Below are 57,671 nucleotides of genomic sequence, written 5' to 3' on the forward strand. Positions count from 1 at the left end.
CTGCCCGCCCCGTCGGGCACCGTCGTCTCCACGCACGGCTTCGTTCCGCCCAACACCCACCCGTTGTACCGGCCGGCGGGCGGGGGTGTCCGGTCGCCGCCGCCCCAACACCTTGGCGCACGGCGGTTTCGCCGCTCACCGCCGGCGAAGACCCGCCCAGCCGGGGAAATCCGCCCAACGGCGTGCGGAAAGCCCTTCGCTAAGCCAGGAAACCGCGCAGCAGCGAAGCCGTGCCGTCGAGGTGTTCGGCCATCGCGCGGCGCGCGGACTCGGCGTCGCCGTCCAGGATGTGGGCCACGATCCGGGCGTGCTGCTCGTTGGAGTGCGCCAGGTTGGGCGGCAGCAACGGGATGCGGTCGAGCAGTGCGTTGACCCGGGTCCGCGCGTCGGCGATCGCGGCCGTCAGCGAGGTCGAGCCGGCCGCCTCCGCGATCGCCAGGTGCAGGCGGGAGTCCTTGCGGCGGTACTCCGCGAGCGGCGCCGAGGCGCAGTCGTCCAGGCGGGCGCGGAGATCACGGCGTTCGGCGGCGCCCAGCGGGCGGGACGCGGCGCACTCGGCGGCGCCGGTCTCCAGCACCGCGCGCAGCGTCAGCGCGTCCGGCAGGTCCGCCGCCACCGGCGGTCGACCGGGCGCGGCGGCGGGTGGCACGGCGGTGACGAACGTGCCGCCGTAGCGACCGCGGCGGGACTCGACGTACCCCGCGTCCTGCAACGACCTGATGGCCTCGCGCAGCGTCACCCGGCTCACCCCGAGCCGACCCGCCAGGTCGCGCTCGGCGGGCAGCCGCTCCCCCGGCGGCACGACGCCGAGCCGGATGGACTGGAGGAGGCGCTCCACGGTCTCCTCGAACGCGTTGCCCGCCCGGACCGGGCGGAACAACGCGTCGCGGAGGGGTATCACAGCGGGGTCACGTAGGCGCCGGCGATACCGCCGTCCACCAGGAAGTTGGACGCGGTCACGAACGACGAGTCGTCACTGGCCAGGAACGCCACCGCGGCGGCGATCTCCTCGGGTTCGGCGAACCGGCCCAGCGGCACGTGCACCAGCCGGCGCGCGGCGCGCTCCGGGTCCTTGGCGAACAGCTCGCGCAGCAGCGGGGTGTTGACCGGTCCGGGCGAGAGGGCGTTGACCCGCACGCCCTGCCGCGCGAACTGCACGCCCAGCTCCCGGCTCATCGCCAGCACGCCGCCCTTCGAGGCGGTGTAGGAGATCTGCGACGTGGCGGCGCCCATGGTCGCCACGAACGACGCGGTGTTGATCACCGAGCCGCGGCCGCGCTCCAGCATGTGCGGGATGGCGTACTTGCAGCACAGGTAGACCGAGGTCAGGTTGACCTTCTGCACCCGTTCCCACGCCTCGATGCCGGTGGTGAGGATCGAGTCGTCCTCGGGCGGCGAGATCCCGGCGTTGTTGAACGCCACGTCCACCGAGCCGTAGGTGTCCGCGGTGGTCTGGAACAGCGCGCGCACCTGCTCCTCGTCGGTCACGTCGACCTGGACGAACAGACCGTCCACTTCGGACGCCGCCGCCGCGCCGGACGTCGCGTCGACGTCCGCGACGACCACCCGCGCGCCCTCGCTCGCCAACCGGCGGACCGAGGCCAGCCCGATGCCGCTGCCACCACCGGTCACGACGGCGACGCGGCCCTCAAGTCGCTGAACCATTGCTCTCCCAATCAGTGCGCGATGAAGACGTTCTTGGTCTCGGTGAACGAGTCGGGCGCGTCCGGACCGAGTTCCCGGCCGAGCCCGGACTGCTTGTAGCCGCCGAACGGCGTCCAGAACCGCACCGACGAGTGCGAGTTGACCGACAGGTTCCCGGCGTCGACCGCGCGCGCCACGCGCAGCGCCCGGCCGACGTCGCGGGTCCAGATCGAGCCCGACAGCCCGTAGTCGCTGTCGTTGGCCAGCCGCACCGCGTCCTCCTCGTCGGTGAACGGCAGCACGGCCACCACCGGCCCGAAGATCTCCTCGCGGGCCGCCCGGTCGGTCGGCGCCACCGGCGCGAGCACGGTCGGCGGGAACCAGAAGCCGGGTCCGTCCGGCGCGCTGCCGCGGAACGCCACCGGCGCGTCGGCCGGCACGAAGGAGGCCACCTTCTCCCGGTGGGCGGCGGAGATCAGCGGGCCCATCTCGGTCGCCTCGTCGCCCGGGTCGCCGACCACGACGCCCTTGACCGCCGGTTCCAGCAGCTCCATGAACCGGTCGTAGACCGAGGCCTGCACCAGGATCCGGGACCGCGCGCAGCAGTCCTGGCCCGCGTTGTCGAACACCCCGTACGGCGCGGTCGCGGCGGCCTGCTCCAGGTCCGCGTCGGCGAACACCACGTTGGCGCTCTTGCCGCCCAGCTCCAACGTCACCCGCTTCACCTGGTCCGCGCAGCCCGCCATGATCCTCTTGCCCACCGCCGTGGACCCGGTGAAGACCACCTTGCGCACCAACGGGTTCGTGACGAACCGCCACCCCACCACGTCGCCGCGGCCGGGCAGCACCTGGAAGACGTCCTCGGGGATGCCCGCCTCGCGGGCCAACCCGGCCAGCCGCAGCGCGGTGAGCGGGGTGGCCTCGGCGGGTTTGACCACCACGGTGTTGCCCGCCGCGAGCGCGGGCGCGAAACCCCAGCCGGCGACGGGCATCGGGAAGTTCCACGGCACGATCACGCCGACCACGCCCAGCGGCTCGTGGAAGGTCACGTCGAGGCCGCCCGGCACCGGGATCTGCCTGCCGAACAGGCGTTCCGGCGTGGCCGAGTAGTAGTTCAGCACGTCGCGGACGTTGCCCGCCTCCCAGCGGGCGTTGCCGATCGTGTGGCCGGAGTTGAGCACCTCCAACGCGGCCAACTCCGCCACCGCGCCGTCCACCGCCTCGGCGAAGCGGCGCAGCAGCCGCGCCCGGTCGCCCGGCGCCACCGCGCGCCACGCGGGCAGCGCGGCGTGCGCCCGCGCGATCGCCGCGTCGGTCTCCTCGAGCGAGGTGAACTCCACCTGCCGCACCACCTGCCCGGTGGCCGGGTCGATCACGTCGTGCGCGCTCACCGCGACACCCCTCGTCCCACGCCGGCACTCCCCTGGTTCCTCGTCGCCGCGACCAGCGCGGCGAACAGTCGGTCGTCCTCGGTGTCCGCCTCGGGGTGCGACTGCACGCCCAGCACGAACCGCGCGCCGGGCAGCTCGACGGCCTCCACCACGCCGTCCGGCGCCCAACCGACCACCCGCAGGCCGTCGCCCAGCAGGTCGAGGGCCTGGTGGTGGTGGCAGTGCACGGTCGTCGCCGGGCCCACGACCGACGACAGCGCGGTGCCCGGGGCGATCACCATCCCGGTGTGCTGGAACACCGCGGGAGCCGGGTTGTGGCCGTCGACGTGCTGGCGCAGCGTGCCGCCGAGCGCGATGTTGAGCATCTGCATGCCCCGGCACACGGCCAGCACCGGCAGGTCGAGCTCGAGCGCGGCCCGGGTCAGGGCCAGCTCGGCGGCGTCCCGCGCGGCGTGCGGCGGACCGGTGCGCTCGTCGCGCTCCTGGCCGTACAGCGCGGGGTCGACGTCCGCGCCGCCCGCGAGCACCAGGGCATCCAGGAACGCGATGCTGTCCACGTCCCAGGCGCCGACCGGTGGCAGCAGCACCGGGTTGCCGCCCGCCCGGACCACCGAGTCCAGGTAGTCGCGGTGCAGCACGGCCGCCTCGACGTCCCACACCCCGAACCTGGTGCGCTCCAGGTAGGTGGTGACGCCGACGAGCGGTCTAGAGCCGTTCGAAACCACGCGTGCGCTCCCAGTCCGTCACGGTCGAGTCGTACGCGGCCACTTCCACCCGGGCCGCGTTGAGGTAGTGGTCCACCACGTCCTGGCCGAACGCCTCCCGGGCGATCGCGCTGCCCTCGAACAGCGCGGCGGCGTCGCGGAGGGTGGCGGGCACCCGCGGCCGGTCCGAGTCGTAGGCGTTGCCGGTGAACTCGTCCTCCAGCGCCAGTTCGTTCTCCACGCCGTGCAGGCCGGCCGCGATCAGCGCGGCGACCGCCAGGTACGGGTTCACGTCGCCGCCGGGCACCCGGTTCTCGAAGCGCAGCGACTCGCCGTGGCCGACGACGCGCAGCGCGCAGGTGCGGTTGTCCCGGCCCCAGGCCACGGCCGTGGGCGCGAAGCTGCCGGCCGCGAAGCGCTTGTAGGAGTTGATGTTCGGCGCGAGGAGGTAGGTCAGCTCGCGCAGACCCGCCAGTTGGCCCGCGAGGAACTGGCGCATCAGCTCGGACATGCCGTGGTCCCGCGCGAACACCGGCTCGCCGTCGGTCGAGCGCAGCGACAGGTGGACGTGGCACGAGTTGCCCTCGCGCTCGTTGTACTTCGCCATGAAGGTCAACGACTTGCCGTGCAGCGCCGCGATCTCCTTGGCGCCGGTCTTGTAGACGCTGTGGTTGTCGCACGTGGCGAGCGCCTCGGTGTAGCGGAACGCGATCTCGTGCTGACCGGGGTTGCACTCGCCCTTGGCCGACTCGACCTCGAGGCCCGCGCCCGCCAGGTGGTTGCGGATGTCGCGCAGCACCGGCTCGACCCGGCCGGTGCCCAGCAGCGAGTAGTCGACGTTGTACCGGTTGGCCGGGGTGAGGCCGCGGTAGCCGCGGTCCCAGGCCTGCTCGTAGGTGTCGTCGAAGAGGATGAACTCGAGCTCGGTGCCGACGTACGCAGCCAGCCCGCGCTCGGCGAGCCGGTCGAGCTGGCGGCGCAGGATCTGCCGGGGCGAGGCGACGACCGGGGTGCCGTCCTCCCACTCCAGGTCGCACAGCACGAGCGCGGTGCCGGGTTGCCAGGGGATCCGGCGCAGCGTGGCCAGGTCCGGGCGCAGCACGAAGTCGCCGTAGCCGGTGTCCCAGGAGGACATCGCGTAGCCGGGGACGGTGTTCATGTCGACGTCGACCGCGAGCAGGTAGGCGCAGCCCTCCGCGCCGTGCGCGAGCACCTCGTCCACGAAGTGCCTGCCCGCGCAGCGCTTGCCCTGGAGCCTGCCCTGCATGTCGGTGAGCGCCACCAGGACGGTATCCACCTCACCGGTGTCGACCAGCTCGCGCAGTTCCTCGACGGTGAGCATCGACATGCCTCCAAAGGTATGACAGCGAGCCATTGGGCACACCATCTTGACACCACCGTGTGAACCACGCCACTCTCGTTCGGCCGGCAAAGGAGCGCGATCAACCCATTGGGGAGCGCACATGCCCGACCACGTCGAGTACGAGCACGTGAGTGGCGACTACCTGGAGCGGCGGCGGCTCAAGCGCGGGGCGGCGGGGTGGGTCCTGCTGGCCGGGCTCGGCGTGTCCTACGTGATCTCCGGCGACTTCGCGGGGTGGAACTTCGGGCTCGCGCAAGGGGGTTGGGGCGGCCTGCTGATCGCGACGGCGCTCATGGCGACGATGTACACCTGCATGGTGTTCGGACTGGCCGAACTCGCCGCCGCGCTGCCCGTCGCGGGCGCCGGGTACGGGTTCGCCCGCCGCGCGCTCGGTCCGCTCGGCGGGTTCGCCACCGGTGTCGCGATCCTGATCGAGTACGCCATCGCGCCGGCCGCCATCGCGGTGTTCATCGGCGGGTACGTGGAGACGCTCGGCCTGTTCGGGCTGACCAACTCGTGGCCGGTGTACCTGGCCTGCTTCGCGATCTTCGTCGGGGTGCACCTCTACGGCGTCGGCGAGGCGCTGCGGCTGATGGCGGTGATCACCGGTGTCGCGGTGGCCGCCCTGCTCGCGTTCGTGGTCGGGATGATCCCCCGGTTCTCCCCCGGCCGGCTGTTCGACCTCGCCGAGGGCGGCGGCTTCCTGCCGTTCGGCTTCGCGGGCGTGCTCGGGGCGCTGGTGTACGGGATCTGGTTCTTCCTGGCGGTGGAGGGGGTTCCGCTGGCCGCCGAGGAGGCGCGCGACCCGCGCCGGGACATGCCGCGCGGCATCCTGGCCGCGATGCTGGTGCTGCTGCTGTTCGCGGCGGCGATCCTGGTGCTGGCGCCGGGCGGCGCGGGCGCGGAGGCGCTGAGGGCGTCGGACAACCCGCTGCCGGCGGCCCTGCGCGCGGCCTACGGCGGTGACACGGTGCTCGCCCGGGTGGTGAACTACGTGGGCCTGGCCGGGTTGGTCGCCAGCTTCTTCTCGATCATCTTCGCCTACTCGCGCCAGCTGTTCGCGCTGTCCCGCGCCGGGTACCTGCCTCGCCTGCTCTCCCGCACCGGGCGGCGCAGGACGCCGTACCTCGCGCTGATCGTGCCCGGCGCGATCGGGTTCGTGCTGGCCGCGGCGACCCGGGACGGCGCGCTGCTGATCGACATCGCGGTGTTCGGGGCGGCGCTGTCGTACGTGCTGATGATGGTGTCGCACGTCGTGCTGCGGATCCGCGAGCCCGACCTGGAGCGCCCGTACCGGACGCCCGGCGGCGCGGTCACCACGTCGGTCGCGCTCGTGCTCGCGGTGGCGGCGGTCGTGGCGACGTTCGTCGTCGACCGGCTCGCGGCCGGCATCACCGCCGGGATCGTGGTGGTCGCCCTGGCCTACTTCTGGTTCCACAGCCGGCACCACCTGGTGGGCGCCGCGCCCGAGGAGGAGTTCGCGGCGATCGCCCGCGCCGAGGAGGACCTGTCCTGACCGGCTACGTCGGGTAGTCGAGAACTTCAGCCGATCGTGACAGGACGAATCGGTCCCGAGTGGGAACCCTCGGAGCACGGGCGCCAGCGGAACCGGAGGCAAGCCATGACACCAAGGATGTTCGCGGCCGGTGTGGCCGTCGCGGCACTGCTCACCGCGACGGGTACCGCCCACGCGGCACCGACCCAGCAGGAGGACGTCCTCACCCTGACGAACAAGGAGCGCGTGGCCAACAAGTGCCCCGAGCTCAAGTACAACAAGCTCCTGGAGAACTCGGCGCAGGGGCACACCACGTGGATGGCCCAGAACGGCAACATGAACCACACCGGCCTGAACGACTCGACGCCGTCGCAGCGCATCGACGCGGCGGGCTACAAGTGGAAGATGGCCGGCGAGAACATCGCCTTCGGCCAGAAGGACGCGGCGGCCGTGGTGACGGCGTGGATGAACAGCCCCGTGCACCGGGCGAACATCCTCAACTGCGGCTTCCGGGAACTGGGCGTCGGCTACGCGCTGGACGCCAAGAAGAAGGTCTACTGGACCCAGAACTTCGGCACCATGTGACCCTTCGCGAAGACCGGCGCGGCGACCCCACCGGCGAGCCGCCGCGCCCTCCGCGCCCCCGGGGGACCGTCCCTCCACTGTGGATCGGCGGTGGGCGCGACCGGGCCCGGCGCGACGGGTGCCCGAGCGATCACCGAACGTGCCCGCCGGCGGGGTCGTGCCCGGTGGGCGCCGCCCTGGCAGGATCGGGGCGTGAGTGACATTCAACGTGTTGGAGTGGTGGGGTCCGGGCTGATGGGCTCCGGGATCGCCGAGGTCTGCGCCCGTGCCGGGCTGGACGTGGTGATCGCGGAGGTCAGCCCGGACGCCGCCGAGGCCGCGCGCGGGCGGATCGCCTCGTCGCTCGGCCGGGGCGTGCGCAGCGGCAAGCTGAGCGCCGAGGACCGGGACGCCGCACTCGGGCGCCTCCGGTTCACCACCGACCTCGCCGACCTCGCCGACCGGAACCTGGTCGTGGAGGCGGTCGCGGAGATCGAGCAGGTCAAGACCGAGGTGTTCGCGGCGCTGGACAAGATCGTCGAGGATCCCCGGGCGATCTTCGCGTCGAACACCTCGTCCATCCCGATCATGAAGCTGGGCATGGCGACCAGCCGGCCCGAGCAGGTGGTCGGGGTGCACTTCTTCAACCCCGTGCCGGTGCTGAGGCTGGTCGAGATCGTGCCCTCGCTGCTGACCGGCGAGCAGACCCGCGTGCGCGCCGAGGAGTTCGTGACCGGCCCGCTCGGCAAGGAGGTCATCCGGTCGCAGGACCGGGCCGGGTTCGTGGTGAACGCCCTGCTGATCCCCTACCTGCTGTCGTCCATCCGGATGCTGGAGTCCGGGTTCGCCAGTGCCGACGACATCGACAACGGCATGGTGCTCGGCTGCGCGCACCCGATGGGACCGCTGCGGCTGGCCGACCTCATCGGACTGGACACCACCAAGGCGATCGCGGAGTCGCTGTACGACGAGTTCAAGGAGCCGCTGTACTCCCCTCCGCCGCTGCTGCTGCGCATGGTGGACGCGGGCCTGCTGGGCAAGAAGAGCGGTCGCGGGTTCCACGACTACGCCAAGTGATCCGACCCGGGCGCGCCGCCACCGAGCGTGGCGCGCCCGGCGCCACCGGCCCCGTCCGCGCGTCGCGGCGGGGCCGGCTCGTTTAGCACACGATGTGGCGGATCGCTACACAATGGGACGCACAACATTTCACACAGCCGTCTTGAATGACCCCTCAAAAAGCTCCGAGAATACCCGACCGGAGCCGCAGGCCCAATAAATACGTTCCGTTGCCGAAGGCACCTCGGACATTGCTGCGAAAGACTGACGAAACGCCGCGTCAAGCGGCCGTTCGGAGCAGCTTCGGTTACCGGTGTCAACCTCGTGTGGGCTGATCGACAGAAGCCGTGACCAGCCTTTAGAGTGCCCTACATCACGTAGCGGTCCCCCGGTGGACAGAAAAGCTTCGCGTCGCGTAACTTTCGGTTCGCACCCCACGAGGAGAACCCCGCCTTGGACGCTCAGGACGTTTCCATATGTGATTTCACAGGCCGCCAGCTCACCGCGCTGCTGCATTCCATGGGCATCCCTGGTACTCCCGGCGAAACTACCGGCTTACTGGCCGACGCGCTCGGGGCCGGCGGCCGCAGGTCCATTTCCGGTCGGCCGGCGTGGCCGTCCGACGTGGCCGACGACCACACGCCCGTGGAGTTCTCCACCGCCTTCGCCGCAGGTGAGGCGCCCGTGGTACGGACCATTGTGGAGCCGGTCGCCGCCGGACCGTCCCGACGGGCCAACACCGCGGAGGCACTGGCGGCCCTCGACCGGCTCGGCGCGCGCGTACCGCTGGACCGCTCGCGGTTCGACTCGGTGCGCGACCTGTTCCTACCGGAACACCCGGAACACGATTTCACCTTCTGGTATTCACTGGTGTTCCGGCCGGACGGTGCACCCGCCGTGAAGGTGTACTTCAACCCGGAAGTGCAGGGTCGGAAGAGCGCCGGCTGGTTGGTCCGGGAAGGGCTCCAGCGGACGGGTTTCGGGGCCGGATTCCGCATTTTGCGGGAACGCGCGGTGACCCGGCCGGGGTTGGACCGGTATTCCTTCTTCGCGTTGGACCTGGTGGAGCGCGGACGGGCGCGCGTCAAGGTCTACGTGTCCCACCACTCGGCGGATGTTGCCGATGTCACACGCGCGGCGAGCGCCGCGGTGGGGGTGGACGTGGACCGGGTGCCCGATTTCTGCCTGCTCACCGGCGGCAGCACCGGGACCTTCGACGGCCGGCCGTTGATTTCCAGCTACACGTTCCTGGACGGCGACGTGGACGCGCCGAGCGGCTATTCGCTCTACGTGCCGATCCGGGACTACGTGTCCGACGACGCGGAGGCGCGCGAGCGGGTGCTGGAGGTCATGGCCAAGTACCGGCTCGACAGCGAGCCGTTCGACGACGCGCTGCGGGTGCTCACCCGACGGCCGCTGCACGAGGGTTCCGGCCTGATCGCGCACGTGTCGCTGCGCATGGGCCGCCCGCGTCCCGGCATCACCGTCTACCTCTCGTCCGAGGCCTACGACGTCGCCCCGACCCGCCCGATCAGCCTGGCCGGCTAAAGGAGTCTCATGCCCCTGATGGAGCCGTACCGCATCAAGGTCGTGGAGCCGATCCCGATCACCACCCGCGAGCACCGGGTGCGCGCCCTGGAGGCCGCCGGGTACAACCCGTTCAACCTCGACGCCGCCGACGTCACGATCGACCTGCTGAGCGACTCGGGCACCGGCGCGCTGTCCGCCGAGCAGCAGTCCGCCGGGTTGCGCGGCGACGAGTCCTACGCCGGCGCCCGCTCGTTCCACCGGTTCCGCGACGTGGTGGACGGGCTCACCGGCTACCCGCACGTCTACCCCGTGCACCAGGGTCGGGCCGCCGAGCGGATCCTGTTCACCGCGCTGCTCAAGCCCGGGCAGACGGTGGTGAGCAACACCCACTTCGACACCACGCGGGCCAACGTGGAGTTGTTGGGCTGCAAGGCGTTGGACCTGCCGTGCCGGGAGGCCAAGGACCTCGACGACGACGCGCCGTTCAAAGGGGACATCGACCTCGACGCGCTGGAGTCGGTCCTGACCGGACCGCAGGACGTCGGTTTGGTGCTGATGACCATCACGAACAACGGCGGCGGCGGCCAGCCGGTGTCCATGGCGAACCTGGCGGCGGCGGGCGCGCTGGCCCGGCGGCACGGCGTGCCGTTCTTCCTGGACGCGGCCCGGTTCGCGGAGAACGCGTGGCTGGTGACGCAGCGGGAGCCCGGCTACGCCGACCACACGCCCCGCCAGGTGGCCGAGCTGGCGTTCGCCCTCGCGGACGGCTGCGTGGCCAGCCTGAAGAAGGACGCGATCGTCCACATCGGCGGGCTGCTCGGGATCCGGGACCCGGAACTCGCGCAGCGGTGCGAGCTGATCCTCATCGCCACCGAGGGCTTCCGCACCTACGGCGGCCTGTCCGGCGGCAACCTGGAGATGCTCGCGCAGGGCCTGCTCGAGGTCACCGAGCCGGAGTACCTGCGCGCCCGGGCCGACGCGACCCGCCACGTGGCGGACCTCGCGGAGGCGGCCGGGGTGTCCAGCGTGCGGCCGACCGGGGTGCACGCGGTGTACCTGAACGCCGGGCGCCTGCTGCCCCACCTGCCGCCGTCCCGGTTCCCCGGCTTCGCGCTGGCGACCGAGCTGTACCTCGCGGGCGGCATCCGGTGCGCGGAGCTGGGCTCGCTCTACCTCGGCGAGGTGGACGAGGCGGGCGAGCTGCTCAAGCCCGCGCCCTACGAGCTGGTGCGCCTGGCCATCCCGCGCCGGGTGTACACGCAGAGCCACCTGGAGTACGTGGGCGAGGTCATCGCGGAGATCGCGCGCGACCCGGAGCGGGTGCCGGGGTACCGGCTGGTCGAGGCGCCCGCGCTGTTGCGGCACTTCAACTGCCGGTTGGCCCCGGTCGGCTAGGCCATCGCGTCCAGGCGGTCCATGGTGTGCTGGATCAGGCTCACCAGGACCGTCTTGGCCGACTCGCGGTCCCGCGCGTCGCACAGCACGAGCGGGATCGCCGCGTCCACGTCGAGCGCGCGCCGCACCTCGTCCGCCTGGTAGAGGTGCGCGCCCTCGAAGCAGTTCACCGCGATGATGAACGGGATGCCGCGCCGCTCGAAGAAGTCGATCGACGGGAAGCTCGAGTCGAGCCTCCGGGTGTCGACCAGGATCACCGCGCCGATCGCGCCGTAGGCCAGCTCGTCCCACATGAACCAGAAGCGGTTCTGGCCGGGCGTGCCGAACAGGTACAGCACGACCTCGGGGTTGATCGTGATCCGCCCGAAGTCCAGGGCGACGGTGGTCGTCTCCTTGTTGTCCAGCCCGACGACGTCGTCGACGCCGACGCCCGCCTCGGTCAGCAGCTCCTCGGTGTGCAGCGGTGGTATCTCGCTGACGGAGTTGACCATCGTCGTCTTGCCGGTGCCGAAGCCACCGGCGATGACGATCTTGACTGGGGTGGGGACGAGCAGTTCCCCGCCCGGCCGCTCAGATTCCACGGACACCATCCAGCACGGCTTGCAGCAGGTTCCGGTCCGGCACCTGCGGGACTCGGGAAGGGTCTCGGATCACGACGTCACCGCGCTGGATGAGGTCGCTCAGCAGCACCTTGACGACCACGAGCGGCACGTCGAGGTAGGCCGCGACCTCCGCGACGGACAGCGGACGCCGGCACAGCTCCATGATCTCCAGGTGCTCCACCGACAGCGCGTCCGGGTCGGACGGCGACGGCATGGCGCGGACCTGGGTGACCAGGTGCAGCTCGGGGCGCAGCGGACGGGTCCGGCCGCGCACCATCGCGTACGGGCGGACGAGGGGCCCGGCCGCCTCGTCGTACCACCAGTCCTCGCGGCCGGCCATCAGGACGACCTGCGCGCCGCGGGCAGACTGGCCGTCCCGGTGCCGCGCGGTGCGGAGGACAGGTAGGTGCCGACCCGCTTCACGAGCATGTTCATCTCGTAGGCGATCATGCCCATGTCGGAGTCCTCTTCGCCCAGCACCGCGAGGCACGCGCCGTGCCCGGCCGCGGTGACGAAGAGGTAGGCGTGCTCCATCTCCACGATGGTCTGCCGCACCTGGCCGCCGCCGAAGTGCCGCCCCGTGCCGCGGGCGAGGCTCTGGAACGCCGAGGCCATCGCCGACAGGTGGTCCGAGTCGTCCTTGGACAGTCCGGGCGAGCGCCCGAGCAGCAGGCCGTCCGCGGAGAGCACCACCGCGTGCCGGGCACCGACCACGCGGCCGACCAGGTCCTCCAACAACCAGTTCAGTTCGTTGTGCTGGCTGGTCATGTCGTTCATCGCCGTTTGCCTTTCCGGTTTCCTGCGCGTCGGCCAGAGTGCTGGTCAGGGTTCGAGGTCGTCACTTGTCCTGCGAGCGTCACGTGTGCCCCGCTGGAACGCCGACAAACCCTTGCGGGCCTTCTCGGCGGACTGCTCGGGGTCGACCTCGGCCGGCGACTCGGGCGAAGGCTGGAAATCGTTGCGCACCAACTGCGGGGCCAGGTTCTGCTGGCGCCGCCGTCGGGGCAGCTCCGGGCGGTCGGCGGAGGTGCCCGCCTTGGTGGCCTTGGCGGCTTTCGCCGGTTTGGCCACCGGTTCCGGTGGAGGGGTCCGCTTGCGCTGGGGCAGCGCGAGGTCACCGCTGTGCTGGGGCAGGTCCGGGTCGCCGAGCGGCACGTCGAGGCCGCCGCCGCGCACCGGCGGCAGGTCGAGCCCACCGCTCAGTCGCTCTTCCGGGGCAGCGGGATGATGACCGTTGACCCCCTGGTTGGCGGCCGCCTCCGCCTGTGCCCAGAACCCTTCGAGCTCTCGGGAGGTGTCGGGAAACCTGGCCTCGTGCACTGAGTCGTCGCCCTGCTCCGGGATCGCGTGGTCTTCGGGGAAGGTGCGGCGGGGCAGTTGCCGGGTTTCGGCGGGTTCGACCGGGGTGGCCGCACCGGCGACGATCGCCGACGGGATGAGGACCAGCGCGAGGGTGCCGCCGTAGGGCGACTCGCGCAGCTCCACGTGGATGCCGCGGCGGGCGGCCAGCCGGGCCACCACGAACAGGCCGAGGCGCGACTCGCCGCGCAGCCTCATGGCGTCGAACTCGGGCGGGTCGGCGAGCATCGCGTTGTGCTGCTCGCGGTCCTCCGGGTTGATGCCGAGGCCGTGGTCCTCGATCTCCACCACGACGCCCTGCGGCACCTCGCTCGCGTGCACCTGCACCTGGGAGCGCGGCGAGGAGAACGCGGTCGCGTTGTCGACCAGCTCGGCGACGAGGTGGATGGTGTCCGCGACGGCCGCGCCGACCAGCGCGGTGTCGGGCACCGGGTTCACCTTGACCCGCACGTACTGCTCGGTCTCGGCGACCGCGGCGCGCAGCACGTCCAGCAGCCGCACGGGTTTGCGCCACTGCCGGCCCGGCTGCTCGCCGGCCAGGATGATCAGGTTCTCCGCGTTGCGGCGGGCCCGGGTGGCCAGGTGGTCGAGCTGGAACAGCGCGTCGAGCTGCTCGGGGTTCTCCTCCTCGCGCTCCAGCTTGTCCAGGATCTTGAGCTGGCGGTGCACCAGGCCCTGGTTGCGGTGCGCGATGTCGAGGAAGACCCGGTTCACGCCCTCGCGCGCCTGGCTCTCCTTCACCGCGGCGGCGACGGCGGTGTACTGGGCGGCGTTGAACGCGTCGGCCACCTGCCCGATCTCGTCGCTGCCGTAGTCCAGCGGCGGCACCTCGACCTCGACGTCGACGTGCTTGCCCTCGCGGAGCCGGTCCACGATGTCGGGCAGCCGCTCGTGCGCCAGGGTCAGCGAGTCCTTCTTCAACGCGGCCAGGCGGGTGATCAGCGCCCGGTTCACCAGCCGGTTGGACGTGCGGACCGCGATCAGGATGCCGATGATCACCGCGAGCAGCGCGATCAGGCTGCCGACGAGCACGCTGCGGAACTTGCTCTCGCCGCGCGCCATGGTGATCTTGACGGCGCCCGAGGCCTGCTCGTCCACCAGCGCGGTCAGCTCGGTGGAGATCGGGCCGCTGATGGCCTGCCACTCGGCGAGCGTGCCGGCGTTGGCCGGGCGGTCGCCGTTGCCGATCAGCCTGCCCTCGAACGCGACCAGCTTGCGCCAGTTGTCGCCCTCGGTCATGAACTTGTAGTGGTCGCGCACCTCGGGCCGGGCGTAGGGCGCGATCGAGTCGTAGGACGCGTGGTAGGCGCCGACGAGCCCGGCGAACTCCACGTGCTCCTTGTCCGTGAACGAGCCGGCGGCCAGCGCGCTGGACGCGAGCGAGGTCGCGCGGGACATCCAGTCGGCGGCCTTGAAGTACTCGGTGGAGGTGATCGCGCCCTGCATGGACTCCGCGTCGGGCACCACGCGGGCCTGAACGTTGAACAACGCGTCACCGGCGTCGAGAACGCTGTTGTAATACGTGTAGACGTCGGCTTTGGAAGACCTGTCCGATTCCAACTGCGACCGCTTCTGCGGCAGTTGGTCCAGCAGCGCGTTCAACGCGTTGATCTTGTCGACGATCTCCTGCGGCGCCTGCGAGGCCACGTCGCCGAATGCCGTGCGCATCGACTGCACGGCGCGGTCGGTGGCCAACTGCTGCGCGCGCAGGTCGGACGTGGCGGTGCCGGGCTGGCTCAGCGTGGTCATGCTCAGCTCGCGTTCCTTCTGGAGCGCGGCGAACGTCTGCACGGCGGGGATCGAGGCGTCCTTCACGCCCTGTGCCACGGCACGCAGGTAGAACCCGTCGAAAACGGTGTACGAGGAGAACAAGGCCCACATGATGAGCAGGACGATGCTGGGGACGACGACGACACCCGTCAGCCGGGAACGGATCGTCTTGTAGTTCGTCTCCGTGGTGCTCTTCTGCTTCACAGCGCTCCGCAGCCTCGATCACTCCAGTGGCCAGGTCAGGCGCGCAGCACAGGGACAGCTGTCTCTTCTTCACCCGATCGGCGACGGAACGGTAACACCCGAAGATCATCATTACGAAGAGACAGCGATCACTCGCGCGACGCGACGATGAGGTTACCCAGTCGAGTGACGCCGGAGCCAGAGGGCCGATCAAACCGACCTTCCACCCACCAAGAACTTTCACCAAGTGGGACCCGCGACTTCACCGTGATCTTTCCCACCTCGCAACACTTTCCGGTTTAACCGATAAACCCGAGCACCACTCCACTTTCCGCCCTCCGCCACTCGGACCCGCGGCGGTGCTCCGGTCGGACAGCGCGCGGACTCCGTTCGGACACACCCGTTCCCCGGTCCGGCGCGGCGGATCGGGGAACGGGTGTCCGGGAACGCCGCGAACCGGCGTCCCCGGTGCTCACTCGCGGCAGGTCCGACCGGAGTTCACGCACTCCACCAGTCGGCCCATGATCTTCGCCGACATCACGTTCGCGAAGTCGTCGTGGTCCGACAGCGGGTTGTGCTTCTCCTGGGGGAACGCGTCCACCGCGTACTGGCCGTTCACCTGCACGTCGCGCGGGATGTCGTAGGTCAGCGTGATGCGCAGCTGCGGCACCGCGGTGAACCCCTGCGGGCACTTGCCGTTCGCGTCGGCGGGCTGCATGTGGTCGCGGTGGTTGGCGCTGTCGGTGTTGCGACCGTCCCAGCACCCGTTGAAGTCGTGGATCCGCTTGACCTTGCTGCCCTGCGGGCAGATCGGGTACTTGTCCAGCAGCACCTTGTCCTCGAAACCACCGCAGGTCCACGACTTGCGGGCGTTCTTCGGCCCGTTGGTGGACGCCTTCGCGTCTCCATAGAGGACCCGGAGAAACTGCGGCATCGCGGTGACCTTGCCGACCGCGCTGCCGCGGAAGGTGATCTCCACCTTCTCCGGCCGCTGGATGTCACCCTCGTTGCCGGGCAGCTCGTTCTCGTCGCTCGCGGACTTCGCCTCGCCCTTCTCCGGCGCGTCCGGCTCGGCCTCCTTCTGCTCGGCGGACACCTTCGCGTCGTCCTTGTCGCCGTCCTTGACCGTGCACGGCGAGAGCCGCAGCAACCCGCGCGGGCGCGGACCGAACCGGTCGATCACCTGCGCCATCTTCTGCAACGACGCGAACCGCTGGTTGCGCAACGGGTTCAGCACCTGCTTGAGCACCACGTCGGCGTTGTCCACGTCGACCTTGCGCAGCTTGGCGTTGGCGTCGTCGATCTGCTTCTGCATCTCCTTGACGATCCGGTCCACTTCGGACCGGGCCCGCTGCGGAACGGTGCGCAGCGCCCGCTTCACGTCCGGGCACTCGACCTCGGCCTTCGCCGGCTCGCCCGGCTCCTCCTCCTCGTCGTCGCGGTCGATCCGGATCACCGGCCAGAAGTAGGCCGACTGGTCCCCGTTGCGGCACGTGGTGTCGGCGGCCAGCAGGCTCTCGTTCGTGGAGTCCGCGTCGGTGGACTCGTTGCCCACGTAGTCGTGCAGGTGCTCGGCGCCGTTGCGCACGCCGGGTTGCGCGATGAAGTTGTCCGGGTTGAAGTGCCCGTTCTCGTTGCGCCCGCAGTCCACCGTGAACGTGCCGGTGGACGCGCCGCGCTGGTTCTTCGGCGGGTTCACGTTGCGCTTCTGCTTCGTGATGTCCACGAACAGGGATTTGTCCGCCCCGTCCGCCTGCGCCGTGCCCTGGTCGCCCGTGGTGGAGATCGCGACGGCCAGGCCGATCGTGAGCGCCAGCCCGGCAACGCCGGCCGTCAGCTTCGTGCGCCGGGAGAAGCGGTGCCGCCCCTGGTTTCGCGTCATGGAAGTGTCACCTCGTCGTGGGTACGCGCCTGGCGTGCCGGGTGCCTTCGCACCGGCGTCCGCCGGTGTGCGGTGGACACTGGGGCATACGGATCGCTTCCGGTCCGCGACCTCACCGTTACCTCTTCGTTATCTCGACCGCCCCCTATCTTTCTGGGAGGCTTCCTTCGGCGGAGGGGTGTCGCGTGCGTCCAGACGGGAACTCGATGTCCGGCACGACCCACGGACCGGTGGTCCAGGCGGGCAGCGTCGGAGCGGTCCATTTCCACCAGACGGCGAAAACCGCCGTCCCCTACCAACTCCCGCCGGCGCCCCGGCTGTTCTCCGGCAGGCGTCGGGAGCTCGCCGCGCTGGACGGCTGGCTCGCGGACGACGAGCCGCTGGTCGCGGTGGTCAGCGGCGCGGGCGGGGTGGGCAAGACGTCGTTGGCGGCGCGCTGGCTGCACAACACCCGGACGCGGTTCCCGGACGGGCAGCTGTACGTGGACCTCGCCTCGCCCGACGGTCCCGCGACGCCCGAGGAGGTGCTGGAGTGGTTCCTGCTGGCGTTCGGCACGCCGGCGGCGGACATCCCGCACGGCCTGGCCCGGAGGCAGGCGGAGTTCCGCACCGTCACCGCGGACCGCGGCATCGCGCTGCTGCTGGACGGCGCGGTGAGCGCGGCGCAGGTGCGGCCGCTGCTGCCGACCTCGCCGCGCAGCGCGGTCGTCGTGACGAGCCGGTGGCGGCTGAGCGGGCTCGCGGCGGACGGCGCGCGGTTCGTGGAGGTCGAGTCGTTCGACCAGGACTCGTCGTTGGAACTGCTGGAACGCGCGGTCGGGTCGCGGGTGATCTCCGAGCCGGAGGCGGCCCGGGAGTTGGCCGCGCTGTGCGGCGGACTGCCGATCGCGCTGTCCGTGGTGGGCGCGCGGTTGGCCACCCGGCCGCGCCGGACGCTGTCGAAGGAGGTCGGCACGCTGCGGTCGGAGGGGTTGGCGACGCTGACCCTGGACGACGGCGTGTCGGTGGAGGCGGTGCTCGACATGTCCTACGTCGGGCTGTCCGAGCGCCAGGCGCGGGTGTACCGGTTGTGCGCGCTGCACCCGGGTTCCTCGTTCGGCCCGGACGCGGCGGCCGCGACCACCGGTGAGGACGAGGTCGAGCCGGTGCTGGCCGACCTGGTCGACAACAACCTGCTCACCGAGGTGTCCGACGACCGGTTCCGCTACCACGACCTGCTGCGGCTGCACGCGCGCCGGCAGGCCGACTGGCACTCGACGGCCGAGCGGGACGACGCGGTGCGCCGCGCGGTGGACTGGTACCTCGACCGCGCGGTCGCGGCGGACGTCGTGCTGCGGCCGACCAGGCACCGGGTCGGGCCCCGGTTCCGGCACCCGACGGCGCCCTTCGCCGACCGGCACGAGGCGTTGGCCTGGTTGGAGGACGAGCGGGCGAACCTGCGCGAGTGCTGCCGGGTGGCCGACGAGCGGCGCTGGGACGACCTGGTGTGGCAGTTCTGCGAGGCGCTGTGGGGTTTCTTCCTCAACGCGCGGCACTACGACGACTGGCTGGCCGTGCACCGGTGGGGCGTGCCGGCGGCGGTGCGCGCGGGCAACCGGCCGGCGGAGGCCAAGCTGCGCACCCAGTTGACCTACACCTACGCGGTGCTCGGCCGGTTCGCCGAGGCCGAGCGGGAGGGGTCGCGGGCGCTGGAGATCGCCGAGCAGGACGGCGACCGGCAGGGCGAGGCGGTGGCGCTGACCGAACTCGGCGGCGTGGCACAGGGTTCGGGCGACCCGGGCACGGCGCTGACCCGGTTGCGCCGGGCGCGGGAGATCCGCGCGGACATCGGCACGCCGCGCGCGGAGGCGTTGTGCGTCAGGCGGATCGGCGAGGTGTTGGGCGATCTGGGTCGGATCGGCGAGGCGGTCGCCGAGCTGACCGCGGCCGGCACCGCGATGGCGGGCCTCGGCGACCGGATCGGTCAGGCACGCTGCCTGTTCTCGATCGGCCGGATCCGGTTGGGCCGCGGTGAGTGGGACGACGCCCGGAGCGCGCTCGGCACGGCGCTGGGCCTGGTGCGCCAGGCCGGTTCGCCGCACTACGAGGCCGAAACGCTGGCGGAGCTGGGCGAGGTCGCCGAGCGGTCCGGCGACCCCGCCACCGCGCGCGGGCACTACGAGGAGGCGGCCCGGCTCTTCGCGAACGCCGGGAACCCCAGGGCCGCCACGATGACCGCGAAGCGGGACGCCCTGGGCTGACCGCCCTCGACCACCACGTCCGCCAACTGCGCCCGCCGACCGCACCACCCGGCCTCCGCGACCACCAGGTGCTCCGGCCGACCGACACCGTCGCCCAGGACCAGCCGGTGCACCCCCGGCCCGAACCCGTCCACCACCAGCACGACGATCACCCCGCGCCCCGACCCGGCCGCCGCCCTCACGCGGCCACCGCCCGCACCCGCACCGACCCGGGCACCGGGCCTCGACCGAAGTCGTTGGCGCACCAAGACTTCCACTCGCGCACCGGCGTCACACCGGCACCGCCCGCACCGGCACGGGGCAGGGCACCGGGGTGGCGACCGCCGGGCGGGCCGGTTCGACCAGACCCATCAGGCGGTACATGGTCGAGCGCAGGACCTCGGCCGACTCGCCGCGCCGCGAGGACACCAGGTCCGCGAACGAGCCCGTGTCGTCGGCCACCGCGCGGGACAGCTGCGGCAGCAGGGGTCCGTCCTCCTCCAGCACCGGGCAGCGCGCCCGGACCTCGGCGGCGAGACTGCCCGCGCGGACGTCGCGGTCCGGGAACGCGGCCAGCAGCACCGGGCGGCCGATCGCGGCGGCGTACTGGGTGGTCGAGCCGTGGTCGCCCAGCACCACGTCGCTCGCCACCAGCAGGGCCCGCCACCCCTCCTCCGGCGGCACCACGATCAGCCCGTCCTCCAGGCAGTCGTGCAACCACGCCAGCACCTGCCACCTGCTGTGCACGGTCCACACGTTGGGGTGCAGCACGAGCGCCACCCGGTAGCGGTCCGCGGGCAGTTCGTCGAGCAGCGCCCGGCACAACCCGAGCCGGCTGCCGAACGCCGAGTCCCGCGTCCAGGTGGAGCTGACCGTCACCAGGCACCGCTCCTCCCCCACCGCCAGCGCGTCCCGGTAGCGCCGCCGCGAGGGCAGGCTCGCGGTCATCCGGTCCAGGCACACGTCGCCGGTCACGACGGCGGTGTGCAGCGCCTCCGGGCACGACGAGCGCAGCGCCTCCAACTCGTCGTCGTGGGTCAACCCGATGGCCGCCGGCAGCAGCCGTCCGCGGCGCACCAACGACTCCCGACTCAACCCCCGGTGCGGCAGCCCGTTCGGGCCCGCGTGCCTGGCCACCCGGCGCGAGGCGAGGTTGCCCGCGCCGTGCGGCAGCAGCAGCACCGGTCCGCGGACCTGGTCCAGGTCGTTGTGCCCGGCCGCGAGCACCAGGTCGAAGTCGTGGTGCACGGCCTGCTGCCACGGCACCACCACACCGCCCTGCGCCCGGACGAAGTCCTCGGTGCCGTGCCACCGGCCGCCGGTGTCGGTCACCGAGAACACCACCTGCACGCGGGGGTCGTTGCGCAGCAACGGGACCACGTCGGACACCAGCCGGGTGCCCGCCGCCAGGTGCGGCACCATCACCAGCACCTCGCGGCAGTCCGGGACGGTGACCCGGCGGTCGGCGTCCGGCCCGATCGGACCCCGGATCCACTGCCCGGTCACGCGGCCGCCTCCGCGCGCCCGCCGACAGCCTTCGGCTCGCCGCCCGCGCAGTCGAGCACCGGCACGACGTACCCGCCGGCCAGCACGTCGCGGTAGGCGTCGTGCCGGGTCAGCACCAGCACCACGTCGTGCTCGGCCACCTCCCGGGTGCCCGTCGCCACCAGCACGGTGCCGTCCGAGAGCACCAGTTCCGGCACGTACGGGTCGTGGTAGGACACGTCGGTGTCCCGGCGCAACTCCTCCAGCACGGCCACCGCGGCCGAGTTGCCGACACCGGGCGTGTCCGGCTTGTACGTCACGCCGAGCACGACGACCTTGTTTTCCCGCAACGCTTTCCCGGTCAACCGGCGGACCGCGGCGCGCACCAGGTGCGCGGTCCGGGCGGGCATCGCGTCGTTGACCGCGAGCGCGGCGTCCACCACCGGGCTGTGCAGTCCGCGCCGTCGCGCGGCGGTGGAGAACAGCCGCGCGGCCACCGGCACGCAGTCGCCGCCCGCGCCCGCGCTCGGGTGGTGGCCGAGGAAGCCGAACGGCTTGGTGCCCGCCGCGCGCAGCGCCTCCACCACGTCGACGCCGTACCCGCGGCACAGCACCGCGAACTCGTTCACCAGCGAGATGTTGACCAGCCGGAACGTGTTCTCGAAGACCTTGGCCAACTCGGCCGCGCAGGACGTGGTCACCCCGACGACCTCCTGCGCCATCGCGGACACGAACCGGGACGCCACGAGCCCGCAGCGGGCCGTGTACCCGCCGACCACCCTCGGGATGGTCGCGTAGGTGTGCCGCTCGTTGCCGGGGTCGATGCGCATCGGCGCGCACGCGACGTGGAAGTCCGGTCCCGCGCGCAGCCCGGACCGGCGTTCCAGCAGCGGCACGACCGAGCCCGCGACCGTGCCGGGCGGACAGGTGCTCTGCACCAGCACGAGGTCGCCGGGCCGCAGCACCCGGCCGACCGCGTCCACCACACCGGACAGCGGGCCGAGGTCCACCCCGCCCCGGCGGTCGGCGGGCGTCGGCAGGCACAGCACGTGCACCGGCGCGGCGGGCACCCGGCCGCGGAAGGCGCGCACCTCCAGCCGGCCACCGCGCAGGGCGGTGCGCACCGCGTGCTCGGAGACGGTGCCCAGCCCGCTGCCGGCGCGCGTCCCGGTGACGGCCCGCACCCGGCGGACCGACTTGTCCAACCCCAGCACCCGCGATCCCGCCGCGGCGGCGGCGACCGCCGTGGGCAGCCCGGTGAACCCCAGGCCGACCACGACGACATCGGGAGCGTCCATGGAAACCTCCTCCGGCCGCCCCGGGCGGGTACCTCCCGCCGGTGCGGCCGGACTCCAGCCTGCGGCGCGCTCCTGTCCATCGGCGGTCAGTGCCGCCGGCCGCGGTGAACGCGCTGCTCCGGACGGGTCCGGCAGGCCTCCGGTCGAGTGCCGCGCGGGCGGCCGCGCGAACGCGTGGTGCCCGGCATTTCACTCGCCTTTCGACATTCTTTCGGCGCACCGGGCGGTCGGCTAGCCCAACCGGACCACTGTTTGTCACAGCGGTATATCGGAAAGTGACAAAGCATTGGCAGGGTCGCGCCGATCCCGGGCACACTCGGGGTAAATCATCACTTCCGGCGGGGGGTGGCGCTGGTGACCGTCCATTTCAAGATCCTCGGGCACACCGCCGTCAGGCGGGCCGGTGTATTCACCGGTGAATGGGGAAAGCCGAAAGAGCGAGCGGTGCTCGCGGTACTCCTGCTGAACCTCGGCAAAACCGTTTCGATCCGCAATCTGGCGGAGTGGGTGTGGGTCGACGACAAAACACCGCAGGACCCGGCGGCCACCCTGCACACCTATACCAACCGAATACGCATGGCCCTGAAACCCCTCGGGTTGCCGGGCCTGTTGACGACCGAACCCGGCGGCTACCGGTTCGTGGCGGAACCGGACACCGTCGACTACCACGTGTTCCAGCGCGTGCTGCACGACGCGCGCCGGCTGGTCGCCGCGGGCGACCACGGCGGCGCGGCGGCGTTGCTGGAGCCGGTGCTGGCGGACTGGCAGCGGCCGTTCGCCGACCTGGAGACGCCGCACGCGCGGAACTGGCGGCAGGTCATCGAGCGGGACGAGTGGTTCGACGCCTTCGTGCTGCTGCTGGACTGCCGGCTGCGGCTGGGCGAGCCGGCCGAGGTGCTGCGGCTGACCAGGGCCGTGCAGGCGGAGCACGCCGACGACGTGGGACTGGCGCGCCGCCGGATCACCGCGCTGTTCACGCTGGACCGCGAGGAGGAGGCGACCCGGTACTACCTCGACCTGCACCTCCGGGTGGGCGCCGCGGGCGACCCGGCCCGCGCCGAGGAGCTGCGCCGGGTGTACGGCGAGCTGCTGCGCGGCGTGGACGAGCGGGCCGCGGCGGGTGTCGTCGCGCTGCCGCGCACGCTGCCCGCCGACGTGGACGGGTTCGCCGGGCACACCGACCTGCTGGCCGAACTCGACGCGCTGCTCGTCGGACGGCCCCGGGTCGTGACGCTGGACGGGTTGCCGGGGGTGGGCAAAACCGGGTTGGCCGTGCACTGGGCGCACCGGGTGCGGTCCCGGTTCCCGCACGGCGTCTGGTACGCCGACCTGAACGGCTTCGGCGATGGTCCGGCGACACCGCCCGACCAGGTCGTCACCGACCTGCTGGAGGCGTTGGGCGAGCCGGTGGACCGCCTGCGGACCCCGCAGGCCAGACGGAGCAGGCTGCGCGACCTGCTGTCCGCGCGGCAGGTGCTGCTGGTGCTGGACAACGCCGCCGACGCCGCCCACGTCGAGCCGCTGCTGTCGCTGGTGGGCGGCGCGGTCGTGGTGGTGACCAGCCGGGAGCGGCTGAGCGAGCTGACCCTGCGGCACCGCGCCCGCTGCTTCACCGTGCCGCCGCTCGGGCCGGACCTGGCCGCCCGGTGGCTGCGCGACCGGCTGGGCGACCGGGCCGCGGCCGAGCCCGAGGCGCTGGACGGGTTGACCGCGCTGGCCGCCGGGCTGCCGCTGGCGTTGGCGATCATCGGCGAGTACGTCGGCGCGCAGCCCGGCAAGCCCCTGCGGGACTTCGTGACCCGGTTGCGGGAGAGCCGGGCCGTGCTCGGGTTGAGCGTCGACGGGTCGACCACGCACCTGACGCTGCGGGCGGTGTTCGACTGCTCGTACCGGGTGCTCGCGGCGGACGTGCGGCGGGTGTTCCGGTTGCTGGGCCTGTACCCGGGGCTGGTGGTGCGGCGCGGGGTGGCGGCGGCGCTCACCGGGTGGCCGGAGGAGCAGGTCGGCGTGCTGCTGGACCGGCTGGTGTGGGCGCGGCTGCTGGAGTCCCGGGAGGGCGACCGGTACGCGTTCCACGACCGGGTGCGCGAGTACGCCGCCTGGCGTGCCGAGGTGGACGAGCCGGAGGAGGGTCGCGGCCGGGCGCTGCGCCGGATGTTCGACTGGTACCTGCACACGGTGCACAACGCGGACCGCCGCGTCTACCCGCACCGGGAGGCCGTTCCGCTGCTGGACCTCGTCCCCGGCGTCGCGCCGCGCGACTTCGACACCCCGGAGTCGGCGATGGACTGGTGCGTCGGCGAGCGCGCCGAGATCGGCGCGGTGATCCGGCTGGCCGAGGAGACCGGTTTCGACGACCACCTGTGGCGCCTGGTCAACTCGCTGGAGGTGCTGAACCGCCTCCGCTTCCGCACCGAGGTCGTGTCCGGCCTGCGCATCGCGGTCGCCGCCGCCCGTCGCGCCGGCGACCGGTTCGGCGAGGCGGGTTCGTTGTCCAACCTGGGTTTCGTGCTGTCGGGCTTCGGCGAGCACGACGAGGCGGACGCGTGCGACCGGCGGGCGCACGACATCGCGGTCGAGATCGGGGACCGGGTCGGCGTGGCCATCGCGCTGCGGAACATGGCCGGGCGGCGGGCCGCGAACGGGCGGACGGCGCACGCGCTGGAGATGTTCGCCGAGGCGCTCACCATCGCCCGCGAGGAGCAGGACCTGGACACCGAGGCGGGCATCGTGCACCGGACCGGGGTCGCGCTGCGGCTCGCGGGTCGGCTGGACGACGCGATCTCGCAGTTCCACCTGGCCTGCTCGTTGCGCGAGCGCAGCAACGACATGGCGGGAGCGGGCCAGAGCTTCGCCGCGCTCGCCGAGGTGTACCGGGAGCGCGGCGACCACTTCGGCGCGCTGAGCTTCGCCCACCGGGCGCTGCTCGAACTGCGGCGGGCCAGGGACTCCGGCGGTGAGGCGCGGGCGAGCATCGTGCTCGCGGTGATCAACCGGGACCTGGACGACCTCGAGCGGGCCGCCTATTACGCGGCGAACGCCGTCGACCTCGCCGAACAGGCCGACGTCCCGGTGTCCCAGGCCGAGGCGCACGACCTGTTGGCGCACGTCGAGTGGGCAGGCGGCGACCACGAGGCGGCGCGGGCGAACTGGCGCTCGGCCCTGCGCATCTACACCGAGCTCGGCGATTCGCGTGCGTCGGGAATACTTGCCCAGTTGGCCGAATGGCAAACCCCGGAGGTCCCGCCAGGGCGTCACCCGAAAGAGACCAACAACTCATCAACCATTCGGGGCAACTAGCCTGCGCCAGGTGGATGTAGGCGGAAATTCCCCCCGAACGGGGAACACGACTGTGCAGTAGTCACCTATTCGCCGCCTGTTGGGCGACTGAGGGTGGGCTGCCCGCCGGCCGTCGAGGGCCGGATGGTAGATACTCGGCCGTGGAACAGATCAACTCACCCGGAAGGTCACCATTCCGCGAAATTGCGGCCCGGATCGCCGTCATCGGCGTCTTCGGGGTGGTGACGATGGCCGCACCCGCGGGTGCGGCCATCGCGTCGGCCACGCCGACAGGCGCTCACGGGGCTTCGGCCGAAGCCTCGATGAGCACCTCATCCATGCGGTGGGGGTGACGTTGCCTCGAAGCACCGGGGTTGACCCGGTGGTGACGTAATCTCCCCGTCCACACAGTGCCCGGCTCGGCGGCAACCGAGCCGGGCACATTATTATCCGGTACAGCGTAACGGAAATCCGCATTGCGTACCCCGACCGCGTGATGTTCGACACCCGGACGGCGGCTCGAATACGGTTAAAGCCGAAACCTCTCGGACCTGGAATGCGAATGTGAGCCGATCGCAATTCGCCGAATGGCTCACGCCGACCGGCCGGTCGAGCGAATGCGCGGGTCAGTCGATGTGCAGCGCGAGGTAGAGGTCGACCCGGTCGGTGAAGCGGGACAGGTCCGCGCCGAGCAGGGTTTCCACCCGGCCCACCCGGTAGCGCAGGGTGTTCACGTGGACGTGCAGCACCTCGGCCGCCGCCGTCCACGAGCCCGAGTGGTCGAGGAACACCCTCAGCGTGCCGATCAGGTCCGTGCCGTGCGCGGCGTCGTAGTCCAGGACCGGGCCCAGCAGGCGGCGGCGCAGCGAGCGGCGCAGCGCGTCCGGGACGCCGGCCAGCAGCAGCCGGTGCGGCGCGATCTCCTCGCCGCGCACCACGCACACCCGGTCGTCGCGCTGCTCGCCCAACCGCCGGGCGTGCGAGGCCTCCTCGGCCGCACCGCGCGCGCCGCCGGGCGTGGTCGGCGACGAGACGCCCACCGCCACCCGGCGCGTGCCGAGGGCGGGTTCGACCGCGTGCAGGGCGTCCGCGACCAGCGCCGCGCGGTCCGGGTCCGGCACCAGGGCGTAGGCGACGTCGTCCAGGACGGCGACCAGGGCGTCCGGCAGCAGGTCGGCGAGCAGCGGCGCGGCGAGGCCGGTGGCCGACAGCACGCGGTAGGGCACGTCGGTCGGCCGGCCGAGCGCGGTCAGCCGCGCGGTCGGGTCGACGCCCGCGAACACCTCGCGCACCAGCGGTTCGGCCACCCGGTTCTCGACCTCGCCGGCGTGCCGGCGGCGCGCGCGTTCGACACCCGCGAGGCTCGCCAACTCCACCGCCAGGCCGTCGTCGCGGCGGTCGCCCTCGACCACGAGCACCCAGGAGGACAAGCCGGGATCGCGTTCCGGCACCGGGAGCAGGGTCTGCCCCTTGCGGACGGTCGGCTGCCGGTCGGTGCGCAGGTGGTCGCGGACGAGCGCGACGACGTCCGGCAGGTCCGGCCCGGCGAGCACCCGGCCGGTCACCGAGACGACCCGGCACGGCACGCCGAGTTCCGCCGCTCCCGCCGCGACCAGGTCGTCCAGTCCACCGCCCCGCGCCACCACGGTCAGCAGCCGGCGGTGGCTGCCCAGCCGCGCGCCCGTGTCCGCGGCGGCCAGCGCGACGACCACCCGGTCCGCGATGGTGGCGAAGGACAACTCGTGCGGCACTGAGACCAGCGGCACGCCGTGGCGCCGGCACGCGTCGGTCAGCGCCTCGGGCAACCCCTCCGGCGCGCTCGCCGCGAGCGCCGCGACCTCCGCCCTGGCCAGCGCCGCCACGAACGGCTCGCAGTCGGCGTCGGCGCGGTGCCACAGCAGTCCGGACAGGACCAGCTCCCCGCCGGACAGGTAGCGGCCCGGGTCGGGCAGCTCGGTGCCGTAGATCCGGCGCACCGGCCGGTCCAGCAGCGCGCCGCCGGTCAGCACCCGCAACCCCAGGTCGGGCATCCGCACCAGCGCGCGCACGGTCAGCACGGAGGCCTCCTCGTCGTCGCACCGGTCGTCCGATGGTGTTCGTAGGAAAGCACAACCGCGCCCCGTGGAGGAGCCTGTGCTTTCAGGTGCCGGCGACCTGGCGCGCGGCGCGGGCGGCGGATCTACTGGCACGCACACCGAAGTGGAGGGCGCGTGGACTTCCTGGCACCCGGGACGCTCGCCGAGGCGCTGGCGCTCAAGGCGGACCGACCCGACGCCGTGCCCATCGCGGGCGGCACCGACGTGATGGTCGAGGTGAACTTCGACCACCGGCGGCCGGCCGCGCTGCTCGACCTGACCCGGATCCCGCAGGCGCGCGAGTGGCACGACGACGGCGCGGTGGTGCGGATCGGGGCGGGCGTGCCGTACGCGCGGATCATCGCCGAGCTCGGCGACGTGCTGCCGGGGCTCGCGATGGCCGCGCGCACGGTCGGGTCGCCGCAGATCCGCAACCGGGGCACGGTCGGCGGCAACCTCGGCGCGGCCTCGCCCGCCGGTGACACGCACCCGGTGCTGCTGGCCCTCGACGCCGAGGTCGAGGTGGCGTCGACCCGGGGCGGGCGGCGGATCCCGATCGCCGACTTCTACCTGGGCGTGAAGCGCAACGCGCTCGCGCCCGACGAGTTGATCACCGCCGTGCGGGTGCCGAAAACCGGTGCGCCGCAACAGTTCTGCAAGGTCGGCACGCGCAACGCGATGGTCATCGCGGTGTGCTCGTTCGCCCTCGCGCTGCACCCGGAGCGCCGGCGGGTCGGCGCGGCGGTCGGCAGCGCCGCGCCCACGCCGCGGCACGCGACGGAGGCCGAGGAGTTCCTGGCGGGCGAGCTGACCGCGTCCGGCCGCTGGGAGGCGCCGACCCCGCTGCCGGACCCGCTGACCCGGCGGTTCGGCGAACTCGTGGCGGCGGCCGCGAGTCCGATCGACGACGTGCGCGGGTCGGCGGCCTACCGGCGGCACGCGCTGTCCGTGCTGGCCCGCCGCGCGCTGGGCTGGGCGTGGCACGACTACACCGGGAGGGCCTGAGATGCGGGTCGACGTGACGGTGAACGGCGAGGTCCGGCGGGCGGACGGGGTGTGGGAGGGCGAGAGCCTGCTGTACCTGCTGCGCGAGCGGTTGGGGCTGCCCGGCGCGAAGAACGCCTGCGAGCAGGGCGAGTGCGGCTCGTGCACGGTGTACCTGGACGACGTGCCGGTGTGCGCGTGCCTGGTCGCGGCCGGGCAGGCGCGGGGTCGCGAGGTGCGCACGGTGGAGGGCCTGGCGGCCGGGGAGGCGCTGGACCCGGTGCAGGAGGCGTTCGTGGCCGCGGGCGCGGTGCAGTGCGGGTTCTGCACGCCCGGACTCGTGGTCGCCGCGCACGACCTGTTGCGGCGCAACGCCGATCCGAGCGACCCGGAGATCCGCGAGGCGCTGGCGGGCAACCTGTGCCGGTGCACGGGCTACGAGAAGATCCTGGACGCGGTGCGGCTCGCGGCGGGGCGCCGGTGACCCCGTTGATCATCGACGGCGCGGCGGTGTCCACAGTGGACGCCGCCGGCACGGAGCACGCGTTCGGGCACGTGGTGGTGGAGCACGGCAGGATCACCGCCGTCGGACCGGGTCAGGCGCCGCGCCCCGCCGGTCCGCACACCTGGGTCGACGGCTCCGGCTGCCTGGTCACGCCCGGGCTGGTCAACACCCACCACCACCTCTACCAGTCGGCGACCCGCGGCTACGCGCCCGACGCCGGGCTGTTCCCGTGGTTGACGGAGCTGTACCCGGTGTGGCGCGGGCTGGACGAGGAGATCACCCACGCCGCCGCCTGCGCCGGACTCGCCCGGCTGGCGCTCACCGGCTGCACCACGGCCGCCGACCACCACTACGTGTTCCCGCGCGCGGGCGGCGACCCGTTCGCGGCGGTGGTCGGCGCCGGTCGGCGGATCGGACTGCGGCTGCACGCCGTGCGCGGCTCGATGGACCGGGGCGCCGCCCAGGGCGGCCTCCCGCCGGACGACCTGGTCGAGGGCACCGAGGAGGCGTTGACCGCGACCGAGAAGGCGATCGGCGACCACCACGACCCGGCGGCGGAGGCGATGACGCGGGTCGCGGTCGGACCGTGCTCGCCGTTCTCGGTGAGCGCGGAGTTGCTGCGCGGCGCGGCGGAACTGGCCCGGCACAAGGGGGTTCGGCTGCACACGCACCTCGCGGAAACCGCGGACGAGGAGGCGCACTGCCTCGCGACCTACGGCCGCACGCCCGTCGAGCACGCCGAACGACTGGGCTGGCTCGGTCCGGACGTGTGGCTCGCGCACACCGTGCACCTGTCGGCGGCCGCGGTGAAAGCCTTGGCGGACAGCGGAACCGGCTCGGCGCACTGCCCGACGTCCAACGGCAGGCTCGGCGTCGGGGTGCCGCCGGTGCGCGCCCTGCTCGACGCGGGCGTGCCGGTCGGGCTCGGGGTGGACGGCGCGGCGTCGAACGAGTCCGGCTCGCTGGTCGAGGAGTTGCGCGAGGCGCTGACCCAGGCCAGGCAGCGCGGCGGGCCGGGCGCGTTGACCACGCGGGAGGCGTTGTGGCTGGGCACGATGGGCGGCGCGCGGTGCCTCGGCCGGGAGGGCGAACTCGGGTCGCTCGAACCCGGCAAGCTCGCCGACCTGGCCGTGTGGCGGCTGGACGGGCTGGACCACGCGGGCATCGAGGACCCGGTGACGGCGCTCGTGCTCGGACCGCGGCCGGTGGTGAGGTTGTTGCTGGTGGGCGGGAAGACGGTGGTGGACGACGGCGCGTTGCGCACCGCGTCGGTCGGCGACCTGGCTCGTGACCTGCGTGCCGCGGCACGCCGGCTGAAGGAGGCGTGATGCGCCCGACGGGGTTGACGTCCGCGGTGGCCGGCGGCATCGGCGCGAGCCCGCCGCGGCCGGACGGCGCGCTGAAGGTGCGCGGCGAGTTCGCCTACGCGTCGGACCTGTGGCACGAGGACATGATCTGGGGTTCGACGCTGCGCAGCCCGCACCCGCACGCGCGGATCGTGGCGGTGGACGTGACCGAGGCGTTGACGGTGCCCGGGGTGTACGCCGTGCTGACGCACGAGGACGTGCCGGGCGTGAACCGGTACGGCCTGGAGCACCGCGACCAGCCGGTGCTCGCCGAGGACGTCGTGCGCTACCAGGGCGAGCCGGTGGCGCTGGTCGGCGCGGACCACCCGGAGACCGCGCTGCGGGCGGCGAAGCGGATCCGGGTGTCCTACGAGGTGCTGCGACCCGTGGTGGACATGGAGACCGCGGAGCACGACACCCCGCTGCACCCGGGCGGCAACCTGGTGCGGCACGTGCCGGTGCGGCGCGGCGACCCGGACGCGCGGGCCGACGTGGTGGTGACCGGCCGGTACGAGGTCGGCATGCAGGACCAGGCGTTCCTCGGTCCGGAGTCGGGGCTCGCGGTGCCGGCCGAGGACGGCGGCGTGGACCTCTTCGTGGCCACGCAATGGCTGCACGTCGACCGGGACCAGGTGGCGGTCGCCCTGGGACTGCCGGCGGAGAAGGTGCGGCTGACGCTGTCCGGTGTCGGCGGCGCGTTCGGCGGGCGCGAGGACCTGTCGATGCAGGTGCACGCGTGCCTGCTCGCCCGGCACACCGGCAAGCCGGTCAAGATGGTCTACAACCGCGAGGAGTCGTTCTACGGCCACGTGCACCGGCACCCGGCGGTGCTGCGCTACGAGCACGGCGCGGACCGGAGCGGGAAGCTGGTGTACGTCAAGGCGGACGTCGTCCTCGACGGCGGCGCGTACGCGTCGAGCACGTCGGCGGTGGTGGCGAACGCGGCCACGCTCGGCGTCGGGCCGTACGACGTGCCGAACGTGGTGGTGGACGCGCGGGGCGTGTACACGAACAACCCGCCGTGCGGCGCGATGCGCGGTTTCGGCGCGGTGCAGGCGGCGTTCGGCTACGAGTCCCAAATGGACAAACTGGCCGCGGCGCTGGGCCTGGACCCGGTGGAGGTGCGGCTGCGCAACGCGATGGCCGAGGGCTCGCGGATGCCGACCGGCCAACTGGTCGACTCGGCCGCGCCGGTGGCCCGGTTGCTGGAACTGGTGCGGGACCGGCCGTTGCCGCCCGCGCGCGCCGGGCTCGACCTGCGCGACCTGCCCGGTGGCGTGTCGAACACGACGCACGGCGAGGGTGTGGTGCGCGGCGTCGGGTACGCGGTGGGGATCAAGAACGTCTGCTTCTCCGAGGGGTACGACGACTTCTCGACCGCGCGGGTCCGGTTGGAGGAGGTCGGCGGCGAGCCGGTCGCGTCGGTGCACACGGCGGCGTGCGAGGTCGGGCAGGGGCTGGTGACCGTGCTACAGCAGATCGTGCGGACCGAATTGGGCGTCGAGCGGGTGACCGTGCTGCCGATGGACACCGCGGTCGGCAACGGCGGGTCCACCTCGGCGTCCCGGCAGACCTACGTGACCGGCGGCGCGGTGAAGGCGGCGTGCGAGGCGGTGCGGGCCCGGCTGGGCGGCGAGGCGCCGGGGTCGCGGGTGGTGGAGGAAACCGTCGAGTGGCGGCACCGGGCCACCGAGCCGCTGGACCCGGTGACCGGGCAGGGTCGGGCGCACGTGCAGTACGGGTTCGCGGCGCACCGCGCGGTGGTCGACGTCGACGTGGAACTGGGGCTGGTGAAGGTGGTCGCGCTGGACTGCGCGCAGGACGTCGGCCGGGCGCTGAACCCGGACGCGGTGTTGGGCCAGATCCACGGCGGCTCGGCGCAGGGGCTCGGGCTCGCGGTGATGGAGGAGATCCGCACCGCGGACGGGAAGGTGCGCAACCCGTCGTTCACCGACTACCTGATCCCGACCGTGCTCGACATGCCGCCGATGGCGGTGGACGTGCTGGAACTGGCCGACCCGCACGCGCCGTACGGTGTGCGCGGTGTCGGCGAACCGCCGACCATCTCGTCCACACCGGCCGTCGTCGCGGCGATCCGCGCGGCGACCGGGCTCGCGCTGACCAGGGTGCCCGTGCGCCCCGAGCACCTCACCGGCACCTGAGGAGAACCCGTGACCACCTCACCCGAGGCCCGTTTCCTGCTCGACGCGATCGCGCTCGCCACGGCCAACGTGGCCGAGGGCGGCGGACCGTTCGGCGCGGTCGTGGTGCGCGCCGGCGAGGTGATCGCCACCGGCACCAACCAGGTCACCCCGTCGCTGGACCCGACCGCGCACGCCGAGGTGGTGGCGATCCGCGCGGCGTGCCGGGCGATCGGGGACTTCCGGCTGCACGGTTGCGTCCTGGTGTCGTCCTGCGAACCCTGCCCGCTGTGCCTGTCGGCCGCGCTGTGGGCGCGGGTGGACCGCGTGGTGTACGCGGCGGACCGGCACGACGCGGCGAAGGCGGGCTTCGACGACCGCGAGTTCTACGACCTGTTCGCGACACCGCGCGAGCGCTGGTCCATGCCCGTCGACCGGATCGGCACCACCGAGGACACCGCGCCGTTCGAGGCGTGGACCGCGCGCGCCGACCGCGTCGACTACTAGCCGCTCAGCCCAGGGCGACCATCACCGGGGTGTACAGGCGTTCCCGGTCACCGGGCAGGGGTTCGCCGCGGAGCATGACCGCGGTGGTGTCACCGGGTCGCAGCCCGCACCCGGCGGCCCAGGCGAGCAGCGCGGGCCGCCGGTGCTCGAGGTCGAGCCGGACCGGTCCGGCCGCGGCCAGGCCGAGGTCGGTGAGCAGGGCGACCGCGGTGTCGTCGTCGGCGGCGATCACCGGGCCCAGGACGGTGTTGTCGACGTTGCGCCACGCGCCGCCGTAACCGGTGATCCCGTCCGGGCCGTCGACCACCCGCAACTGACTTCCGAACGACGGCAACCGGTCCAGCAGGGCCGTCCGGGCCGCCCCGAACGCCTCCGCGTCCAGCGCCCGGATCGCCGGGAGGTCGGCCGACGTCGCCGGCCGGGACCGCGGCGGGACGAGCGCGGGCCGGAACCCTCCGACGTACTGGGTGCACGCGCCGATCGTCCGGAACCCGACCCGCTCGTACAGCGGCCGACCACCGTCGGTGGCCGTCAGGTGCGCGCTCGCGGTGCCGGCGTGCTCCAGCGCGTGGGTGATCAACCGCAGACCGAGGCCCTGACGGGCGAACCTCCCGGCCACCAGCATCATGCCGATCGCGGTGACCTCGCGGCCGTACCGCGTCGTGACGACCGCGCCCGCCAACCCGCCGTCCGGCGCGGACACCCCGTGCACCTCGCCGATCCCGAACAGCAGCCGCCACTTGTGCTCCTCGGCCTGCCACCCGCGATCCGCGGCCAGGTCGAGGCAGTCGGGCAACTCCTCGACGCCGAGCGAGCGGACGGGTGCGTCCAGTGGAGCCTTCACGCCGGATTCCTCCCTGTGTCGAGGAGTCCGGAGCATGCCGGCCGCGGGCGGTGGGGCGCACCCGCGTTATGCGCCGAGCAGACCGCGTTCGTAGGCGACGGCCACCGCCGCCGCGCGGTCCTTGACGCCGAGTTTGGCGTAGACGTGCACGAGGTGGGTTTTGACCGTGGCCTCGCTGATGAACAGCCTCACGGCGGCCTCGCGGTTGGTGCAGCCGCGCGCGATCAGGCCCAGCACCTCGATCTCCCGGTCGCTCAGCGGTTCCGCCGCCGGGGTGCGGACCTGACCCACCAGGCGGGTCGCGACCGACGGCGACAGCACCGCCTCGCCCCTGGCCGCCGACCGGACCGCGCGGAACAGCTCCTCGCGCGGGGTGTCCTTGAGCAGGTAGCCCGTCGCGCCGGCCTTGATCGCGGGCAGCACGTCGCTGTCGGTGTCGTAAGTGGTCAGCACCAACACCTTCGCCGGGTCGTCGCGCAGCCGCCCGATGGCCGTGACACCGTCCACGCCGGGCATCCGCAGGTCCATCAGCACGACGTCCGGCCGGGTCGCGGCGACCACGGCGACCGCCTCCGCGCCGTCCGCCGCCTCGCCGACCACCTCCAGGTCGCCCGCCGCGGCGAGCATGCCGCGCAACCCGTCCCGCACCACGGGGTGGTCGTCCACGATCACCACCCGGATCACGAGGCCGCCTCCGCCGGGATCGCGGGCACCGACGCGGACACCGCCGTGCCGGCGCCCGGTTCGGACTCCACCACCAGCGCGCCGGCCAGCCGCGCCACCCGTTGCCGCATGCCGACCAGGCCGAAGCCGGCGGTGCGCGCGTCGGGGTCGAAGCCCGTGCCGTCGTCGCGCACGTCCAGCGTCACCACGTCCTCCATGTAGGACAACGTCAACCCGACCCGGTGGGCGGCGGCGTGCTTGGCCACGTTGGCGAGCGCCTCCTGCGCGGCGCGCAGCAGCGTCACCTCGACCTCGGGGTGCAGCGGCCGCGGCACGCCGGTGCAGGACACGGTGACGGGCACGCCGGTCTGGTCGATCCAGCCCGCGACCACCTCGTCCAGCGCGTCCGGCAGGTTCGCGTCCTCCAGCGCGGGTGGGCTCAGGGCGTGCACCGAACGGCGTGCCTCGGCCAGGTTCTCCCGGGCCAGGCGCACCGCGGTGTCGACGTGGCGGTCCGGCGCGTCGACGGCCTGGAGCTGGGTGATGATGCCGGTGAAGCCCTGCGCCAGGGTGTCGTGGATCTCCCGGGCCAACCGCTGCCGCTCGTCCAGCACGCCCGCCTCCCTGGCCTGGATCAGCAGTTGGGCGTGCAACCCGGCGTTCTCCTCGACCATGGTCGCGAGTTCGGCCACCATCTCCTTGCGCCGCTGGGACTGTGCCTCCGTGACGTGGCCGAGGAAGGTGAACGTCCCGGCGAGCGTGACGATGAACAGCACGATCACCGCGTAGATCAGCAGCGGCACGGGTTGGTCGAACGGCGGCAGGCCCCCGTACAACGAGGTGGCCGCGAGCACCGCGTTGACCACCACGCCGACGAACTTGAGCCGGCCCCGGAGCACGTCGACCGCGTAGACGTAGCCGGCGAACGAGAAGAAGCCGAACATCGCGTCGCTGAGGCCGAGGTAGCCGTAGGAGAGCAGGATCCCGGCGAAGAACACCAGCATCAGCCCGCGGCGCGACACCCAACCCGGGTGCAGCGTGCGGAACCACAGCATCCACAGGACGGTCGCGCCCGCCACGGCCAGCAGGTCCGCGCGCGGGTGCGGCGCGATCAGCCAGTACATCACCGTCGAGAGCACGAGCGCGAAGTACGGCACGACCTGGGCGACCGAGCCCAGTCTCCGCTCCCAGCGGTCGAGTTCGTCCGTCACGCCCACACCTGCCTACTCCCAGCGGAACGACTTCGCCGCGACGGTACCCGCCGCCAGCGCGATCAGGGCCATCACCGCGAGGTGGACGGGGCTCGGCGCGGTGCCGAGCCAGGCGTCCTGCAACGCGCCGACGCCCGGCGGCAGGTACTCGCCGATCCGGACCAGCGGCGCGGGCAGCAGGAACCGGGGCAGGTAGGCGCCGCCGAAGAACATGACGAGCATGAACACGACGGTGGCCCAGCCGCCCGCCGCCCGGGCGTTGGGCGCCCACGCGGCGACCAGGAGTCCCAGGGCGGACAACGAGAGCAGCCCGAGCACGAACGCCGCGACGAAGCCCAGCGGCGCGTGCGGGAGGTCGATGTCGAACACCGCCTTGCACACCACCAGGAGCAGCACGACCGAGAGCACGCCGGCCACCAGGTTGACCACGATCTGGGCGACCAGCAGACGGGCCGGGTGCACCGGCGTGGTGGAGAACCGGCGCAGCACGCCCTTCTCGCGGTAGGTCGCGACGGTGCCGGGCAGCTTGTTCAGGCCCAGGAAGGCGAGCGTGATGACGACCAGGGTGGACACGTAGGAGTCGATGAACCGGGCGCCGCCGAACTGGGGGTCCGGGGTGCGCAGTGCCGGCACGGCGCCGAGCACCAGCAGCAGGACGGTCGGGAAGAGGATCGCGAACCCGACCATGGCGGGCTCGCGCAGGAACAGCTTCCACTCGATGCGGATGATCTTGTTCATGCCGGTCACTCCGAAAGGGCTTTGCCGGTGAGGTGGAGGAACGCGTCGTCCAGGTCGCCCTGCTCGACGCGGAGTTCGGCCGCGGTGATCTGGTTGCGCGCCAACACGGACGTGACGGCGTGCAGCAGGTTCCCGGTGCCCGACACCACGAACTGCGGCCCGTGCCGCTCGACGCCGGTCACCTCGGGCAGCACCCGCAGCAGTTCCGGGTCCAGCTCCGAGGTCGGCCGGAACCGGACCCGTTGGCCCGCGGAGTTCTTCTCCACCAGGCCCGCCGGGGTGTCGATGGCGACCACCCGGCCGGCGTCGATCACCGCGAGCCGGTCGCAGAGCCGTTCGGCCTCCTCCATGAAGTGCGTGACGAGGACGACCGTGACGCCGGAGTCGCGCACCTGCTCCACGAGGCTCCAGGTGTCGCGCCTGGCCTGCGGGTCGAGCCCGGTGGTCAACTCGTCCAGGACCGCGATCCGGGGTTTGCCGACGAGCGCGAGCGCGATGGACACCCGCTGCTTCTGACCGCCGGAGAGCGTGCGGTACTCGGCGCGGACGTGCTTGCCGAGGCCGAGCACGTCCAGCAGGTCCCGCCAGTCCGCCGGGTCGGGGTAGAACGAGGCGTACAGGTCCAGCGCCTCGCCGACCCGGATGCGGTCGGGCAGTTCGCTCTGCTGGAGTTGCGCGCCGAGCACCTCGCGGACCCGGGCCCGGTCGGCGCGCGGGTCGAACCCGGCCACCCGGATGGTGCCGCCGTCCGGCGAGCGCAGCCCCTCGACGCACTCGACGGTCGTGGTCTTCCCGGCGCCGTTGGGCCCGAGGACGCCGAAGATCTCCCCCTCGTCCACGGTGAACGACACCCCGTCCACCGCGACCGTCCGCCCGTACCTCTTGACGAGGTCGGTCACCTCGATGATCGCCATGCCCCAAGCCTGGTCGGGCCGCCGCGCCGCGGAATCGCTCAGCCCGCCACACCCCGGGTCAACCGATCGGTTGACCGCTGCTCCACCTCGGGCGGGAATTGTTCAACAATCCCCTTGTTCGCTGCTTCAACGACCCCGACCGACGTACCGGACCAGCAGGAGCAGCGCGACCTGGACGCTCGTGTACGGCAGGGCGAGCGCGCCGAGGTTCGCGAAGTCGTGCAGCGCGCCGCGCGGGTCGACCACCAGGTCGGCGACCGAGTACCAGTGCCCGTCGCGAACCCACTCGGCCACGACCCGCAACGCCGCCGCGCACGGCAACCCGACGAGCACCACGCGCGCCGGAACCGCCCACCGACGGGAGAACCCGACCAGCGCCGTGCCGAGGAGGTACCCGACGGGCGGCACCACCGCGCCACCGGCGAGCAACAGCAACAGGCCCACGATGTCCTTGCGCCGCAACGATTCCCGCTCGACATGCCTCGAGGCGGCGGCACGCTCGCCATCGGGACCGGACGCGCCGGCACGCTCCCGGGCGGAACCCGGCCCGACCGAGTGCTCCCCGCCGGGATCCGACGCGACGGCACGCCCCTCCGGGGAACCTGGCACGCCAGCGCGCTCACCGCTGAGACCCGACGCGACGGCACGTCCCTCCGGCGAACCCGGCGCGGCGGCGTGCTCCCCGCCGGAACCCGGCACGGCGGCGTACTCCTCCGCGGCACCCGGCGCGATGCCGGGCAGCCCGGTGGAACCCGGCGCAGTGACTCCCGAGCCCGGGGCGGTGGGTGGCGTGGCGTCCCACTCCGCGGCGACGATCTCGGTCGGGTCGCCCACCCGGTCCAGCAGGGTGCGGACGTCGGCCTCGGACGGCGTGCCCGGTAACGACAGCTCCACGTGCGCGCGGATCTCCTCCAGCAGTTCCGCCCGGCGGTGCGCAGGCAGTGCGGCCGCCGCGTGCTCCAACCGGTCGAGGTACCCGACCACCAGCGGGTGGTCGACGGTCGACTTGCTCATCCTGGTTCGCCTTCCCCCGCGATGATCTTCCGCACGGACTCGCTCAGCGCGGCCCAGTCCCGCGCGAAGCGCTCGGTCGCCACGACGCCGTCCGCGCTCAGGGCGTAGTACCGGCGCGGCGGCCCGACCTCGCTCTCCCGCCACGTCGTCACCACCAGCCCCTGCCGCCGCAACCGCGACAGGAGCGGGTAGATCGTGCCCTCGCCGGCGATCAGCCCGTGCCGGGACAGCACCTCGACCAGCTCCACGCCGTACCGCTCGCGCCCGCCCAGCAGGGCGAGCACGCAGTACTCGGCGAGCCCCTTGCGCATCTGCGCGAGCGGACTTCGCCCGTCCGTGACCATGCCACGCATGCTACCTTGCCAAGCAAGGTAGCCGCCGAAAGCTTCGGACCCGCTTCGGCCGCACCACAGGGGCCTACGCGACTCGGACCGGGCTCGAGACCCGGCGAGGCCCAGAACCGGGACTCGGAACCTGACGAGGCTCAGGCCGGGCGCGCGCCCAGCCCGTGCAGCACCTGGTCGAGCAACGCCGCCACGACCGCCTCGTACTGCGCCGGGTCGCCCGGCCGCAGGGTGCGCGCCGCCGCCTCGACCGACCCGTGGATCAGCAACGCCCGCAACCCCGGCTGCGGCACGCGGGCCTCGATCAGCACGGCCGCCAACGGCGCCAGCAGCTTCTCGTGCTCGGCCCGGATCTGCTCGCGCGCCGACTCCGGCAGCGCGTGCGCGGACAACGCCACCACCGCGCCGTGGCTGCCGTCGGCGATGATCGCCAACTCGGTGCGCAGGAACGCCTCGACCTTGGCCGGCACGCCCTCGGCCGCGTGCACCGCGTCGGCCAGCTTCCGCGCCCACTGGGGCAGCTCGTCACCGACGATCGCGGCGACCAGCTCCTCACGTGAGCGGAAGTACTCGTACAGGGACGGCCTGGACAGGCCCACCCGGCGGGCGAGCGCGGCGAGCGTCAGGGCGTCCGCGCCCTCCTCCGCCACGATCTCCCGGCCCGCGTCCAGCAGCGCGCGCAACCGGTTCTCCCGGTGCTGCGCGAGGGTGTCGGCGGTGATCCTGGGCACCTGGCACATGGTAGCCACTTGCGTTGCCTACGGCGCGTCGGAATACTTCCCTACACAGCGTCGGAAAAACGGAGGTGCCGGGATGTTCGTGGCGACCAACCGCCTGTTCGTGCCCGTCGAGCGGGCCGAGGAGTTCGAGGAGCACTTCCGGGGCACCATGCGGGCGTTCCTGCCCGGCGTGCCGGGGTTGCGGCGCAGCAGGCTGCTGCGGCCGACCCGGCCGGACCAGCCCTACGTGTCGATCAACGAGTTCGACACCGAGGAGGACTTCACCGCGTGGCTGAAGTCGGACTCGTTCCGCGAGGCGCACAAGCTGCACGTCGGCATGGCGCGCCACGTCACGGGCAACGCCGTCGAGACGTTCCGGCCCAGCGAGGACCTGGTGCTCAGGGAAGCCTGATGGCCTTCAGCCGGGCGATCTCGTCGGACTGCGACGCGACCACGTCGTTCGCCATCTCCTCGACCCGGACGTCGGTCCCCTTCGACAGCAGGTCCACCGCCATCGTGAGCGCGCCCTCGTGGTGGGCGATCATCAACCGCACGAACCGCCGGTCGAAGTCGGCGCCCGACGCGGCGGCCAGCGCGGTCATCTCCTCGGCGGAGGCCATGCCGGGCATGGACCCGTGGTCGGCGTCCGGCAGCTTCCCGTTGTGGCCGTGCGCGGGCGCGTTCTCCGCGAACTGGCGCTGCCACTGCTCCATGGCCCCGATCTCGGGCCCCTGGGTGTCGTGGATCCGCGCCGCCAGGCCCTTCACCGTCTCGTCGGAGGCACGCGTGGGCGCCAGCGCGGACATGTCGAGCGCCTGCCGGTGGTGCACGATCATCGAGGCCACGTAGACCAGGTCGGCCTCGCTCGGCGCGACCCAGCGGTCGGTGCCGACGTCACCGGGGTCCAGCGTCCGCGCGGCTTCACCCGGCCCGCCCGGCACGATGACCGGTAGCGCGTCCGGCGCGGGCGCACCCGTGCACCCGGCGAGCACCCCGAGCACGGCCACCGCGAACACCACCAGCGCGACCCGCATCCCCACGCCCCCTTCGTCCACTGCCGACGACAACGTACCGCTGCCCGTCAAGGGAAACCGGCCCCTTAACACGCCGGACGGACGCGTCCACCGGGTGGACGACTGCGGGTTTCCCGACGAACGACGCCGGCACCTCACCGCGGCAACGGACATACTGCGCTTCCTGCACCAGGTTGGAAGGGGAACCTGAAGTGGAACATTCCCGACGGCGGCGCAGAGCGTCGCTCGCGGTGCTGGGCGCGTGCACGATGGCACTGTCCGCGGTGGTCTGGGGGCCACCGGCCGGCGCCGCGCCCGACGACACGGCGGGGTTGAGCGAGGCGCAGCTGTCCGCACAGGAACAGCCGGCGACCGGCATCCCCGGCGTCGACGAGATCCGCAACAGCCGCAACGTGAAGCACCTGGCGAACCTGCCCAAGCCGGCGCCGTTCACCGCCGCCTCGACGTGGTCGGACCTGGCCTTCCAGGACGGCTACGCGTTCGACGGCAACTACGACGGCTTCGTGGTCTACGACATCCGCGACCCGAGGAAGCCCAAGATCGCTGCCACGGTCCTGTGCCCCGGTTCGCAGAACGACATCTCGGTGCGCGGGGACCTGCTGTTCCTGTCCACCGACTCGTCCCGCAGCGACAACTCGTGCGCGAGCACCCCGCTGCCGGCGACGAACAAGGAGGCCTGGGAGGGCATCAAGGTCTTCGACATCAGCGACAAGCGCAACCCGAAGTACGTCGCGGCGGTCGAGACCAGCTGCGGCTCGCACACCCACACGCTCGTGCCGGACAAGCGGGGCAAGGACGTCTACCTGTACGTCTCGTCCTACTCGCCCAGCGCGACGTTCCCGGACTGCCAGCCGCCGCACGACCTCATCTCCATCGTGAAGGTGCCGATCAAGCACCCGGAGAAGGCCGCGCTGCTCAAGGAGAAGGTCGTGTTCCCGGACGGCGGCAACCCCGGCCGGCCCGGCACCGTGCCGACCGGTTACGTGACCACGACCTCGGGCTGCCACGACATCACCGTGTACCCGTCGAAGGACCTCGCGGCGGGCGCGTGCATGGGTGACGGCGTGCTGTGGGACATCTCCGACCGGGAGAACCCGCGCGAGATCAACCGCGTGCAGGACGACGTGAACTTCGCGTTCTGGCACTCGGCCACGTTCAACAACACCGGCACCAAGGTCGTCTTCACCGACGAGCTGGGCGGCGGCGGCGCGGCGACGTGCAACGCGACGATCCCGAAGACCCGCGGCGCGGACGGCATCTACGACATCACCGGCCGCGGCGACGCGCGCAAGCTCGAGTTCCGCTCGTACTACAAGATCTCCCGGCTCCAGGCCGACACGGAGAACTGCGTCGCGCACAACGGCTCGCTGATCCCGGTGCAGGGCAAGGACATCATGGTCCAGGCCTGGTACCAGGGCGGTATCTCGGTGTGGGACTTCACCGACTCCCGCAACCCCCGGGAGATCGGCTGGTTCGAACGCGGCCCGCTGCCGGACGGCAAGGGCGGCGGTGCGTGGTCGACGTACTACTACAACGGCTACATCTACTCGTCCGACATCGCGAAGGGCTTCGACGTCCTGGACATCCGCGACCCGCGGACGGCCTCGGCGAAGTTCACCCGGGTGGGCGAGCTGAACGTGCAGACCCAGGGCCACTACCGCGAGATCGTGCGCCGGTGACCTGACGACGGGCGGACCGTTCACGCGGTCCGCCCGTCCCTCCGGGCGGACCAGGCCGTCCTGCTGCACGCGGACCAGTCGGCCGCTCCCGCGGGGCCTCCGGCGCGGAACTCCCTTCTGCCAAAGGGATTCCGCCCGTTCGGGGCAGGGCAGCCAGGGCCGAACCGGGCACAACGCCCCGATCGGACGCGACCAGGCGAGGGACCGGCGGTCGGGATGCCGAACGGGAGTCCGTCCGGGCGGGAGGTGATTCGCGGTGGGGAGTGCTACCCCTCGGTCGCCGGGGTGATCCCACCGCGGCACCAGGGAAGTCCCCCTCCCGCGAGGAGTTCACAGTCTTGCCACGATTCCGCAGAAGGTTGTCCGCGCTGCTGACGGCCGTCTTCGCCCTCTTCGCCCTCGCCACCGCCGTCGCCGCGCCCGCGTCCGCGGGGGTGCCGGTCAAGATCACCCTGATCGGCGGGGCGAACGACCAGTGCCTGGACGTGCCGCGCGGCACGACGGACAACAAGCAGCAGGTCGAGATCTACTACTGCAAGCTCAACGACGACGACAACCAGAAGTGGACCTTCCTCCCGGGCCGGGTCGCGGGCTGGGGTCAGCTGCGCAACGTGGCCAGCGGCAAGTGCCTGGACGTGCGCGACACCAGCACCGCCGACGGCGCCGCGGTGCAGCAGTACACCTGCATCGACGTGCCGAACCAGCAGTGGACGTGGGACGCCGTCTCGCTGAACCTCAAGGCCTACCACAGCAACCTGTGCCTGGGCGCGCCCCGGCCGGAGTACAAGAAGAAGGTGTGGCAGTACTCGTGCTCCGCGCCGGCCGGCTTCATCTGGTGGAACGTCTCCCCCGGCCTGTACCCGTGACCGAGTGAGGAAAGGGGCGGCCCGCGTGGGCGGGCCGCCCGTCACACCTCGTCGCCCACCGAGTGGGTGCCGGCGCGCCGGTAGGTCAGCACGACCGCGACCAGAGCGGCCAGCACCACCGCCGTCACGGGCACCGGCGCGGGGGCGAACGAGCCGAGCAGGACCAGCAGGGCCGCGGCCGGGAACGCGTAGTGGGCCTGGTCGCGGCGCGCCGGTCGGACCTGCAACCACCACACCACCAGCAGGAACACCGCCACCGGCACGGTCGTCGCCAGACCCGCGCCGACCGCGGACACGGGGGCCTCGTGCAGTTCGTGGTCCACCGCCACCTCCAGGCCCGCGCCCAGCGCGGCCACCGAGGCGAACACGAAGAAGTGGCCGTAGCCCCAGGCCAACGCGAAGCGCTGCGCGGTCAGCAGGTCCTGGGCCGGGTGGTCGAAGTACAGCCACCACACCGAGAACACGATCACCAGGCCCGCCACCGCGAGGCCGATCAGCGACCCCGCGTGGCCCGCGTCCAGGCCGGACCGGATCGCGTTGGTGGCGGCCAGGATCGACTCCCCCAGCACGATCAGGGTGAACAGGCCGTACCGCTCGGCGATGTGGTGCGGGTGCCACGACGTGGTCCCCGCGCGCTCCGCCCACCACGGCACGGCCAGCTCCGCGACCACCAGCACCAGGAACCCGGCCAGGAACAGGTTGTCCGGCAACCACAACCGGGCCAGCCAGCCGAGCTGCACGAGCGTGATGCCGAGCGCGTAGCGGTGCGCGCAGGCCCGGTGCGCGGGATCGGACCGGGCGGCGCGCAGCCACTGGGCCACCATCGCGAGGCGCATCACCACGTACCCGGCGGTGATCACCCGGAAGTCCGCGCTGTCGAACGCCCGCGGCACGCCGGCCGCGACCACCAGCACGCCGGCGATCTGCACCAGCGTGGTGATCCGGTACGGCACGTCGTCGGTGTCGTAGGCCGACGCGAACCAGGTGAACTGCAACCACGCCCACCAGATCGCGAAGAACACCGACAGGTACCCGAGCAGCCCGTGCCCGACGTGGTCCTCCGCCAGCGAGTGGTGCAGCTTCGCCGCGGCGGAGGCCACCGCCACCACGAAGCACAGGTCGAACAGCAGCTCCAGCGGCGTCGCGACCCGGTGCTCCTCGTCGGTGCGCCGGGCGGCCATCGGTCGGTACCACGTCATGCGGGGATCATGACCGCCGCGCGGGCCTTGCGCGAATCACGCCTCCACGACGAGCAGCCGCGCCGCGGCCAGGTCCAGCGCCACGGCGGTGCCGGCCGGGAACGCCGAGGCCCGCGACGACGGCTGGTCCACCCGCACGACCTGGTCGCCGCCGTCCAACCGCACGGACAGCCGGGTGACCGGGCCGAGGAAGCTCTGCGTCAGCACGCTGCCGACCAGCGCCCCGTTGTCCTGGCCGCTGTGCTGGGCGATGCCGATGTCCTCGGGCCGCACGATCACCTTCACCGCCACGCCCGCCGCGATCCCCTCGGCGGCCTCGGTCGCCAGCCGGTACCCGCCCAGCCGCACCGCGCCCGGCTCGGCCGTGCCGAACACCGCGTTGGTGACGCCGACGAACTGCGCCACGAACGCCGACGCGGGCTCGCGGTAGACCACGGCCGGCGTGGCCAGCTGCTCCAGCCTGCCCTGCGACATCACGCCGACGCGGTCGGAGACGGCCAGCGCCTCCTCCTGGTCGTGTGTGACGAACAACGTGGTCATGCCGAGCTCGGTCTGGATGCGGCGGATCTCGTCCCGCAGCGCGACCCGGACCTTCGCGTCCAGCGCGGACAGCGGCTCGTCCAGCAGCAGCACCCGCGGCTGGATCGCCAGCGCCCGGGCCAACGCGATCCGCTGCTGCTGACCGCCGGAGAGCTGGTGCGGGTAGCGCTTGCCGAGGTGCCCGAGCCCGACCAGGTCCAGCAGCTCGGCGACCCGGGTCGCGGGCGACGGCGCCTTGCGCAGCTTCAGCCCGAACGCGATGTTCTGCGCCGCCGTCATGTTCGGGAACAGGCTGTAGGCCTGGAACACCATGCCCATGTCCCGCTTGTTCGCGGGCACCCCGGTGACGTCCTTGCCGCCCACCCGGACCGTGCCGGTGTCGGCGGTCTCGAAGCCCGCCACGATGCGCAGCGCGGTCGTCTTGCCGCAGCCGCTGGGTCCGAGCAGGCTGACCAGCTCGCCCTCGGCCAGGTCGAGGTCGAGGCCGTCGAGCGCGGGCTGCCCGCCGAACGACTTGCGCAGCCCGTGCAACTCCAGGTAACCCATCTCAGCCTTCCTCGACTACGGAACCACGACGCCGCCCGCCGACGTGCGAGAGCAGGAACAGCAGCGCGAACGCGAACAGCAGGCACAGCAACGACACCGCGATCGACACGCCGGCGTCCCTCTTGCCCAGCAGGTTGACCCGCACCTGGAGGGTGTCGAAGTTCAGCAGCGACGCGATGGTGAACTCGCCCAGCACCAGCGCGACCGACAGCAGCGACGCGCCCAGCAGCGCGGTGCGGATGTTCGGCACCACGATCCGCAGCAGCACCACGCCCCACGACGCGCCGAGCCCGCGCGCGGCCTCCGCCAACGTCTTCAGGTCGATCGCGGCCAACCCGGCGTCGATCGCCCGGTAGGCGAACGGAAGCACCAGCACCGCGTAGGCGAACGCGAGCGTCAACGGCGAGTCGCCGAGGAAGTAGTTCACCCACGCGTACAGCGGCGCCATGCCGACCACCAGCACGATCGCCGGGATCGCGATCGGCAGCAGGCACAGGAACTCCACCAGCCGGCGCAACGCGGGCAGCCGCAACCGGATCCACGTCATGGTCGGCACCAGCAGCACGAGCACCAGCACCGAGCTGAGCACGGCCAGCTCGACCGACGCCAGCATCGCGTCGAGCAGCTGCGGGTCGTCGACGATGCCGGTCCACGAGGTCAGGCCGCGCTCGCCGTTCGCGCCGCGCGTGGAGAACTCGGCCATCGCGACCAGCGGCAGCGCGAAGTACGCGCCCAGCACCAGCAGCACGACCACCCGGAGCGCCCGGGAGCGGGTCACTGCCATCGGGCGAACCTCCGTTGCAGCAGCGCGTACAGACCCATCGCGACGGCGACCACCACGACCATGCCCAGGCCCAGCGCCTTGCCCAGGTTCTCCTGGCCCAGCACGACCTCGCCGGTCAGGAAGCCCCGGATCTGCAACGGCACGATCGGGCTGCCCTGCGAGACGAGCGCGGCGGCCGTGGCGTAGGCGGAGAAGGCGTTGGCGAACAGCAGGAGCAGCGAGCCGAGGAACGCCGGGAACAGGATCGGGCCGGCGACGTGCCGCCAGTAGGTCCACGCCGAGCCGCCGAGGCTGCCGACCGCTTCCCTCCACTGTGGACGGAGACCGTCCAGCGCGGGCAGGAACACGATGACCATCAACGGGATCTGGAAGAACGTGTACACCAGCGTCAACCCGGGCAGCTCGAACAGCCAGGCGCCGGTGGCGAACAGGTCGACGCCGAACGAGTCCTTCAGGAACCGGGTCACGAAGCCCTGGAAGCCGATCGTGGCGAGGAAGGCGAACGCCAGCGGCACGCCGCCGAACTGGGCCAGCACGCCGGAGGCGGCCACGACCACCCGGCGGACCGCGCCGTCCGGCTTGCCGGACACGACCGCCCACGACAGCAGCGCCCCGAACACCGCGCCCACCGCCGCGGTCAGCGCGGACAGCTCGACGCTGCGCAGGAACGCCTGGAGGTACACGCCCTTGGTCAGATCGGCCAGGTTCGCCAGGGTGAACCCGCCGTCGGCGTCCTGGAACGCGCCCGCCAGCACCAGCACCGTCGGGTAGATCAGGAACGTGCCGACGTAGGCGAAGAAGGGCACGACCACCAGCCAGGCGAGCCAGGGTCGGCGCACCGGCCCGCGACCGGGGGCGGACGTGCCGCCCCCGGTCGCGGTGGTCACGGGTGCGACCACCGGTCAGCCCACCGCCTGCGCCCAGGTGGACGACAGGGTCTGCTTGGCCTTGTCGGACTGCTCCTGGGTCAGGAAGACCTGCTTGCCGTCGGTCTTGGGCAGCTTGGCCGCCGCGGCGGTGTCGACCTTGCCGGACTTGGTCAGCGCGTCCAGCCGCACGGGGCGGGACAGGCCCTTGAGGTAGAGGTTCTGGCCCTCGTCGGAGTACAGGAACTCCTGCCACAACCGGGCTGCGGCCGGGTGCGGGGCGTCCTTGTTCACGGCCTGGTTGTAGTACGCGCCGACCTGCGCCTCCTTGGGCACGACGACCTTCCAGTCCGCCTTGCCCTTGAGCTTCTCGGTCTGCGCGGCGTTGGTGTAGTCCCAGTCGATCACGACGGGCGTCTGGCCGGACTCGATCGTCGCGGGCGTCGGGTCGACCGGCAGGAAGTTGCCGGCGGCCTTGAGCTGCTTGAAGAACTCCACGCCGGGCGCGATGTCGTCGGCCGAGCCGCCGTTGCCCAGCGAGGCCATGACGACGCCGGAGAACGCGGCGCCGGCCTGCGTCGGGTCGCCGTTGAGCGCGACCTTGCCCTGGTACTCGGGCTTGAGCAGGTCCTTCACCGACGTCGGCGCGGGCACCTTGGCCGCGTCGTAGCCGATGGACATGAAGCCGCCGTAGTCGCCGTAGTAGAGCCCGGTGGACTCCTTGAGCTCGGCGGGGATGTCGCCCCAGTTCTGCACCTGGTAGGGCGCGAAGACGTCCTTGCTCGCGATCGCCACGGTGAGGCCGAGGTCGAACACGTCCGGCGCGCGGTCGCCGCCCTTGAGCTGCTTGGCGGCGTTGATCTCGTCCTGGCTCGAGCCGTCGGGCTGCGCGGAGTCGATCTGGATGCCGTACTTGGCCGTGAACGCCTTGATCAGCTCGCCGTAGTTGGCCCAGTCCGGCGGAAGCGCGATGACGTTGAGCTTCCCCTCCTTCTTCGCGGCCTCGACCAGCTTGTCCAGACCTCCGAAGTCGGCGGCGGACTTGGCGGACGCGGCCGACGTTGCCGCGGCGCTGCTCTCCTTGGCGGGCGGCGTGCCGCAGGCGGCGACGAACGCCAGCGCGGTGGCGCCGATCCCGACCAGCCGCAGGACTCGGGTGTGGGTCACGGGGGAACCTTCCTCGTGGACAAGGATTTCCGGACGCGGAAAACGTGGGGACGAGCGGAGGATTCGGGACCGCGAGCGCGCTTGTCAAGCGACGACGCCCGACTGAGATCTGCCCGACGGACCGGAAGAATTCCCGGTGGTGTGGGAATGTCCGCCGGGTTAACGGGCAGGCAGCAGCCGGTGCGGCGACCGTCGCAAGTGGAGTGTTCGGCATTCCGCGCGACGCCCGCGCATTCACTGAGTAACACCACTACATGTAGCTCTCCTACCTGTACGGAAAGTTCGTCGGTCACGACGGGCCGCGCACGTGCGAAGGTGGACGGGTGGACGATGTGGAGGACCGGCACCGCGGCTCGCGGTTGGCCCGCGGCGCGCTGCTGCTCGGCGCGATCACGTGGCTGGTCGTGGTGACCGCGACCCTGCTGAACCAGCCGGCGGAGGGCGCGCCGTCGCGCGAGGAGCTGGCCTCGGCGCTGGAGCGCGCGCTCAACGACCACGACGCCGCCGAACTGGAGCCCCTGGTCGGCCCACCGGTCACCGGCGCGGCCGCGGACGTCGCCGCCTACCTGGCCGAGTTCGCCGCCGGACCGCACGCCGGCTCGTGGCACGTCCTCGCCACCCCGGACGGCGACCTGCTGGTCGCCGACGACACCGGAACCCGCCGGGTCTTCGCCGCCGTGCACGCCGACGGTCGCTGGCGCTTCGACCCGCTGGGCCGCGGCTGACCCGGTCACGCGGTCCGGCGGCCGGGTCGAGCGCCTCACGTCGGCACGTCCGCGTCCGGGCACAGCTCGCGCTCCGGCAGGTCCGGGAACAGCGTCGACCACTTCGCCGCCACCTCGCGGGCCTGCGGCTCCGCGCACAGCTCGCCGATCAGCCGGCGCTCGTCGAGGTCGAACCGCCACAACCCGTCGGCGCCGTCGACCATCACCAACTCCCGGTCCGCTTCCCGGTACCCCGCGCCGCCCAGCGTCGTCGGCACCTTCCGCAGGCTCACCTCCGCGCGCAACCCGCGCTCCGGCGTGATCGCCATCAGGTCGAACCGGCCCGGTCGGCCCACCACCAGCCGGTCGCCGGTCGCGCCGAACCGGATCAGGTCGACCGCGCCCGTCAGGTCGTCCAGGTCCACCGACGCGCCGGGCGAGGTCGGGTCGGCGGTGTCGAGCAGGAACACCCGGTCCACCGCCACGTCGGCGAGCACCAGCCGCCGCCCGTCCGGCGCGAACTCCGCCCTCACGTCGCTGAACAGGCTCATCGCCACGGAGGCCAGGTGCGCCCGGCCGTCGACGGCCCACAGCTCGACGTCCAGCCGCAGCGTGCGGGTCTCGCGCCGCAGCACGGCCAGCGCGCGCCCGTCCCGCCGCACCGCCACCGACCGCGCCGTGCCGCCGGGCAGCGCCACCACCGGCGTCGCGCCACCGGCGGGCGACCACAGCGCGGCCGAGCCGATCGACGCGCCGCCCGCGTCCGGGTCGCGGACCAGGCCGGCCACCAGCCCGCCGTCGGTCACGTCCTGCGCCAGCGCGCCGGGAGCCAGCACGAGCACCTGGCCCGGCACGGGCAGCCGCCACAGCTCCGACCGGCCGGCGCGCACCACCACGACGTAGGTCTCGCCCGGGCTGAACAGCGGCGGCGCGGTGGACCACGGCACGGCGAGCCGCCACACCCGGCCCGGACCGAGGCCCCACAGCCGGTACGTGCCCTCCACGCCCATCGTGACGACCGTGCGCCCGCTCGGGCCGACCGCGACCACCCGCTCCCCGCCGTCCAGGCTCCCCAGGAACGCGGTCTTCGAGTCCCGCATCGCGGCCACCACCCGCAGCGCGTCGGCGGCCTCCGCGGTCGGCGCCACCCGGTACGCGGCCAGCGCGTACCAGACGGCGGACGGCGACCCCGCCTGCGCCTGCGCCAAGGCGCCCTCCGCCGCGCGCAGCGACAACGCCTCGTTGCGCTCCCGGGTCGCGGTGCGCAGCGCGGAGACCGCGACCACCACCGTCGCCGCCAGCACCACGGCCACCGCGACCAGCAGCGCCACCAGCCGGCGCAGGCTGCGGTCCCGACGCAGCGTGGAGGCGCGGCGCTCGTCCTCGGCCGCGGCGCCGGCGGCCAGGAAGTCGCGTTCGCGCGCGGTCAGGTCGGGCAGGTCCAACGCCTGCTCCAACCGCAGGCCCCGGTACAGCGCGTCGGCGTCGCGCCCCTCGCGCTCCCAGGTGTCGGTCGCCTCGGCGAGCCCGCGGTGCGTCCGCAGCGCGTCCCGGTCGTGCTCGACCCAATCCCGCAACCGCGGCCACGACCGGATCAGCGCCTCGTGGCTCAACTCCGCGGAATCCCGGTCCAGCACCACGAGCCTGGCCGCGGCCAGCCGCTCCAGCAGCTCGTCGGACGCCTCGAGCTCGCGGCGCGGCGCGCGGCGCTTGGTGTCCTCGGTCCCCTCGCCCGGCGCCACCAGCCGCAGGAACAGCCGGCGCGCCTCGACCCGCCCGGCGTCGGTCAACCCGGCGTACACCGCCTCGGCGGTGCGGGCGATCGCGTGCGTCACCCCGCCCGCCTGCTCGTACCCCGCGAGCGTCACGGTCATCCCCCGCCGGTGCCGCCACGTCTCCGCGAGCGCGTGCGACACCAGCGGCAGCGCCGCGGCCTCGCCCGCGACGTCCGCGACGAGCCGGGTGATCAACGCCGTCTCCACGGTCGCGCCGGCCCGCGCGGCGGGTTCGGTGATCGCGCGGCGCAACTCCTCCGGCGTCATCGGGCCGACGAGCACCTGCGCGTACTCCAGCGCCGCCACCAACCCGGGGTGCCTGCCGCAGTGGCCGAGGAAGTCCGCCCGCACCCCGATGACCACCCTGGTCCGGCCGGCCGCCGAGCCCGCCGCCGCGACCAGTGCCGCGACCAGCCACACCCGCCGGTCCTCGGCGCACAGCGTGAACGCCTCCTCGAACTGGTCCACCACCAGCAGGTGCTCCTCCGCGCCGAGCGCCCGGCGCAGCCACAGGCCCAGGTTCGCCGGGTCGGCCAGCAGGTCGGTCTTGACCTCGACCGGTGAGGTGCCCGCCCGGTCGGCGACCGCGATCGCGCACTCCACGACCGGGTCGGCGGTGGGCGTGACGACCAGCACCGGGTACCGCGACCGCGCCGCAACGCCCGCGCGCAGCACCGACGACTTGCCCGAGCCGGACGCGCCGAACACGCCGACGAACCGCTTCTCCCGCAGCAGAGCCAGAATCGACGCGGTCAGCCGCTCGCGCCCGAAGAACCGCTCGGCGTCCTCCACGCCGAACGGCGCGAGACCCGCGTACGGCGTGCCGTCGTCCTCGGGGCCCGCCACCTCCTCGGCCGCGAGCGCGTGCCACCGGGCGTCCCACTCGCGGACGTCGCCGCCGCACGCCCGGACGTAGGCGAGCGTCACCGCGAGACTGGGCAGCCTGCGCCCGCCCGCCGCGTCGGACAACGCCGCCGCCGAGTAGTTCGCCCGCCGGCCGAGTTCCCGGTAGGGCGGCCGACCCGCGCGGTCCCGCAGCCGGCGCAGGTCGCCCGCGAACCGGAGCAGCGCGGTGTCCTCCACGCCAAGGGGCGTCTCCTTGCGCGGCATGCACTCTCCCCTCGATCCGCCCATTGTTCGGACCGGGTTCGCGCGCCGGACCCCGTTGGACGCGGACAACCCGATCGCGCTAACGGGTGGCGGAGCCCGGATGACCGGCGGTCCGGATGACCCGACGACGGCACCGCCCGTTCACCCGCGATCCCGGCCGCGCGGACCTCCCGGGCACCCGGGACCGCACGGCCTGCCGGTTCGGACGACGGGCCTGGTCAGGGCGAATACGGACATCCGCCGCGACCGTGCGATTCCGGGCCGTGCGTTTTGCGCGGGTTCGGGGCGTTTGCGCCGCCGGTTGCCCCGAGTTCACCCGATGGCCACCCGCGCGACGGTTGTCCGCCCGCGGGACAACAGGACCGGGTGAAGTACTGCGCCGGTCATCTCGCGTTCCGCGCTAGGAGGTTTTCCCATGGGTGTGCTGACCGGAAGACGGCGCTGGGCGGCGCTGGGCGTGCTCGGGCTGGCGGTGGCGGTCGCCGCGCCGGTCGCGCTCGCGCAGGCCGACACCGCGTCGTTCGCGGGCGGCGACCGGACGCAGGACGTCCGCAACGCCGTCAAGGGAGGCAAAGCCCGCAACGTCATCCTGTTCATCGGCGACGGCATGGGCGACTCGGAGATCACCATCGCCCGCAACTACGCCAAGGGCGCGGCAGGCCGGCTGAACCTGGACAGGTTCCCGCTCACCGGCGCGTACACCACGTACGCGGTGGCCAAGGGCGACCCGACCAAGCCGGACTACGTGACCGACTCCGCGGCGTCGGGCACCGGCTGGGCCACCGGCTCCAAGACCTACAACGGCGCGATCTCGGTCGACGCGTTCGGCAAGCCGCTGCCGACCATCCTGGAGCTGGCCAAGAAGGCCGGCTACCGGACCGGCGACGTCACGACCGCCGAGGTCCAGGACGCCACGCCGGCCGTGCTCGGCTCGCACGTGGTCAGCCGCGACTGCAAGGGTCCGGACGAGACCACCGCGAAGTGCTCGGTCAACGCCAAGGAGAACGGCGGCGCGGGCTCGATCTCCGAGCAGCTGGTGCAGACCAAGCCGGACGTGCTGCTCGGCGGTGGCGCCAAGTACTTCAACCAGACCGTGAAGGCCGGTCCGTTCACCGGCAAGAAGGTGCTGGACCAGGCGACGGCGGCGGGCTACCAGGTCGCCACCGACGCGGCCTCGCTCGCCAAGGTGCGCTCGGACAAGCCGGTGCTCGGCCTGTTCGCGGACGGCAACATGGAGGTCCAGTGGGCGGGTCCCGCGGCCAAGGTGGGCGGCACCCCGGCGTCGACCTGCACGCCGAACCCGGCGCTGCCCGCGGCCGCGCCCTCGCTGGTCGACATGACCCGCAAGGCGCTGGACCTGCTCGACCGCAACCGTCGCGGTGACCAGGGCTTCTTCCTCCAGGTCGAGGGCGCGAGCATCGACAAGCAGGACCACGCCGCGAACCCGTGCGGCCAGATCGGCGAAACCGTGGGCTTCGACGACGCGATCGCCGCGGGCCAGCTCTACGCCCGGATCCACCCGGACACCCTGGTGATCGTGACCGCGGACCACGGCCACACCAGCCAGATCATCCCGAACGAGACCAAGAGCCCGGGTCAGACCGCCACGCTGGTCACCAAGGACGGCGTGCCGATGACGATCAACTACGCCACCAACACCCCGGGCCAGTCCCAGGAGCACACCGGCACCCAGGTGCGCATCGCGGGCTCCGGCCCGCAGGCGGCGAACGTCGTCGGCGTGACCGACCAGACCGACCTGTTCCGCACGATCAGCCGCGCGCTCGCCCTGCGCTAGCACCCGGCCGCACCGCGGGCCCCGCCTTCCGATACCGGCAGGCGGGGCCTTTTTTTGCGGATTGGCCGCCTTTTATTTCACCCGATTCAGTGAACTTGAACAAAGTTCCGATTCATTTGCGGAATACCCGGAAATCCACCGGCCGGTCCCGGATCAGCGCTATTCCGAGTGACTTGGGATTGCGCCGACGACCTGTGCGTGCCGCTCGCCCAACAGGCCGGAACAGGGCTTTTCCCGGCGGGCGCGGACTAATCGACAGGCGTTACCGGACCTCGTCGACGACCATCGCGAGGCCGGTGCCCGGCGACACCGCCGCGGCTAGACTCCGCTGCCATGCGTCCATTCCGCCCGACGGCGTCGACCGCGTTCCCCATTCCGGAACACGCCGTCCGCCGTCCGGTGCGCGGTTCGTCGTGCGGGCGCCGGCGGACCGGCGGTGACCGGGCGGCGGGACGGGGTGGCGGGCTCGTGGACGCGGACCGCCACCCCCTCCGCCGCCCGGCGTCCGCTAGCTCGCGTCCCGTTCGCCCCGCACCGCCGCGACCGCGTCGGCGAGGGTGGGACGGAGGGTGAGCACGTCGACCACGCCGGTCGCGGTGAGCGGCCGGAGCACGCTGCGGCGCTCGGCGACGACGGCGAACCCGATGCCGTGCTGCTCGGCGTACTGGCGCAGCTCCACCAGGAGCGAAATGCCGACCGAGGCCAGGAACGTGACACCGGAGAGGTCCAGCACGAGCGCGCCGGGTCGCAGCTCCAGCGCGCCGTGGACCCCGTTGCGGATCACCTCGTGCGTCGCGAGGTCCACCTCGCCCGCGACGTGCACGACGGCGACGCCGTCCGACTCGGTGGTGCGGACGGGAACGACCTGGGCACCGCGACCCTGCTCGGTCATGGGGCTCGCCTCTCGGGCATGTGGGAACGTCGGCCGGGCTGGCTACTCAACCCCGTGATCGCGCCAGATCGTAATGCCGTCGGCGGTCACCGCGCACAACGGCTGCACTACATTTCCGCTTCGTGGACGGGTTACCGCGCACCCGCCCGAACTGGAGGGGGTCCGGTGTCCGACACGTCCGCGTCCGAGCGGTCCGGCGGATCCCGCGGCGGCTCGTCGTTGCGCGCGATCCTGGTGGTGGTCCTGGTCGTCGGCGGGTTCGCGGGCGCGATGGTGCTGGTCTTCCGCGGTTGCGCGAGCTACCTGGTCTCGGAGAGCGGCACGGTGCGCCAGTTCCTCGCCGCGGTGGTCGCCTCCGACGGCCCCCGGGCGTGCGGTCTGCTCACCGAGCCGGCGCGGATCGCCCTGGCCCGCCAGGAGAAGGCGGACGCCTGCGAGGACGCCGTGACGCGGATCGCCGGGTCGCTGTCCGCCGGCCGGCGCGCGGAGCTGACCGACGGGTTCGCCGTCAACGCCGTCGTGTCCGGTGACGGGCGCAAGGAGATCGAGGTGACCGGGAGCGCCGTGGAGGCCGTGTTCGGCAGCGGGAACTTCGCGGTCGAATTCGTCGACGGCCACGAGCGGATCGCGGAGTGGGGTCCGCAGGCCCGGCGGATGTACTGACCGCGTTCAGCCGCGCGGCGCGTACATGATCACCGCCACGCCCAGCAGGCAGACCACCGCGCCCAGGTAGTCCCAGCGGTCCGGCCGGAACCCGTCGACCACCACCGCCCAGCCCAGCGAGCCGGCCACGAACACCCCGCCGTAGGCGGCCAGCACGCGGCCGAAGTGCGCGGCCGGTTGGAAGGTCGCCACGAAGCCGTAGACGCCCAGCGACAGCACCCCGGCCGCGATCCACAGCAGACCCCGGTGCTCGCGCACCCCCTGCCACACCAACCACGCGCCGCCGATCTCGGTCAACGCGGCCAGCACGAACAGCACGAGCGATTTCACGACCGTCACCACGGGCACCTCACGCCGGAACTGTCGCACGCCGCCGCCGGACGCGTCAGTCGGCCGACTCCATCGGCGCCTGCGCCCGTTCCGTCACCTCGCCGGTCGGCCGGGGGCGCACCGAGGTCAGCGTCACCGGACCCTCCTCGTCCGCGCCGCGCTCGTCCAGCCACGTCCGCAGACCCGCCACCACCTCGTCCAGCGTGGGCCGGTCCGCGGCCGGTGTCGCGAGCGACGAGGCCAGCAGCCCGCGGTGCGCGCTCGACGTCGACACCCCGGTCACCGGCTCGCCGCGCACCGCCGCCGCCAGCACCTGCATCGGGTCGGCGAGCGCGCCGCGCGGCGGTTGGCCGGTCAGCGCGTAGTTCACCGTCGCGGCCAACTGCCAGGCGTCCGACGGGGTGCCGAGCTCACCGCCGGAGGCGACCTCGGGCGCGAGGTAGTTCGGGGTGCCGATGAGCAGCCCGGTCGCGGTCAGCGTCACGTCGCCGTGCGCGCGGGCGATGCCGAAGTCGATCAGGTACGCCGAGCCGCGCCGGTCGACGATCACGTTGTCCGGCTTGACGTCCCGGTGCAGCACGCCCACCTCGTGCACCGCGGTGAGCGCGGACGCCAGGGTCAGCCACAGCTTCGCCGCGGCCACGTCGTCCAGCGGACCGCCCTCGCGCACCAGCTTGCCCAGCGACACGCCCTCGACGTACTCCATCACGATCGCCAGCGCGTCGCCCACGTCGACCAGGTCGTGCACCCGCGCGCAGTGCGCGTGCCGCACCGCCGCCAACGCGCGCGCCTCGCGCCGGACCCGTTCCCGGGTGTCGTCGTCGTCGCTGCGCGCGAGCTTCACCGCCACCAGCCGGTCCAACTCGGTGTCCGCGCACAGCCACACCTCGCCGAACCCGCCGCCGCCCAACCGCCGCACGGTCCGGAACCGGCCACCGCCCAACTCCGGCGGCGCGTCCGGCGCGGTGCCCGAGTCCCGGCGCCGGACCGACGTGGAGGTGCTGTCGGGATCGGCGGGCTCGGCGGGCTCGACCGGAACGGCGGCCGGCACCGGGCCGCGGACGAACAACCCCACCAGCGGCACCGCGGCCGCGCCGATCATGCTCGCCGCCAGGTAACCGACCCACATCGTGCCGGTCGGGTTGGCGCGCGTCCACGCGGTCGCCAGTGCCAGCACCAGGAACGGCGCGACGAGCAGCCACGACCGCCACCCCGGGCCGCGGCGGAACGCGGCACGCGCCTGCCACGCCACGAACGACAGCGCCAGCAACGGCACCACCACCAGCGCCGCCAACCGACCCGCGTACACGGCGGGCCCGCCGACCGGCTCCACCACGGCCTCGCTCACCGACCGCGCGCTGGCCAGGTAGAGCCCCTGCTCCGGCAGGAAGCAGAACTGCCTGCCGAACGTCGCGAGCGCGGCCGGGTCGATGCCCGACCCCGCGCCCGGCGGCGCGAGCGGACTGCCCACACCCGCCAGCGCCGCCGCCGGCACCACCGCGGACACCGCGGCGAACAACGTCACCGGCACGCCGAGTCCGCCGACCAGGCCGATCACCGCGCACGACACCAGCGACGCCACCGGGTGCCGGACCTCCAGCAGCCGCCGCGCGACAAGCACCCCGACGGCCGCGAGCGGCGGGAACAACCCGGCGAGCACACCGGCCGCGAACAGGGTCCACATCCAGTCGCCCGGACACCCGGCCGCGCCGAACGAGGTGTGCAGCCACGCCACCAACGGACCGAACAACTCGATCAAGCCGAACTCCTCCGCCGCACCGGCCGCGCGCCGATCCCGACCCCGACGAGCGCGCGGCGCGGTCATTCAACCAGCCGGGAGCCCGCCGTCGGACGCGCGACGATCGTGGCCCGGCGGCGAAACGGTCACGAAACGCCGCCACCCGACCGAATCGGCGCGGCGCGACGTCGTGAATCGTCCGAACCCGACCGTCGCGTTACCGCGTCACGGTGCGTGTTGTCGTTGCCACACAACGAATTCCGCCGTAGTGCGGAGAGTGGACGGCACCACCTCCTTGCGCCCGTTGATAGGTTCGACCGATGCGCGACGGCGAGTTCCGCAACCCCAGGCTGGTCTCGGTGTACGACGCGTCCTACGGGTGGTCGAGGGAGGACGACTTCTTCGTCGGCGTCGTCGGCCCGGTGCCCGCCAGGGTGCTGGACCTCGGGTGCGGCACCGGTCGGCTGGCCGCCGGTCTCGCGGGCCTCGGGCACGTGGTGACCGGCGTCGACCCGGCGCGGGCGTCGGTGGAGGCGGCCCGGCGCCGCGGCGCGGACGTGACGTGGGTCGAGGGCACCGCCGCGGACGTGACGGGCCCGTTCGACGCGGCGCTGATGACGAGCCACGTGTCACAGGTGTTCGACCCCGACGGGTGGCGGGACGTGCTGGGGCGCCTGGCGGACGCGCTCGCGCCCGGCGGCGTGCTGGCGTTCGACACCCGCGACCCGGCGGCCAGGCGCTGGGAGCGCTGGAACCCGG

General features: G+C 72.7%; 52 protein-coding genes (1 of these 52 running past the window's edge). 20 read left to right on the top strand and 32 right to left on the bottom strand.

The features are described from left to right. Positions 1-199: 199 nt before the first annotated feature. The 5 genes from AB0G50_RS07890 to AB0G50_RS07910 are packed head-to-tail and all read right to left on the bottom strand — an operon-like array spanning position 200 to position 5,081. Positions 200-901 carry a GntR family transcriptional regulator gene (locus AB0G50_RS07890; RefSeq protein ID WP_360103513.1) on the bottom strand — a complete coding sequence of 234 codons (702 nt, stop codon included), beginning with the start codon at positions 899-901 and terminating at the stop codon, positions 200-202. Next, positions 898-1,665 (bottom strand): 3-oxoacyl-ACP reductase, encoded by a 768-nt coding sequence (locus AB0G50_RS07895; RefSeq protein WP_360103515.1) that lies wholly within the window; start codon positions 1,663-1,665, stop codon positions 898-900. The genes AB0G50_RS07890 and AB0G50_RS07895 overlap by 4 nt, the downstream gene beginning before the upstream one ends. Positions 1,666-1,676: 11 nt before the next feature. Then, a complete protein-coding gene (locus AB0G50_RS07900) occupies positions 1,677-3,035 on the bottom strand; it encodes an aldehyde dehydrogenase family protein (RefSeq protein ID WP_360103517.1) in 1,359 nt (452 codons plus the stop codon). After that, on the bottom strand, positions 3,032-3,760 hold the full coding sequence (locus AB0G50_RS07905; RefSeq protein ID WP_360103519.1) for a gamma-glutamyl-gamma-aminobutyrate hydrolase family protein: 729 nt from the start codon (positions 3,758-3,760) through the stop codon (positions 3,032-3,034). The genes AB0G50_RS07900 and AB0G50_RS07905 overlap by 4 nt, the downstream gene beginning before the upstream one ends. After that, a complete protein-coding gene (locus AB0G50_RS07910) occupies positions 3,741-5,081 on the bottom strand; it encodes a glutamine synthetase family protein (RefSeq protein WP_360103924.1) in 1,341 nt (446 codons plus the stop codon). The genes AB0G50_RS07905 and AB0G50_RS07910 overlap by 20 nt, the downstream gene beginning before the upstream one ends. A 121-nt stretch (positions 5,082-5,202) precedes the next feature. On the opposite strand from AB0G50_RS07910, the gene eat reads away from it, so the two are divergent. The 5 genes from eat to AB0G50_RS07935 all read left to right on the top strand — a co-directional run bounded on the left by eat (position 5,203) and on the right by AB0G50_RS07935 (position 11,142). Then, positions 5,203-6,618, top strand: a complete 1,416-nt coding sequence (gene eat, locus AB0G50_RS07915; RefSeq protein ID WP_360103521.1) for an ethanolamine permease — start codon at positions 5,203-5,205, stop codon at positions 6,616-6,618. A 105-nt stretch (positions 6,619-6,723) separates the two neighbouring features. Continuing rightward, complete coding sequence (locus tag AB0G50_RS07920; RefSeq protein ID WP_360103523.1) at positions 6,724-7,182, top strand: CAP domain-containing protein; 459 nt, start codon at positions 6,724-6,726, stop codon at positions 7,180-7,182. 192 nt (positions 7,183-7,374) lie between these two features. Further along, positions 7,375-8,238 carry a 3-hydroxybutyryl-CoA dehydrogenase gene (locus AB0G50_RS07925; RefSeq protein WP_360103525.1) on the top strand — a complete coding sequence of 288 codons (864 nt, stop codon included), beginning with the start codon at positions 7,375-7,377 and terminating at the stop codon, positions 8,236-8,238. A 432-nt stretch (positions 8,239-8,670) separates the two neighbouring features. Beyond that, entirely contained in the window at positions 8,671-9,765 is a 1,095-nt protein-coding gene (locus AB0G50_RS07930) for a tryptophan dimethylallyltransferase family protein (RefSeq protein WP_360103527.1), read from the top strand. Between the two features lie 9 nt (positions 9,766-9,774). Continuing rightward, positions 9,775-11,142 carry a tryptophanase gene (locus tag AB0G50_RS07935; protein WP_360103529.1) on the top strand — a complete coding sequence of 456 codons (1,368 nt, stop codon included), beginning with the start codon at positions 9,775-9,777 and terminating at the stop codon, positions 11,140-11,142. On the opposite strand, the gene AB0G50_RS07940 is transcribed toward AB0G50_RS07935, so the two are convergent. The 5 genes from AB0G50_RS07940 to AB0G50_RS07960 all read right to left on the bottom strand — a co-directional run bounded on the left by AB0G50_RS07940 (position 11,139) and on the right by AB0G50_RS07960 (position 16,938). Further along, positions 11,139-11,732 carry an ATP/GTP-binding protein gene (locus AB0G50_RS07940; RefSeq protein WP_360103531.1) on the bottom strand — a complete coding sequence of 198 codons (594 nt, stop codon included), beginning with the start codon at positions 11,730-11,732 and terminating at the stop codon, positions 11,139-11,141. The two genes, AB0G50_RS07935 and AB0G50_RS07940, sit on opposite strands and share 4 nt — an antisense overlap. Then, positions 11,713-12,084 carry a DUF742 domain-containing protein gene (locus AB0G50_RS07945; RefSeq protein WP_360103533.1) on the bottom strand — a complete coding sequence of 124 codons (372 nt, stop codon included), beginning with the start codon at positions 12,082-12,084 and terminating at the stop codon, positions 11,713-11,715. Before AB0G50_RS07945 ends, AB0G50_RS07940 begins: the two co-directional genes overlap by 20 nt. Next, complete coding sequence (locus AB0G50_RS07950) at positions 12,084-12,521, bottom strand: roadblock/LC7 domain-containing protein (RefSeq protein WP_360103535.1); 438 nt, start codon at positions 12,519-12,521, stop codon at positions 12,084-12,086. Before AB0G50_RS07950 ends, AB0G50_RS07945 begins: the two co-directional genes overlap by 1 nt. Positions 12,522-12,566: 45 nt before the next feature. Then, positions 12,567-15,077 carry a nitrate- and nitrite sensing domain-containing protein gene (locus tag AB0G50_RS07955; RefSeq protein WP_360103537.1) on the bottom strand — a complete coding sequence of 837 codons (2,511 nt, stop codon included), beginning with the start codon at positions 15,075-15,077 and terminating at the stop codon, positions 12,567-12,569. A gap of 451 nt (positions 15,078-15,528) precedes the next feature. Then, positions 15,529-16,938 carry a DUF1996 domain-containing protein gene (locus AB0G50_RS07960; RefSeq protein ID WP_360103539.1) on the bottom strand — a complete coding sequence of 470 codons (1,410 nt, stop codon included), beginning with the start codon at positions 16,936-16,938 and terminating at the stop codon, positions 15,529-15,531. Positions 16,939-17,123: 185 nt separating this feature from the next. Here AB0G50_RS07960 and AB0G50_RS07965 point away from each other — a divergent pair, with 185 nt between their 5' ends. Further along, positions 17,124-19,178: a tetratricopeptide repeat protein gene (locus AB0G50_RS07965; protein ID WP_360103541.1), complete on the top strand. Its 2,055-nt coding sequence runs from the start codon at positions 17,124-17,126 to the stop codon at positions 19,176-19,178. On the opposite strand, the gene AB0G50_RS07970 is transcribed toward AB0G50_RS07965, so the two are convergent. The 3 genes from AB0G50_RS07970 to AB0G50_RS07980 form a co-directional block, all read right to left on the bottom strand. Then, complete coding sequence (locus AB0G50_RS07970; RefSeq protein ID WP_360103543.1) at positions 19,094-19,360, bottom strand: hypothetical protein; 267 nt, start codon at positions 19,358-19,360, stop codon at positions 19,094-19,096. The genes AB0G50_RS07965 and AB0G50_RS07970 overlap by 85 nt on opposite strands. Before the next feature lie 88 nt (positions 19,361-19,448). Continuing rightward, complete coding sequence (locus AB0G50_RS07975) at positions 19,449-20,663, bottom strand: hypothetical protein (RefSeq protein WP_360103545.1); 1,215 nt, start codon at positions 20,661-20,663, stop codon at positions 19,449-19,451. Then, positions 20,660-21,940 (bottom strand): nucleotide sugar dehydrogenase, encoded by a 1,281-nt coding sequence (locus AB0G50_RS07980; protein ID WP_360103547.1) that lies wholly within the window; start codon positions 21,938-21,940, stop codon positions 20,660-20,662. Before AB0G50_RS07980 ends, AB0G50_RS07975 begins: the two co-directional genes overlap by 4 nt. 354 nt (positions 21,941-22,294) lie before the next feature. Between AB0G50_RS07980 and AB0G50_RS07985 the strand changes: the two genes are divergently transcribed. Continuing rightward, the gene (locus AB0G50_RS07985; protein ID WP_360103549.1) at positions 22,295-25,240 is read left to right on the top strand and encodes a tetratricopeptide repeat protein; all 2,946 of its coding nucleotides are present in this window, start codon (positions 22,295-22,297) and stop codon (positions 25,238-25,240) included. A gap of 140 nt (positions 25,241-25,380) precedes the next feature. Next, positions 25,381-25,572, top strand: a complete 192-nt coding sequence (locus AB0G50_RS07990; protein WP_360103551.1) for a hypothetical protein — start codon at positions 25,381-25,383, stop codon at positions 25,570-25,572. A 273-nt stretch (positions 25,573-25,845) separates the two neighbouring features. On the opposite strand, the gene AB0G50_RS07995 is transcribed toward AB0G50_RS07990, so the two are convergent. After that, complete coding sequence (locus AB0G50_RS07995) at positions 25,846-27,276, bottom strand: PucR family transcriptional regulator ligand-binding domain-containing protein (RefSeq protein WP_360103553.1); 1,431 nt, start codon at positions 27,274-27,276, stop codon at positions 25,846-25,848. A gap of 153 nt (positions 27,277-27,429) precedes the next feature. Here AB0G50_RS07995 and AB0G50_RS08000 point away from each other — a divergent pair, with 153 nt between their 5' ends. From AB0G50_RS08000 to AB0G50_RS08020, 5 genes are read left to right on the top strand one after another with little or no spacing between them, the layout of a single operon-like run. Beyond that, positions 27,430-28,299: a xanthine dehydrogenase family protein subunit M gene (locus tag AB0G50_RS08000; RefSeq protein ID WP_360103555.1), complete on the top strand. Its 870-nt coding sequence runs from the start codon at positions 27,430-27,432 to the stop codon at positions 28,297-28,299. A 1-nt stretch (position 28,300) separates the two neighbouring features. Beyond that, positions 28,301-28,762 carry a (2Fe-2S)-binding protein gene (locus tag AB0G50_RS08005; protein WP_360103557.1) on the top strand — a complete coding sequence of 154 codons (462 nt, stop codon included), beginning with the start codon at positions 28,301-28,303 and terminating at the stop codon, positions 28,760-28,762. Beyond that, a complete protein-coding gene (locus AB0G50_RS08010) occupies positions 28,759-30,111 on the top strand; it encodes an 8-oxoguanine deaminase (protein WP_360103559.1) in 1,353 nt (450 codons plus the stop codon). The genes AB0G50_RS08005 and AB0G50_RS08010 overlap by 4 nt, the downstream gene beginning before the upstream one ends. After that, positions 30,111-32,291, top strand: a complete 2,181-nt coding sequence (locus AB0G50_RS08015; RefSeq protein WP_360103561.1) for a molybdopterin cofactor-binding domain-containing protein — start codon at positions 30,111-30,113, stop codon at positions 32,289-32,291. Before AB0G50_RS08010 ends, AB0G50_RS08015 begins: the two co-directional genes overlap by 1 nt. A 9-nt stretch (positions 32,292-32,300) precedes the next feature. Next, positions 32,301-32,777: a nucleoside deaminase gene (locus tag AB0G50_RS08020; protein ID WP_360103563.1), complete on the top strand. Its 477-nt coding sequence runs from the start codon at positions 32,301-32,303 to the stop codon at positions 32,775-32,777. 4 nt (positions 32,778-32,781) lie between these two features. Here AB0G50_RS08020 and AB0G50_RS08025 read toward each other — a convergent pair whose 3' ends face one another. The 8 genes from AB0G50_RS08025 to AB0G50_RS08060 all read right to left on the bottom strand — a co-directional run bounded on the left by AB0G50_RS08025 (position 32,782) and on the right by AB0G50_RS08060 (position 39,236). Beyond that, positions 32,782-33,621: a GNAT family N-acetyltransferase gene (locus AB0G50_RS08025; RefSeq protein WP_360103565.1), complete on the bottom strand. Its 840-nt coding sequence runs from the start codon at positions 33,619-33,621 to the stop codon at positions 32,782-32,784. A gap of 66 nt (positions 33,622-33,687) precedes the next feature. Beyond that, the gene (locus AB0G50_RS08030) at positions 33,688-34,305 is read right to left on the bottom strand and encodes a response regulator transcription factor (protein ID WP_360103567.1); all 618 of its coding nucleotides are present in this window, start codon (positions 34,303-34,305) and stop codon (positions 33,688-33,690) included. Further along, positions 34,302-35,495, bottom strand: a complete 1,194-nt coding sequence (locus AB0G50_RS08035; RefSeq protein WP_360103569.1) for a sensor histidine kinase — start codon at positions 35,493-35,495, stop codon at positions 34,302-34,304. The genes AB0G50_RS08030 and AB0G50_RS08035 overlap by 4 nt, the downstream gene beginning before the upstream one ends. A gap of 12 nt (positions 35,496-35,507) precedes the next feature. Further along, a complete protein-coding gene (locus tag AB0G50_RS08040) occupies positions 35,508-36,233 on the bottom strand; it encodes an ABC transporter permease (protein ID WP_360103571.1) in 726 nt (241 codons plus the stop codon). Between the two features lie 5 nt (positions 36,234-36,238). After that, complete coding sequence (locus AB0G50_RS08045; protein WP_360103573.1) at positions 36,239-37,147, bottom strand: ABC transporter ATP-binding protein; 909 nt, start codon at positions 37,145-37,147, stop codon at positions 36,239-36,241. Positions 37,148-37,273: 126 nt separating this feature from the next. Continuing rightward, complete coding sequence (locus AB0G50_RS08050; RefSeq protein WP_360103575.1) at positions 37,274-38,161, bottom strand: hypothetical protein; 888 nt, start codon at positions 38,159-38,161, stop codon at positions 37,274-37,276. Further along, positions 38,158-38,505, bottom strand: coding sequence for a PadR family transcriptional regulator (locus AB0G50_RS08055; protein WP_360103577.1), 348 nt, complete (start codon positions 38,503-38,505; stop codon positions 38,158-38,160). The genes AB0G50_RS08050 and AB0G50_RS08055 overlap by 4 nt, the downstream gene beginning before the upstream one ends. Positions 38,506-38,645: 140 nt before the next feature. Continuing rightward, on the bottom strand, positions 38,646-39,236 hold the full coding sequence (locus tag AB0G50_RS08060; protein WP_360103579.1) for a helix-turn-helix domain-containing protein: 591 nt from the start codon (positions 39,234-39,236) through the stop codon (positions 38,646-38,648). 82 nt (positions 39,237-39,318) lie between these two features. Between AB0G50_RS08060 and AB0G50_RS08065 the strand changes: the two genes are divergently transcribed. After that, positions 39,319-39,636: an antibiotic biosynthesis monooxygenase gene (locus AB0G50_RS08065; RefSeq protein WP_360103581.1), complete on the top strand. Its 318-nt coding sequence runs from the start codon at positions 39,319-39,321 to the stop codon at positions 39,634-39,636. Here the strand turns inward: AB0G50_RS08065 and AB0G50_RS08070 are convergent. Then, positions 39,623-40,279 carry a DUF305 domain-containing protein gene (locus AB0G50_RS08070; protein ID WP_360103583.1) on the bottom strand — a complete coding sequence of 219 codons (657 nt, stop codon included), beginning with the start codon at positions 40,277-40,279 and terminating at the stop codon, positions 39,623-39,625. The genes AB0G50_RS08065 and AB0G50_RS08070 overlap by 14 nt on opposite strands. A gap of 227 nt (positions 40,280-40,506) precedes the next feature. On the opposite strand from AB0G50_RS08070, the gene AB0G50_RS08075 reads away from it, so the two are divergent. Both AB0G50_RS08075 and AB0G50_RS08080 read left to right on the top strand, forming a co-directional pair. Then, positions 40,507-41,937, top strand: coding sequence for a hypothetical protein (locus tag AB0G50_RS08075; protein ID WP_360103927.1), 1,431 nt, complete (start codon positions 40,507-40,509; stop codon positions 41,935-41,937). Between the two features lie 338 nt (positions 41,938-42,275). Beyond that, positions 42,276-42,803, top strand: a complete 528-nt coding sequence (locus AB0G50_RS08080) for an RICIN domain-containing protein (RefSeq protein WP_360103585.1) — start codon at positions 42,276-42,278, stop codon at positions 42,801-42,803. A 41-nt stretch (positions 42,804-42,844) separates the two neighbouring features. Here the strand turns inward: AB0G50_RS08080 and AB0G50_RS08085 are convergent, their stop codons facing one another. Genes AB0G50_RS08085 through AB0G50_RS08105 form a run of 5 tightly spaced genes read right to left on the bottom strand, consistent with a single transcriptional unit; the run spans position 42,845 to position 47,905 of the window. After that, positions 42,845-44,002 (bottom strand): low temperature requirement protein A, encoded by a 1,158-nt coding sequence (locus AB0G50_RS08085; protein WP_360103587.1) that lies wholly within the window; start codon positions 44,000-44,002, stop codon positions 42,845-42,847. Positions 44,003-44,038: 36 nt separating this feature from the next. Further along, positions 44,039-45,088, bottom strand: coding sequence for an ABC transporter ATP-binding protein (locus AB0G50_RS08090; RefSeq protein ID WP_360103589.1), 1,050 nt, complete (start codon positions 45,086-45,088; stop codon positions 44,039-44,041). A gap of 1 nt (position 45,089) precedes the next feature. After that, on the bottom strand, positions 45,090-45,872 hold the full coding sequence (locus tag AB0G50_RS08095; protein WP_360103591.1) for an ABC transporter permease subunit: 783 nt from the start codon (positions 45,870-45,872) through the stop codon (positions 45,090-45,092). Beyond that, complete coding sequence (locus AB0G50_RS08100) at positions 45,863-46,759, bottom strand: ABC transporter permease (protein WP_360103593.1); 897 nt, start codon at positions 46,757-46,759, stop codon at positions 45,863-45,865. Before AB0G50_RS08100 ends, AB0G50_RS08095 begins: the two co-directional genes overlap by 10 nt. Before the next feature lie 15 nt (positions 46,760-46,774). Continuing rightward, positions 46,775-47,905 (bottom strand): extracellular solute-binding protein, encoded by a 1,131-nt coding sequence (locus AB0G50_RS08105; RefSeq protein ID WP_360103595.1) that lies wholly within the window; start codon positions 47,903-47,905, stop codon positions 46,775-46,777. Between the two features lie 323 nt (positions 47,906-48,228). On the opposite strand from AB0G50_RS08105, the gene AB0G50_RS08110 reads away from it, so the two are divergent. After that, positions 48,229-48,630 carry a hypothetical protein gene (locus tag AB0G50_RS08110; protein WP_360103597.1) on the top strand — a complete coding sequence of 134 codons (402 nt, stop codon included), beginning with the start codon at positions 48,229-48,231 and terminating at the stop codon, positions 48,628-48,630. A 35-nt stretch (positions 48,631-48,665) separates the two neighbouring features. Here the strand turns inward: AB0G50_RS08110 and AB0G50_RS08115 are convergent, their stop codons facing one another. After that, entirely contained in the window at positions 48,666-51,494 is a 2,829-nt protein-coding gene (locus AB0G50_RS08115; RefSeq protein ID WP_360103599.1) for a helix-turn-helix transcriptional regulator, read from the bottom strand. A gap of 415 nt (positions 51,495-51,909) precedes the next feature. Between AB0G50_RS08115 and phoA the strand changes: the two genes are divergently transcribed. Continuing rightward, a complete protein-coding gene (phoA, locus tag AB0G50_RS08120) occupies positions 51,910-53,289 on the top strand; it encodes an alkaline phosphatase (RefSeq protein WP_360103601.1) in 1,380 nt (459 codons plus the stop codon). Positions 53,290-53,797: 508 nt separating this feature from the next. Here phoA and AB0G50_RS08125 read toward each other — a convergent pair. Further along, on the bottom strand, positions 53,798-54,181 hold the full coding sequence (locus AB0G50_RS08125; protein WP_360103603.1) for an STAS domain-containing protein: 384 nt from the start codon (positions 54,179-54,181) through the stop codon (positions 53,798-53,800). A gap of 165 nt (positions 54,182-54,346) precedes the next feature. On the opposite strand from AB0G50_RS08125, the gene AB0G50_RS08130 reads away from it, so the two are divergent. Continuing rightward, positions 54,347-54,844 (top strand): hypothetical protein, encoded by a 498-nt coding sequence (locus AB0G50_RS08130; RefSeq protein ID WP_360103605.1) that lies wholly within the window; start codon positions 54,347-54,349, stop codon positions 54,842-54,844. A 6-nt stretch (positions 54,845-54,850) separates the two neighbouring features. On the opposite strand, the gene AB0G50_RS08135 is transcribed toward AB0G50_RS08130, so the two are convergent. Together AB0G50_RS08135 and AB0G50_RS08140 are read right to left on the bottom strand one after the other, a co-directional pair. Continuing rightward, entirely contained in the window at positions 54,851-55,186 is a 336-nt protein-coding gene (locus AB0G50_RS08135) for a YnfA family protein (protein WP_360103607.1), read from the bottom strand. 43 nt (positions 55,187-55,229) lie between these two features. Beyond that, a complete protein-coding gene (locus AB0G50_RS08140) occupies positions 55,230-56,933 on the bottom strand; it encodes a serine/threonine-protein kinase (protein WP_360103609.1) in 1,704 nt (567 codons plus the stop codon). 299 nt (positions 56,934-57,232) lie between these two features. Here AB0G50_RS08140 and AB0G50_RS08145 point away from each other — a divergent pair, with 299 nt between their 5' ends. Then, positions 57,233-57,671 carry the 5' portion of a class I SAM-dependent methyltransferase gene (locus tag AB0G50_RS08145; RefSeq protein ID WP_360103611.1) on the top strand. The gene runs 275 nt beyond the window's last position, so only the first 439 of its 714 coding nucleotides appear in the window; the start codon lies at positions 57,233-57,235; its stop codon lies beyond the right edge, outside the window.

This window comes from Actinosynnema sp. NPDC020468, from assembly GCF_040642015.1.
GTDB lineage: Bacteria > Actinomycetota > Actinomycetes > Mycobacteriales > Pseudonocardiaceae > Actinosynnema.

What these genes read in the sequence shown, in the direction of transcription:
- AB0G50_RS08075 (WP_360103927.1), top strand. Translation starts at nt 40,507, where the DNA reads ATGGCACTGTCCGCGGTGGTCTGGGGGCCACCGGCCGGCGCCGCGCCC.
- AB0G50_RS08050 (WP_360103575.1), bottom strand. Translation starts at nt 38,161, where the DNA reads ATGAGCAAGTCGACCGTCGACCACCCGCTGGTGGTCGGGTACCTCGAC.
- AB0G50_RS08090 (WP_360103589.1), bottom strand. Translation starts at nt 45,088, where the DNA reads ATGGGTTACCTGGAGTTGCACGGGCTGCGCAAGTCGTTCGGCGGGCAG.
- AB0G50_RS08125 (WP_360103603.1), bottom strand. Translation starts at nt 54,181, where the DNA reads ATGACCGAGCAGGGTCGCGGTGCCCAGGTCGTTCCCGTCCGCACCACC.
- AB0G50_RS07940 (WP_360103531.1), bottom strand. Translation starts at nt 11,732, where the DNA reads ATGGTGTCCGTGGAATCTGAGCGGCCGGGCGGGGAACTGCTCGTCCCC.
- phoA (WP_360103601.1), top strand. Translation starts at nt 51,910, where the DNA reads ATGGGTGTGCTGACCGGAAGACGGCGCTGGGCGGCGCTGGGCGTGCTC.
- AB0G50_RS07960 (WP_360103539.1), bottom strand. Translation starts at nt 16,938, where the DNA reads ATGACGCGAAACCAGGGGCGGCACCGCTTCTCCCGGCGCACGAAGCTG.
- AB0G50_RS08095 (WP_360103591.1), bottom strand. Translation starts at nt 45,872, where the DNA reads ATGGCAGTGACCCGCTCCCGGGCGCTCCGGGTGGTCGTGCTGCTGGTG.
- AB0G50_RS08005 (WP_360103557.1), top strand. Translation starts at nt 28,301, where the DNA reads ATGCGGGTCGACGTGACGGTGAACGGCGAGGTCCGGCGGGCGGACGGG.
- AB0G50_RS08055 (WP_360103577.1), bottom strand. Translation starts at nt 38,505, where the DNA reads ATGGTCACGGACGGGCGAAGTCCGCTCGCGCAGATGCGCAAGGGGCTC.
- AB0G50_RS08045 (WP_360103573.1), bottom strand. Translation starts at nt 37,147, where the DNA reads ATGGCGATCATCGAGGTGACCGACCTCGTCAAGAGGTACGGGCGGACG.
- AB0G50_RS08040 (WP_360103571.1), bottom strand. Translation starts at nt 36,233, where the DNA reads ATGAACAAGATCATCCGCATCGAGTGGAAGCTGTTCCTGCGCGAGCCC.
- AB0G50_RS08065 (WP_360103581.1), top strand. Translation starts at nt 39,319, where the DNA reads ATGTTCGTGGCGACCAACCGCCTGTTCGTGCCCGTCGAGCGGGCCGAG.
- AB0G50_RS07980 (WP_360103547.1), bottom strand. Translation starts at nt 21,940, where the DNA reads ATGGACGCTCCCGATGTCGTCGTGGTCGGCCTGGGGTTCACCGGGCTG.
- AB0G50_RS07895 (WP_360103515.1), bottom strand. Translation starts at nt 1,665, where the DNA reads ATGGTTCAGCGACTTGAGGGCCGCGTCGCCGTCGTGACCGGTGGTGGC.
- AB0G50_RS08015 (WP_360103561.1), top strand. Translation starts at nt 30,111, where the DNA reads ATGCGCCCGACGGGGTTGACGTCCGCGGTGGCCGGCGGCATCGGCGCG.
- eat (WP_360103521.1), top strand. Translation starts at nt 5,203, where the DNA reads ATGCCCGACCACGTCGAGTACGAGCACGTGAGTGGCGACTACCTGGAG.
- AB0G50_RS07950 (WP_360103535.1), bottom strand. Translation starts at nt 12,521, where the DNA reads ATGAACGACATGACCAGCCAGCACAACGAACTGAACTGGTTGTTGGAG.
- AB0G50_RS08085 (WP_360103587.1), bottom strand. Translation starts at nt 44,002, where the DNA reads ATGACGTGGTACCGACCGATGGCCGCCCGGCGCACCGACGAGGAGCAC.
- AB0G50_RS08115 (WP_360103599.1), bottom strand. Translation starts at nt 51,494, where the DNA reads ATGCCGCGCAAGGAGACGCCCCTTGGCGTGGAGGACACCGCGCTGCTC.
- AB0G50_RS07945 (WP_360103533.1), bottom strand. Translation starts at nt 12,084, where the DNA reads ATGGCCGGCCGCGAGGACTGGTGGTACGACGAGGCGGCCGGGCCCCTC.
- AB0G50_RS07910 (WP_360103924.1), bottom strand. Translation starts at nt 5,081, where the DNA reads ATGCTCACCGTCGAGGAACTGCGCGAGCTGGTCGACACCGGTGAGGTG.
- AB0G50_RS07935 (WP_360103529.1), top strand. Translation starts at nt 9,775, where the DNA reads ATGCCCCTGATGGAGCCGTACCGCATCAAGGTCGTGGAGCCGATCCCG.
- AB0G50_RS07920 (WP_360103523.1), top strand. Translation starts at nt 6,724, where the DNA reads ATGACACCAAGGATGTTCGCGGCCGGTGTGGCCGTCGCGGCACTGCTC.